This is a genomic window from Rhodovulum kholense, assembly GCF_003053725.1.
Classification (GTDB): domain Bacteria; phylum Pseudomonadota; class Alphaproteobacteria; order Rhodobacterales; family Rhodobacteraceae; genus Rhodovulum; species Rhodovulum kholense.
Genome location: NZ_QAYC01000021.1, coordinates 1 through 55103, shown reverse-complemented (window position 1 = coordinate 55103; position 55103 = coordinate 1). Strand labels below are relative to the sequence as shown.

Genomic DNA, 55103 nt, shown 5'->3' with positions numbered 1-55103 from the left:
AGACGCTGGTGCGCCGCCACGGCCGCCGGGTCGAAAGCCGGTCGCTGACGCTGTCGCGGTTCAACCGGCAGGGACGGCCCTTCGTTTTCTACGACGATCACCTGCAGCTTCTGCGCCGGTCGGACTGTTTTGTCGCCCGCAAGATCTGGCCCGGGGCGGACTGGCTATACGATACCTTCCTCGATCCGGGTCTGCCCGCGCGCGGGGCGGCCGAGCCAGATCCGGCGCGGCTCGACCGGCTGCTGACGGCGGCGGACGACCGGCGCGTGCGGGGGCGGCCCGGGCTGGTCATGCAAAGCCGCCTGCCCAGTCCGGACTGGGCCCATGCCACGACCTGCGCGCCGTTTTCCGTCCTGCAGGGCTTTGACGCGCTTTTCGAGGATTTCGCACCCTGGTTCGAACGGCATGTCGGGGCCCGTGTGCATGGGCACCTGTTCGCGCCGGACCGGGCCGAATTCGCTGGCGGCGGGGCGTCTTTTTCGGGCGGGATTTCGGACGCGGCGGCGCTGCGCGACTACGATCCGGGCGGCTTTCTGCGCAACCTGATCTGGGCCGGGCGCGGCGAACGCCAGTGCTTCATGTTCGGACCGGCCGACCGGCAAGAGATCTCCTGGCCGCTGGCCATCGACCGCAATGCCCATATCGCGGTGGCGACCGGGGCCTGGGCGGTGCCGCTTTTTCGGTCGGGGCAGGATTTTGCCGTGCTGCGCAAGCGCGCAGCCGAGCTGCAGAGGGTCGAGGCCGCCTTTCTCGATATCCTCCGCGCGCCCCAGGTGCGGGCGCGGGTGCGAATCTGGTCGATGGCGGATGCGGTGCGCACACCGATGGAGGTGCTGCTGGGCCTGGTCGAGGACATCGCGCCCGAAGCCCGTTCGCGGCTGCCGTTGGCGGCGGCCCCCCGGCTGGTGCCGCTGTCCGGCTTTGGCGCCTTCCTGCAACGGTTGAAAAACGAGGGAATGCTGCCCCATCTGGTGGGCGATTTCCCGGCCGATGAAAGCCGCCTTCGGCCGCCGCCTTTGCGCCGCCCCTATCTGGTGATGTAGATGGACCGCCCCTTCGACAGCTTCGTGCTGTTCGCCGAGATGCGGACCGGGTCCAACTACCTCGAAGACGCGCTGAACGGCGTACCGGGGCTCTGCTGTCATGGCGAGGCGTTCAACCCGCATTTCATCGGCCACAAGGACCGGACCGAGCATCTGGGCGTGACGCTGGCCGAGCGCGAGCGCGATCCGGGGCGGCTTCTGGCGGCAATGCGTGCCGCGGCCCAAGGCGGGCTTTGGGGGTTTCGCTTCTTTCACGATCACGATGCCCGGGTGCTGGCACCGGTTCTGGCCGACCGGCGCTGCGCCAAGATCCTGCTGGTCCGCAATCCGGTCGAAAGCCATGTGTCGCGACTGATCGCGGCCCGGACCGGCCAGTGGCGGCTGACCGATCTGCTCAAGGCGCGCCGGGCGCAGGTGCGGTTCGACCCCGCGGACTTCGCCGACCGGTTAGACCGGCTGGGGGCCTTCCGGGCGCAGGTGACGCGCACGCTTCAGGTCGCGGGCCAGTCCCCGTTCCGGATCGGCTATGACCAGATCGCCGATGTCGAGGTGCTGAACGGCCTGCTCGCCTTCCTGGGCACGGATGCCCGGCTGAACGCCGCCCCGACCCGGCTGAAAAAGCAGAACCCCGGGCCGCTTTCGGCGCGGGTCGAGAATTTCGACGAGATGACGCGCGCGCTGGCCGATCTCGACCCTTGCGCGCTGTTCGATGAAGACCTCTTCGAGCCGCGGCGCGGACCTGCCCTGCGGCGCCATGTGGCTGCGCCCCAAAGCCCGCTTCTGTTCCTTCCGGTCCCCGGCGGCCCGGTGGCGGAGGTCGAGGCCTGGCTGGCCGCGCTGGACGGGCGTGGCCCCGAGGCGCTGCGGCGGGGCTTCACCCGCAAGACGCTGGACGACTGGCTGCGGCGCCATCCGGGCCATCGCAGCTTTACCGTCATCAGCCATCCGCTGGAGCGGGCGCATCGCGCCTTCTGCCGTCATGTCCTGCCGGTCGGTCCGGACAGCTTTCCCAGGCTGCGCCGGGCGCTGCGCGAGCTTTACGGGGTGCCGCTGCCCGAGGACGGACCCGGGCCTGGCTATGATGCGGCCGCGCACCGGGCGGCGTTTCTGGGGTTTCTGACTTTCCTCAAGGGCCAGCTTGGCGGCCAGAGCGCGCTGCGCGTCGATCCGTCCTGGGCGTCGCAATCGGTTCTGCTGGAGGGCATGGCGCAATCGCTGCTGCCCGACCGGATCGTCCGCGCCGAGACGCTGGGCCGCGATCTGGCCGAGCTTGCCGCAAGTCTCGGGCGTGCGGCCCCGGCACTGCGCGACCCGGCGCCGGTCGGGCCGGTTCCCTTGGCCGCGATCCATGACGCGGACCTGGACGCGGCGGCGGCCGAAGCCTACCGCCGCGATTTCCTGAGGTTCGGCTACGGGGGCTGGCGCGGCTAGGTCAGGCCGCCTGCGACGCCGCCGCCTCGGTCAGCACCGCATGCAGCGTGGCCGGGTCGGTATTGGCGCGCAGCTTGGCGCAGACGGTGCCGTCGCGCAGGGTGCGCGAAACCAGCGCCAGCGCCTTCAGGTGATCGACGCCGGAATCGAGCGGCGCGAACAGCGCGAAGATCAGATCGACCGGCTGGCGGTCGACCGCCCCGAAATCGATCGCCTTTTCCAGCCGGATGAAGGCGCCCCGGACCCGGTCGATGCCGGACAGCCGGGCATGGGGCAGGGCCACGCCCTGTCCCACCCCGGTCGGTCCGAGGCTTTCGCGTTCCTGCAGGGCGTCGACGGCGTTGCCCGAGGGCAGCGCATAGGCGGCGTGGGCGACCTCGCCAAGCTCCTGGAACAGGCGTTTCTTGCTGGACATGGTGCCGAAGACGCGAACGGCTTCCGGCGTGATGAGCGTGGATAGCTGCATAGGCCTCTCGCTTCGGACGCGCCGCGCCCGGTGAACGGACGCGGCAGTGTCAGCTGCGGGTCAGGGTTCGATCCAGCCCACGTTCCCGTCTTCGCGGGCGTACACGACGTTGATGTTGCCGGTCTTCTCGTTCCGGAACACCAGGAGGGCCGCGCCCTTCAGCTCCATCTGCATCACCGCCTCGCCGACCGAGATCGACGGAATCTGGGTTTCCATCTCGGCGATGATCATCGGCTGCAGGTCGTCGGACTCGTCATTCTCGTCCGTCGCTGCGAGGATATACGCCGAACCGCCGGAAAGTTCCACAGGTTCCGAACGATCGCGGTGATGGTCCTTCAGCCGACGCTTGTGGCGGCGCAGCTGTTTTTCCATCTTGTCGCAGCAGCTGTCGAAGGCGGCGTAGATCTCGGTGGCATGGGCGCTCGCCTGAGCGGTCAGGCCGGTCGACAGGTGCACCGTCGCCTCGCAGACATATTGATGCGCGTTCCGCGAGAACACCACGTTGGCATCGGTCGGCCGGTCGGCATACTTCGAGACGGCAGCGCTCAGCTCGTCCTTGACATGGGTCTGCAGAGCCTCGCCGATGTCGATCTGTTTGCCGCTGATCTGGTACAGCATTGTTCCTCCTGAGATTGCCTGCAGGCGCAGGGTTGCACTCCGTTAAGGCCGGGGCGCGGCGGGGTCAACGGCAACAAGGAAGCGTATCCCTGTCTGCGGCCCTTTTGGCGCGGGCGTCTGGATGGATGGCGGACGGGGCAGGCATCGCACGTATTTGGCGACAGGTCCCCCCGCCATGTCAACGCCCTCGCCGCGCTGCGCTGCGGCAGCGCCGGTCCGCGCGACCGGCCCGAAATCCGGCGCGACTGGCGGTCGTGGCAGCGATTCGGTTGCGGTCTTGACTGTCGGTGCGGCAAGACCCGGCCAAGGTCGCGGAAAAGGCGGGAAGAAGACGGCCTGCATGCCCGGGCCTCAGGTGATCCGGAAGCTCTGGCCAAGGTAGACCCGGCGCACGTTCTCGTCGCGGATCACCTCCTGGGTCGTGCCGCTCATCAGCACCTTGCCGTCATGCAGGATATAGGCGCGATCAACGATCTCCAGCGTTTCGCGGACATTGTGATCGGTGATGAGCACCCCGATTCCCCGGGTCTTGAGGTCGGCGACAAGGCTGCGAATCTCGCCCACGGCAATGGGATCGACGCCGGCGAAGGGTTCGTCGAGCAAGAGATACCGGGGATTGGCCGCGAGGCAGCGCGCGATCTCGACCCGGCGCCGTTCGCCGCCCGACAGCGACAGGGCAGGCGCGCGGCGCAGATGTTCGATGGAGAATTCCGACAGCAGTTCTTCGAGCCGCTCGCGGCGCTTGTGCCGGTCGGGCTCGACGATTTCGAGCACCGCCTTGATGTTGTCCTCGACATCGAGTCCGCGGAAGATCGAGACTTCCTGCGGCAGATAGCCGATGCCCAGCCGCGCGCGGCGATACATCGGCAGCGTGGTCACGTCGCGGCCGTCGAGCAGAACTTTGCCGCCCTCGGGGGTCAGCAGACCGGCGACGGCATAAAAGCAGGTGGTCTTGCCCGACCCGTTCGGGCCGAGCAGCGCGACCACCTCGCCCCGGTCTAGGCTGAGGCTGACATCGCGGATCACCGGGCGGCGGCGGTAGCTCTTGCGCAGGTCGACGACCCGCAGACCGCCGCTGGGCGCGGTCATGCCGAAGGCTGAGGCGCCGTCGGCCATCACGGCTTGTCCGAGGCCGGGGTCAGCACGGTCCGCACGCGGCCCTCCATCGCGCCGGTGCCGCGGTTCAGATCGACCGTCAGCCGCTGTCCCTCGACGGCGTTGTCGCCCTGGGTCAGCAGAACGTTGCCGGTCATCACGATCGTGGCGGTGTCGATGCTGTAGACGGCCTCCTGCGCCTGGGCCGCGTCCTCGCCCAGCACCAGAACCACCGAGCCCGAGGCTTCGAGCCGCGAGATCTTGCCGCTGCCGGCGCCGCCCGAGCCATAGACCACAAGCACCCGCGCGGCAGACAGGCGCAGCGTGCCCTGCCCCACGACGACATCGCCGCTGAAGACGGCGGTGCCATCGCCCTGATCGACGCTGAGGCTTTCGGCCGTGACCTCGACGGGCAGCGACGCATCGTGATCGAGCGACCCGAAGGCGATCTGGGCGCCCTGCGCCCAGGCGGCGGCCGGAACCGCCAGAACCAGCGCAAACGCCAACAGACGACCGCGTATCGACACGACCGGACCCTTTCCCCTATTGCTCGGGCTCATATATCAGCCTCACGCCGTCCTTGAAAACCAGAAGATACCTGCCCTTGTCCGCGGGGTCGGCGCTGAGCGTCATGCTGCCTGCCTCGATCCGGCCGGGCGGTCCGTTGGCGGTGACCGGGCCGTCCGCCTCGACATTGGTGTCCGCAAAGGCCGACCGCAGGCGGTCGGTCTCGATGGTGTAGCCGGTCGAGGTCGAGATCTTCGCGTCGCCCTCCAGCACCGCCACCCGGTCCGAGGTGTCGATCGACCCGGTATCGGCCTCGATCTCGGCCGAGCTGCCATCGGGCAGGGTCAGCCGCGCCTGCATCGCCTGCGCCTCGCCGCGGCCGGGCCGGTCGGGGTCCGACCGGGCTGAGTCGGCCCGCATCGAGATCGCGGTGCCGTCGCGGGTCACGCCGGCATAGTTGGGCGCGCCCAGCCGCTGCTGGCGCAGCAGGTCGTCGATCTCGACCTTGGCATATGGCAGGCCGTCGCCGGTGCCGGCGCTGCCATGGTCGCGCGAAATCATGAACAGGGTCGACAACAGCCCCAGCGCGGCCAGCGGGAACACGATCTTGGCCGCTGCGATGAACCGGGAATAGGCGTTGTCATAGGACCGCATATGTCATGCGACCCCGGCGCGCAGGCAGTCGTGGATATGCAGGATGCCGACGGGGCGGCCGTCCTCGACCGCGAAAAGACAGGTGATCTTGCGGTCGTTCATCACCGCGACCGCCTTTTCGGCCAGAACGTCGGGGGCGATGGTCAGCGGGTTCGCGGTCATCACCTCCTCGACGCTGCGCTCCAGCAGGCCGTCCATATGGCGGCGCAGGTCGCCATCGGTCACGATCCCGGCCAGCCGCCCGTCGGGGCCGGTCACGCCAACGACGCCAAAGCTCTTGCGGCTCATCACGATCAGCGCCTCGGGCATCGCGGTGCCCGTCGGTACCAGCGGGATGTCCTCCCCCGAATGCATCAGGTCCGCGACGGTCGAGAGCCGCGCCCCCAGCTTGCCGCCGGGATGGAACTGGCGGAAATGCTCGGGCGTGAACTGGCGGTGCTCCATCAGCGCCACGGCCAGCGCGTCGCCCAGCGCCAGCGTCATCGTGGTCGAGGTGGTGGGCGCCAGTCCCATCGGGCAGGCCTCGTCCGCGGGCGGCAGCACCAGCGCCACGTCGGCCTGGCGCAAAAGCGTGCTGCCGGGCTTGCCCGCGACGCCGATCAGCGGGATTCCATAGCGGCGGGTATAGGCGACGATATCGGCCAGTTCGGGCGTCTCGCCGGAATTCGACAGCACGAGGCAGACATCGCCCCGCGCCACCATCCCCAGATCGCCATGGCTGGCCTCGGCGGGGTGGACGAAATGCGCGGGCGTTCCGGTCGAGGCGAAGGTCGCCGCGATCTTGCGCGCCACATGGCCCGACTTGCCCATGCCCGAGACGATGACCCGGCCGGTCGCGCCAAGGATGGTCTCGACCGCGCGGGTGAAGTCCTGGTCGAGGCTCTCGGCCAGGCGATGGACGGCGTCGGCCTCGATCCGCAGAACGCGGCGGCCGATGGACAGGCAGGTTTCGGGCGTCATGGTCTCAGTGTGCGAAGATGTCGGTCTCGGGCCAACCGGAAAGATCGAGCCGGGCCCGGGTCGGCAGGAAATCGAAGCAGGCCTGGGCCATCTCGGTCCGGCCCTCGCGGGCCAGCATCCGGTCCAGGGTCTCTTTCAGCCGGTGCAGGTACAGCACGTCCGAAGCGGCATAGTCGAGCTGCGCCGGGCTCAGCGAGGGCGCGCCCCAGTCCGAGCTTTGCTGCTGTTTCGAGATGTCGATCTCCAGCAATTCCTGCAGCAGGTATTTCAGCCCGTGCCGGTCGGTATAGGTGCGCACCAGCTTAGAGGCGATCTTGGTGCAATAGACCGGCGCGGTGGTCACGCCGAACGTGTGCTGCAAAATCGCGATGTCGAATCGGCCGAAATGGAAAAGTTTCAGCGTTTTCGGGTCGGCCAGCATCCGGGTCAGGTTCGGCGCCTCGGTCTGGCCTTGCGCGATCTGCACCATATGCGCGTCGCCGTCGCCCGACGACATCTGCACCAGGCACAGCCGGTCGCGATGCGGGTTCAGCCCCATCGTCTCGCAGTCGATGGCCACCACGGGCCCGAGATCGAGACCATCGGGCAAGTCTTTGGAATGTAGGTAATTCGCCACGTCTTCCCCTGACTTTAGGGGATGATTCCCCGGCTTTTGGGGTTGGTGCCCAGGAGAGGACTCGAACCTCCACGTCCTTGCGAACACTAGCACCTGAAGCTAGCGCGTCTACCAATTCCGCCACCTGGGCAGGTGTCGTGAGGCGGTGATCTATAGGTGGCCGCAGACGGTGTCAACGGCGATTTTTGCCTCGCGATACGATCTCTTGCTTGGGGCGCCCGGCCCCTATATTCGGTTGCATACCATCATATGCCAAGGAGGCGTCTCTCCATGTCCAAGCTGGTCACCATCTTCGGCGGGTCGGGATTTGTCGGCCGCTACGTTGCGCGGCGCATGGCGCGCGCCGGCTGGCGGGTCCGTGTGGCGGTGCGGCGCCCGAACGAGGCGCTGTTCGTGCGCACCTATGGCGCGGTGGGGCAGGTCGAGCCGGTGCTGTGCAATGTCCGCGACCGCGAGTCGGTCCGGCTGGCGCTGCAAGGGGCCGAGGCTGCGGTGAACTGCGTCGGCATCCTAGCCGAATCGGGGCGCAACACCTTCGGGCTGGTGCAGCATTACGGCGCGCTTCACATCGCCGAAGAGGCGCGCGCGGCCGGAGTGGCGCGGCTGGTGCAGATCTCGGCCATCGGCGCCGACATCGACTCGGACAGCGCCTATTCCGAAACCAAGGGCCGGGGCGAGGCTGCGGTACGCGAGAGCTTCCCCGATGCGGTGATCCTGCGGCCCTCGCTGGTGTTCGGCCCCGAGGACCAGTTCTTCAACCGCTTCGCGCAGATGGCGCGGTTCTCGCCGGTTCTGCCGGTGGTCGGCTATTTCACCCGGTTCCAGCCGGTCTATGTCGACGACGTTGCCGCCGCCGCGGCCAAGGCCGCTATGGGCGAAGCTGCGCCGGGCATCTACGAACTGGGCGGCCCCGAGGTGCGGAGCTTCGGCGATCTGATGGAAGAAATGCTTGAAGTGATCGGCCGCCCGAACCGGATCGTGCTGCCCCTGCCGCTGGCGCTGGGCGCCGCGATGGGCACGGTCTTCGATCTGGTGCAGTCGCTGTCGCTGGGGCTTCTGGACAACAAGGTCGTGACACGCGACCAGGTGCGCAATCTCGGGCGCGACAATGTCGTCGGAGCGGGCATGCCGGGGTTGGCCGAACTGGGTATCCAGCCCACCGCCATGGAGGCGGTGCTGCCGGAATATCTGTGGCGCTACCGCCCCGCGGGTCAGTTCTACGAAATCCGCGAGGCGGCCAAGCGGCTGCGTCCCTGATCAGGTATATGCGATCCAGAGCAGCACGAGGCCGAGGATCACCCGGTAGACCACATAGGGCGTGAAGCTGATCGACCGGGCGAGCCGCATCATCACCGCCAGCGCGATCAGCGCCGAGACGAAGGTGAAGCCGGCGGCGATGGCGCCGTCGCGCAGCACCGCCATGTCGGCCTCGGCTGCGGCCTTGCCGCCGACCAGCACCGCCGAGGCGAGGATCGTCGGGATCGACATCAGCATCGACAGCCGCGCGGCGCCGACCCGGTCATAGCCCAGCATCCGCGCGCCGGTGATGGTGATGCCCGACCGCGAGGTGCCGGGGATCAGTGCGACCACCTGCCACAGGCCCAGGATGATGGCGTGTTTCAGCGTCCAGGTATTGGCCTTGCGGGTCTCGGGAAAGCGGGTGTCGGCGACCCAGAGCACGATGCCGAAGATCAGCATGGTCCAGCCGATCACCGCGATGCTGCGCATCATGTCCTCGAGCCCGGTCAGCTCCAGCACCAGCCCGACCGCCATGACCGGAATGGTCGCCACGATCAGGCAGAGCGCCAGAAAGGCGCCGGGCGTGTCGATCTTGCCGCGCGCGACCCGGGTCAGGCCGCCCAGCGCCAGCATCGAGTCCTTCCAGAAGTACAGGACGACCGCCGCCAGCGTGCCCACATGCACCGCGACGTCGATGATATGGCCCTGATCGGCCATGCCGGTCAGGCCCGGCAGCAGAATCAGGTGGCCCGAAGAGGAAATCGGAAGAAACTCGGTGATGCCCTGGATCACCGCGATCAGAAACAAGTGGAAAAGCGTCATGGGATGGCCCGGAGGTTCAGGATGGCGCCAGCATAGGGACGTGATTCGGAAAGGGAAGACTCCACCATATGGAATACATGCTGACCTAAAAATGCAGTTTGTCGCGGCTCGAAGGGCGCCGGGGGCGAATTTTCCGTCAAGTAGGACAGTATTGCTGACTTTTAATGATCTGGCTTCCTCCGTATAGAAGCTTTCCGAAGGTCCCGACCCATCCTGGAAGGAAAGGCAATGGCGCAGCAAAAGATGCTTCAGTTCGTCCGCGTGGCGAAAGAGACGCCGGAGAAACGTGAGGCCGGTGACCGCGCGAAGGATTTCGACGAAATCTATGCCGAGTTCGCCGCGGAAAAGGCTGCCGAGCAGGCCTCGCGCTGCAGCCAGTGCGGCGTGCCGTTCTGCCAGACGCACTGCCCGCTGCACAACAACATCCCCGACTGGCTGCGGCTGACCGCCGAGGGCCGTCTGGAAGAGGCCTACGCCATGAGCCAGGCCACCAATACCTTCCCCGAGATCTGCGGCCGGATCTGCCCGCAGGACCGGCTTTGCGAAGGCAATTGCGTGATCGAGCAGTCGGGCCATGGCACCGTGACCATCGGCGCGGTCGAGAAATACATCACCGACACCGCCTGGGACGAAGGCTGGGTGCCGCCGATCGCGCCGACCCAGGAGCGCAGCGAAAGCGTGGGCATCATCGGCGCGGGTCCGGGCGGACTGGCGGCGGCCGACCGGCTGCGGCGCGCGGGGCTGCAGGTGACCGTCTATGACCGGCACGACCGGGCGGGCGGGCTGCTGACCTACGGCATTCCCGGCTTCAAGCTGGAAAAGGACATCGTCATGCGCCGGGTGGCGCAGCTCGAACAGGGCGGCGTCGAATTCGTGCTGAACTGCGATGTCGGCACCGATATCAGCTTCGACGCGATCCGCGGCAAGCATGACGCGGTCCTTATCGCGACCGGCGTCTACAAGGGGCGCGATCTGACCGGCCCGGGCGCGGGCGCGCAGGGCATTGTCGCCGCGCTGGACTACCTGACCGCCTCGAACCGGGTCAGCTTCGGCGACGAGGTGCCGGAATACCTGTCGGGCGAGCTCAATGCCGAGGGCAAGCGGGTGATCGTGGTCGGCGGCGGCGATACCGCCATGGACTGCGTGCGCACCGCGATCCGTCAGGGCGCGGTCAGCGTGAAATGCCTTTACCGCCGCGACCGGGCCAACATGCCGGGCTCGCAGCGCGAGGTGCAGAATGCGGAAGAAGAGGGCGTCGAATTCGTCTGGCTCTCGGCGCCGAAGGGCTTTGCCGGCGATCCGGTCAGCTCGGTCATGGTGCAGAAGATGCGGCTTGGCCCGCCGGATGCCACGGGGCGGCAATCGCCCGAGGTGATCGAGGGCGCCGATTATGCCGAGCCCGCCGATCTGGTGATCAAGGCGCTGGGCTTCGAGCCCGAGGACCTGCCCGCGATGTGGGGCGAGGACGAGCTGGAAGTGACCCGCTGGGGCACCGTGAAGGCCGATTTCCGCAGCCACGAGACCTCGCTGCCGGGCGTCTTCGCGGTCGGCGACATCGTGCGCGGCGCAAGCCTTGTCGTCTGGGCGATCCGCGACGGGCGCGAGGCGGCCGACAGCATCCTCGACTTCCTGGCGCAGCCCGCCCAGGTCGCGGCCGAATAGGGAGAGCGGTCGATGTCCGACACCAGTCTGAAGGGGCAATGTCTCTGCGGCGCCGTCACGGTCGAGATCGAGCCGGCGCAACAGGTGCTTAGCGCCTGCCATTGCGCGATGTGCCGCAAATGGACCTCGGGCCCGCTGATGGCGGTCCATACCACGCAGCCGATCCGGACCGAGGGTCCGGTCAAGACCTATGTCTCGTCGCAATGGGCCGAGCGCGCGTTCTGTCCGGAATGCGGCTCGTCGCTCTGGTACGCCTTCACCGCTGAAGGTGCGCATAAGGGGCATTGCTTCGTCTCGGCCGGGCTCTTCGAGGGCACCCGCGACCTGCCGCTGAGCTCGGAGGTCTATATCGACAGCAAACCCGGCGGCTATGCCTTCGCCGGCGATCACGTGCGGTTGACCGAGGCCCAGATGATGGCCGCGGCCGCAGACGGAATGAGCATGGGCTCGACGGGCTCCGAAGGAGAACAGCAATGACCAAATACGATGCCGCCTGGGTTGCCCGGGAAGAAGCCAAGCGGGCTTTCGTGGCCGAGAACGGTCTTTACAGCCCCGAAGACGAACATTCGTCCTGTGGCGTGGGTCTGGTCGTCGCCATCGACGGCAAGCCCTCGCGCAAGGTGGTCGAGAACGGGATCGACGCGCTGAAGGCGGTCTGGCACCGCGGCGCGGTCGATGCCGACGGCAAGACCGGCGACGGCGCGGGCATCCATGTGCAGATCCCGGTGCCGTTCTTCTACGACCAGATCCGCCGCACCGGCCACGAGCCCCATGCCGACCGGCTGATCGCGGTGGGCCAGGTCTTCCTGCCGCGCACCGATTTCAGCGCGCAGGAGGTCTGCCGGACCATCGTCGAGACCGAAGTCCTGCGCATGGGCTACTATATCTACGGCTGGCGCCACGTGCCGGTGAATACCGACGTGCTGGGCGAGAAGGCCAATGCGACCCGGCCCGAGATCGAACAGATCCTGATCTCGAATGCCAAGGACGTGGACGAGGAAACCTTCGAGCGCGAGCTTTACGTCATCCGCCGCCGGATCGAGAAGGCCGCCGCCGCCGCCCAGGTGCCCTCGCTTTACATCTGTTCGCTGAGCTGCCGGTCGCTGATCTACAAAGGGATGATGCTGGCCGAGCAGGTGGCCGAATTCTATCCCGACCTCAAGGACGACCGGTTCGAGTCGGCCTTCGCGATCTATCACCAGCGCTATTCGACCAACACCTTCCCGCAATGGTGGCTGGCCCAGCCGTTCCGCATGCTGGCCCATAACGGCGAGATCAACACCCTCAAGGGCAACCTCAACTGGCTGAAAAGCCACGAGATCCGGATGGCGTCGTCTGCCTTCGGCGAACTGGCCGAGGACATCAAGCCGATCGTGGCGCAGGGGTCCTCGGACTCGGCCGCGCTCGACTCGGTGTTCGAGGTGCTGGTCCGTGCGGGCCGCAACGCGCCGATGGCCAAGACCATGCTGGTGCCCGAGGCCTGGTCGCAGCAGGCGGTCGAACTGAAACAGTCCTGGCGCGACATGTATGCCTATGTGAACTCGGTGATGGAGCCCTGGGACGGTCCGGCCGCCCTGGCCATGACCGACGGCCGCTGGGTCTGTGCCGGGCTCGACCGGAACGGGCTGCGCCCGATGCGCTATGTCGTCACCGGCGACGGCCTGCTGATTGCCGGGTCCGAAAGCGGCATGGTCCCGACCGAGGAATCCAGCGTCCGCGAGAAGGGCGCGCTTGGCCCGGGGCAGATGATCGCGGTCGACATGACCGAGGGCAAGCTGCTGCGCGACAGCGAGATCAAGGACATGATGGCGGCCACCCAACCGTTTGGCGAGTGGCTCGACAAGGTGACCGAGATCGACGAGGTGCTGACCGCGGTGTCCGAAAAGCCGCTGTTCGACGGGGCGGACCTGCGTCGGCGGCAGATCTCGGCAGGCTATACCATCGAGGAAATCGAATCGATCCTGATGCCGATGGCCGAGGACGGCAAGGAGGCGCTGGCCTCGATGGGCGACGACACTCCCTCGGCGGTGCTGTCCGACAAGTACCGTCCGCTCAGCCACTTCTTCCGGCAGAACTTCAGCCAGGTCACCAACCCGCCGATCGACAGTCTGCGCGAATACCGGGTGATGAGCCTCAAGACGCGCTTCGGCAACCTTCGCAACGTGCTGGACGAGGATGGCAGCCAGACCCGGATCGTGATTCTGGAAAGCCCCTTCCTCGGCAACGCGCAGTTCGACGAGCTGGTGAAGCATTTCTCGGTGCCGATGGCCGAGATCGACTGCACCTTCCCGCCGGGCGCGGGCCCCGAGGCGCTGCGCCTCGGGCTGCAGCGGATCCGCAACGAGGCCGAGGACGCGGTGCGGTCCGGCGCGGGCCATATCGTGCTGACCGACCACCATCAGGGCGAGGACAAGGTCGCGATGCCGATGATCCTCGCGACCTCGGCGGTGCACAGCTGGCTGACCCGCAAGGGGCTCCGGACCTTCTGCTCGCTGAACGTGCGCTCGGCCGAATGCGTCGACCCGCATTACTTCGCGGTGCTGATCGGCTGCGGCGCCACCACGGTGAACGCCTATCTGGCCGAGGACACGCTGGCCGACCGCATCAAGCGCGGCCTTCTGGATTGCAGCCTGACCGAGGCCGTCGGCCATTACCGCAAGGCCATCGACCTGGGCCTTTTGAAGATCATGTCCAAGATGGGCATCTCGGTGATCTCGTCCTATCGCGGCGGGCTCAACTTCGAGGCCGTGGGCCTCAGCCGCGCGATGTGTGCCGAATACTTCCCCGGCATGCACAGCCGGATCTCGGGCATCGGCGTCACCGGCATCCAGCGCAAGCTGGAAGAGGTGCACCGGCTGGGCTGGATGGGCGGCCAGGACGTGCTGCCGATCGGCGGCTTCTACAAGGCGCGCCGCACCGGCGAACGTCACGCCTGGGAAGCCACCACGATGCACATGCTGCAACAGGCCTGCAACACCGCGTCCTTCGAGGTGTGGAAGCAGTATTCTGCCGCGATGCGGTCGAACCCGCCGATCCACCTGCGCGACCTTCTGGACATCAAGTCGCTGGGCAAGCCGGTGCCGCTGGACGAGGTCGAATCGATCACCTCGATCCGCAAGCGCTTCGTGACGCCCGGCATGTCGCTGGGGGCGCTGTCGCCCGAGGCGCACAAGACCCTGAACGTCGCCATGAACCGGATCGGCGCCAAGTCCGACTCGGGCGAGGGCGGCGAGGACCCGGCGCATTTCTACCCGGAACCGAACGGCGACAACCCCTCGGCCAAGATCAAGCAGGTGGCCTCGGGCCGGTTCGGCGTCACCGCCGAATACCTGAACCACTGCGAAGAGCTTGAAATCAAGGTGGCCCAAGGCGCCAAGCCCGGCGAGGGTGGCCAGCTTCCGGGGATGAAGGTCACCGACCTGATCGCGCGCCTGCGGCACTCGACCAAGGGCGTGACCCTGATCTCGCCGCCGCCGCACCACGACATCTACTCGATCGAGGACCTCGCGCAGCTGATCTACGACCTCAAGCAGATCAACCCGCGCTGCAAGGTGACGGTCAAGCTGGTGGCGTCGTCCGGCGTCGGCACGATTGCCGCCGGTGTGGCCAAGGCCAAGGCCGACGTGATCCTGATTTCCGGCCACAATGGCGGCACCGGGGCCTCGCCCGCGACCTCGATCAAATATGCCGGGCTGCCCTGGGAGATGGGCCTGACCGAGGCGCATCAGGTGCTGTCGATGAACAACCTGCGCGAGCGGGTGACGCTTCGGACCGATGGCGGGCTGCGCACCGGGCGCGACATCGTCATGGCCGCGATGATGGGGGCCGAGGAATATGGCATCGGCACCGCCGCGCTGATCGCCATGGGCTGCATCATGGTCCGCCAGTGCCAGTCGAACACCTGCCCGGTGGGCGTCTGCACCCAGGATGAAAAGCTGCGCGCCAAGTTCACCGGCAATGCCGACAAGGTGGTGAACCTCATCACCTTCTACGCCCAGGAAGTGCGCGAGCTGCTCAGCCAGATCGGCGCGCGGTCCATGGACGAGATCATCGGCCGGTCGGACCTGCTGACCCAGATCAGCCGGGGCTCGGCCCATCTCGACGACCTCGACCTGAACCCGCTGCTGATCCAGGTCGATGCCAACGACCGCCCGACCCTCGACCGCAGCCGGTCGCGGACCGAGGTGCCGGACGCGCTTGACGCCGAGATCCTGCGCGATGCCGCCCCGTTCTTCGAGGATGGCGAGAAGATGCAGGTCAGCTACGCGGTGCGGAACACCCACCGGACCATCGGCACCCGGGTGTCCAGCCACATCGTCCAGCGCTTTGGCATGCGCAACAAGCTGCAGCCCGACCATCTGACCGTGAAACTCGCGGGCAGTGCCGGGCAGTCGCTGGGGGCGTTCGGGGCGCCGGGGCTGAAGATCATCGTCGCGGGCGATGCCAACGACTATGTCGGCAAGGGGCTCTCGGGCGCGATCATCGTGGTGCGCCCGCCGCTCAGCTCGCCGCTGGTGGCCTCCGAGAACACGATCATCGGCAACACCGTGCTGTACGGGGCGACCGACGGGTATCTCTTCGCGCTGGGCCGGGCGGGCGAACGCTTCGCCGTGCGGAACTCGGGTGCCAGGGTGGTGGTCGAGGGCTGCGGCTCGAACGGCTGCGAATACATGACCGGCGGGATCGCGGTGATCCTCGGCACGATCGGCGCCAACTTCGGCGCGGGCATGACCGGCGGGATGGCCTATCTCTACGATCCCGAAGGCGAGGCGTCGCTGAAGATCAACCCCGAGACGCTGATCACCTGCAAGGTGGCGGTCCAGCATTGGGAGGCAGAGCTGAAAGGCCTGATCACCCGCCATGCCGAAGAAACCGGCAGCCCGAAGGCGCGCGACATCCTCGCCCATTGGGAACTGGAAAAGGGCAACTTCCTTCAGGTCTGCCCGCGGGAGATGCTGCCGCACCTGACCCATCCGCTGGGCAACGAAGAACGCGCGGTTCCGGCGGAATAGAGCCTGTTTCGGCCTGAAAATGACGACCCCCGCCGCCGAAAGGCGCGCGGGGGTCACTCGTTTTTGATCCTGCGACGGGTTTCTCGGCGGGCCTCGCGGCCCCACCTCCTTGCGTAATGGAAACTGCAAAAGGAGGTTGAAATGGCCGATCTGATTGCCGTGGCCTTCGACGATGAAAGCAAGGCCTTCGACATGCGGGGCGAACTGGTCCGGATGCAGAAGGACTATCTGCTCGACATGGAAGACGTGGTCGTCGTGACCCGCAACGACGAGGGCAAGGTCAAGCTGCACCAGGCGGTGAACCTGACCGCGGCGGGCGCCGTGGGCGGATCGTTCTGGGGACTTCTGATCGGGCTTCTGTTCCTCAACCCGCTCCTGGGGCTCGCGGTGGGCGCGGGTGCGGGCGCCATCGGCGGCGCGCTCAGCGACATCGGAATCGACGACGACTTCATGAAGGAGCTGGGCGAGAAACTGACCCCCGGCAGTTCGGCGCTGTTCGTTCTGGTGCGCAAGGCCACCGGCGACCGCGTGATCGAGCGGCTGCGCGAGGTCGATGCCGAGGGCCGCATCCTGCGCACCTCGCTGTCGAAGGAAGACGAGGCGACCCTGCGCGAGGTGCTCGAGCGGACCCGCGACAAGGTGGCCTGACCCGGGGGCTCTCGTCGCGGCGGCGCCCCGGCAAGACGGACCTTGCGGGGCGGTGGCCAAGCGACGCGCGCTCGGCTATCACGCGGGCATGGCAAAGGCGACGAAGAGCACCGGAAAGAAGACTGCGCGGCGCGCGCCGAAGGTTGCGGCCTCCCCCCTGCCGCTGGCCCGGCGCCTGCGCCGCACGGCCCGGCGCGGGGCCCTTGCGGGTCTCGCGCTCGTGGCCCTCGGGCTGGTCGCGCCCAGCCTGATCAACCCGCCGATCACCCCCACCATGATGTCCGAACGCATGCGTCTGGGCGAGATCGACCAGCAATGGGCGCGGATGCGCGACATCGCGCCGGTCATGCAGCGCGCGGCGGTGGCCGCCGAAGACGCGAATTTCTGCCTGCATTGGGGGTTCGACATGGGCGCGATCCGCGGCGCGCTTGAGGCCGGTGGCAGCTATGGCGCCTCGACCATCAGCCAGCAGACCGTCAAGAACGTCTATCTCTGGCAGGGCCGCAGCTGGCCGCGCAAGGCGCTCGAGGCGGTGCTGACGCCGCTGGTCGAACTGACCTGGTCCAAGCGGCGCATCCTCGAGGTCTATCTGAACGTGGCCGAGTTCGGCGAGGGCGTCTTTGGCATCGACGCCGCTGCCTGGCATTATTACGGCATCCCGCCCGCCAGGCTGACCTCGGGTCAGGCCGCGCGGCTGGCGGTTCTGTTGCCCAACCCGAAAGAGCGCGATCCCGCGCATCTGTCGCCGACGCTTCGGCGCCGGGCCGCGCAGGTCGAGGAGGGCGCCGCCACGATCCGGGCCGATGGCCGGTCGAAATGTTTCGAGAGTTGAAAATCGGGGGCCGAGGGGCCATGAAGGCCGTCAGGTCAACCGTCAGGACGTCCGAATGAACCGTCTCTACCACATGCCGTTGTCGCCCTTCTGCCGCAAGGTCCGCCTGGTGCTGGCCGAGAAACGGATCGAGGTCGAACTGGTGGAGGAACGCTACTGGGAGCGCGATGCCGATTTCATGCGGCGCAACCCGGCCGGAAAGGTGCCGGTCTTGCGGATGGACGGCCGCACCATGGCCGAAAGCCAGGCGATCTGCGAATTTCTCGACGAGGTCTATCCCGAGCCGAAACTGCTGCCCGGCGGCCCGGTCGAGCGCTGCGAGGCGCGGCGGCTGGTCTGTTGGTTCGACGACAAGTTCCACCACGAGGTGACCTCGAAGCTGCTGTATGAACGGGTGAACAAGAAGGTCACCAAGTCGGGCTATCCCGACAGCCGCAACGTCAAGGCGGGGGCCGCGGCGATCAAGTTTCACATCGACTACATGGGCTGGCTGCTGGACCAGCGCCGCTGGCTGGCGGGCGATGTCATGACGCTGGCCGATTTCGCTGCTGCGGCGCATCTGTCCTGCCTCGACTACATTTCGGATGTGGACTGGAACCGCAACGCGGCGGTCAAGGACTGGTACGCCAAGATCAAGTCGCGCCCCGCCTTCCGCAACATTCTGGCCGATCAGGTGCCGGGCTTCCCGCCGCCCAGGCACTACGCGAATCTCGACTTTTGAACGCGGCGCTGAAAGACCGCCTTGGCGCCCGGGCCCGCGACGAGGGGCTGGCCGCGATGGGGGTCTGCCGGCCTGATGCGATCCCCGAGGCGGCCGGGCGGCTGGCCGAATTCGTGGCCAGGGGCCGCCATGGCCAGATGGGCTGGATGGCCGAACGGATGGGCTGGCGCGGCGATCCGGCGGCGCTCTGGCCCGAGGCGCGGTCCGTGGTGATGGTCGCCGAACCCTATACCCAGACCCATGACCCGCTGGCCGCCCTGGACCGGCCCGACCGCGCGGCGATTTCGGTCTATGCCCAGAACCGCGACTATCACGACGTGCTGAAAAAGCGGCTGAAACGGCTCGGGCGCTGGCTGCTGGACGAGGCGCCGGGCCACCAGATCAAGGTCTTCGTCGATACCGCCCCGGTGATGGAAAAGCCGCTGGCCCAGGCGGCGGGGCTGGGCTGGCAGGGCAAGCATACCAACCTGCTGGGCCGCAGCCTTGGCAACTGGTTCTTCCTGGGCGCGATCTTCACCACGATCGAGCTGCCGCCCGACGAGCCCGAGACCCAGCATTGCGGCCAATGCACCGCCTGTCTTGACGCCTGCCCCACGGGGGCCTTTCCCGCGCCCTTCCAGCTTGATGCGCGGCGCTGCATTTCCTACCTGACGATCGAGCACAAGGGGCCGGTCGACCCGGCACTGCGGCCGCTTCTGGGCAACCGGATCTATGGCTGCGACGACTGCCTTGGCGTCTGTCCCTGGAACAAGTTCGCCGTCGCCGCGACCGAGGCGAAATACGCCGCGCGCCCCGATCTGGTCGAACCGCCGCTGGCGGACCTCGCGGCGCTTGACGACGCGGCCTTTCGCGACCGGTTTTCCGGCTCGCCGATCAAGCGGATCGGGCGCAACCGCTTCGTGCGGAACGTCTGCTATGCCATCGGCAATTCCGGCGATCCGGCTCTGGCGGCGGCAGTCCGGCGGTTGACGGACGACCCGGATGCCACGGTGGCCGAGGCCGCGCGCTGGGCGCTGGCCCGGCTGAAAGACGCCTGACCGGAGGCCGCGGGGCGGTCCGGTAAGTCCTTACATAAAAAGGCTTCTAAAAACCGTGCTTCGGGTCTATGGACAAAATGCCGCCCCCCCTCCGGACCCGAGCCAAGCCCATGAATCCTGCCCGCGCCATCGGCCTGAAACTGATTTCCGTCACGCTGTTCGTGGTGATGTCGGCGCTGATCAAGGCCGCGGCCGAACATGGAGTGCCGCCGGGCGAGACGGTGTTCTTTCGTTCGCTCTTCGCGCTGCCGGTGATCCTCGTCTGGCTGGGCGCGACCGGGCAGCTTGGCGCGGGGCTGCGCACCGGCGACCCGCTGGGGCATCTGTGGCGCGGGCTGGTGGGCGGCACCGCGATGGGGCTGAACTTCGCTGCGCTGGGCATCCTGCCGCTGCCCGAGGCCACCGCCATCGGCTTTGCCGCGCCGCTGCTTGTCGTGATCTTCGCGGCGATGTTCCTGGGCGAGAAGGTGCGGCTGTTCCGGCTGTCGGCGGTGGCGCTGGGGCTTGTCGGCGTGGTGGTCGTGCTCAGCCCGCGGCTGTCGACCTTCGCCGGCGACCAGATGGACGCGGCCGAGTCGCTTGGCGCCATCGTCGCGCTGGCCGGGGCAGCCGCCGCGGCGCTGGCTCAGGTCTTCGTGCGCAAGCTGGTGCAGACCGAACGGACCTCGGCCATCGTGTTCTGGTTCTCGGTGACCTCGACCGTGCTGTCGCTGTTCACGATCCCGCTGGGCTGGGTGGTCCCGTCTGTCTGGGATGCGGCGATGCTGGTGGCGGCGGGGCTGGTCGGCGGCGTGGCGCAGATCTGCCTGACCTCGGCCTACCGCTTTGCCGAGGCCGGGCTGGTGGCGCCCTTCGACTATGCCTCGATGTTGCTGGCGCTGGTCATCGGCTATTTCGTCTTCGCCGAGGCGCCGACGCCGGTGGTGCTGATCGGCGCCGGGCTGATCATCGCGGCCGGCGTCTTCATCATCTGGCGCGAACGCCAGCTTGGGCTGGAGAGGGGCCGCGCGCGCAAGGGGGTCACCCCCCAAGGCTGATGCGCGCGGCCCGGTTCGCGCCTCAGGCGCGGACGTGCTTTTCGTAGGTCTCGGCGATGTCGTGGGTCAGCGCGCCGACCTCGAAATTATAGTCGCCGATCTCGGCCACCGGGGTCACCTCGGCCGCGGTGCCGGTCAGCCAGCATTGTTCGAAGCCTTCCAGTTCCGAGGCCTCGATATGCCGCTCATGCACCTTGATCTGCTTGTCGCGCAGCAGCTCGATCACGGTCTGGCGGGTCAGACCGTTGAGGAAGCAGTCGGCCTTGGGCGTATGCACCTCGCCATCCTTGACGAAGAAGATGTTCGCGCCGGTCGCCTCGGCCACATAGCCGCGATAGTCGAACATCATCGCGTCGGTGCAGCCCTTGGCATGGGCGGCGTGCTTGGACATGGTGCAGATCATGTAAAGCCCCGAGGCCTTGGCCTGGCTCGGCACGGTTTCGGGGCTCGGGCGCTTCCATTTGGAAATGTCGAGCTTGGCGCCCTTCATCTTGGCCGCGCCGTAATAGGCGCCCCATTCCCAGACGGCGACCGCCATCCGGACCGGGTTCTGTTCCGAGGCCACCCCCATGTCCGGGCCCGACCCGCGCCACGCCAGCGGACGCACATAGCAGTCGGTCATCCCGTTCGCCTTCATCACCTCGGCCTTGGCGTCCTCGATCTGGTCGACCGTGTAGGGGATCTCGAAGTCGAGCATGTTGGCCGACCGTTTCAGACGTTCGGAATGCTCGCGCGACTTGAAGATCTTTCCGCCATAGGCCCGCTCGCCTTCGAATACCGCCGAGGCGTAATGCAGGGCATGGGTGAGGATGTGCACATTGGCGTCGCGCCACGGCACCAGTTTCCCATCCATCCAGATAACGCCGTCGCGGTCGTCGTAGCCAGTCATGGCCTTTGTCCTTTTCTTTTCCCCTCTGGGGTTACGATTTGCGAAAATTGCGCAGTTTAAGTCCATTTCGGACATAATCTTGCGTAAAATTCACCGCTCGCTATCAGTTGAGTCTTGGAAAGTCAACAAGGCTGACATAAGATTGCTGAAAATTCGATCACGATGCGAAGAGGGAGGGAGCCATGGCCCAAGTCGCACCAGCGGTTGCGCAGAAGAGCGGCGAAAGCCTGCTGTTCCTGACGGACGAGCAGCTTCGCAAGGGAATCGAGGCGATGTTCTTCGCCTATCGCGGCTTCACCGCCGATCCCGACCGGATTCTCGAGGAAAAGGGCTATGGGCGGGCCCATCACCGGGCGATCCACTTCATCCACCGGGCGCCCGGCACCACGGTCAACAACCTGCTGTCGATCCTGGGCGTGACCAAGCAGTCGCTGAACCGGGTGCTGCGTTCGCTGATCGAGGACGGGCTGGTCGAAAGCCGGGTCGGCCATCGCGACAAGCGCGAGCGCCATCTGTATCTGACCGAGGCCGGGCTGGAGCTGGAACATCAGCTGTCCGACGCCCAGCGGGCGCGGATGCGCGACGCCTATCGCGCCGCGGGCCCCGCCGCCGTCGCCGGGTTCCGGCAGGTGCTCGAGGCGATGATGGACCCCGAGATGCGCCGGCATTTCCACCGGATCACCGAGCGCGGGGCATGATGGCAGAGGCCGACATTCACCTGCTGATCGTCGATGACGACGAGCGGATCCGCGAGCTGTTGCGCAAGTTCCTGATGCGCAACGGCTTCTGGGTCAGCATCGCGCGCGATGCCGATCACGCGCGCAAGCTGCTGCAGGGGCTCGACTTCGATCTGATCGTGCTGGACGTGATGATGCCGGGCGAGGATGGCATCGCGCTGACCCGGGCCCTGCGCCAGCGGATCGCGACGCCGATCCTGCTGTTGACCGCGCGGGGCGAGACCTCGGACCGGATCCGGGGGCTCGAGGCCGGGGCCGACGACTACCTGCCGAAGCCCTTCGAGCCGAAGGAGCTGCTTTTGAGGATCAACGCGATCCTGCGCCGGGTGCCGCAGATCCGCTCCGAGATCGACCTGCCCAAGATCCTGCATCTGGGGCCGGTGCGCTACGATGTCGGGCGCGGCGAGCTTTGGCAGGGCGACGAAAGGGTGCGCCTGACCGCGACCGAGGCCCAGCTGATGCGGATCTTCTCGGCCAATCCCGGCGAGGCGGTCAGCCGCTCGCGTCTGGTCGAGGAACTGGCGCGCGACGGCGGGCAGGCGCAGGAACGCGCGGTCGATGTGCAGATCACCCGGCTCAGGCGCAAGATCGAAAGCGACCCGAAACAGCCCCGCTATCTGCAGACGGTGCGGGGCGAAGGCTACATGCTGGCGCCGGACTGACCCGGCGGTCATTCGGGCTTGCCCCGTCGCGGATCGCCCGCGTAGCCTCGTTTCATGACCACGGCCCTGCTGACCCATTCCGACTCTCTGGACCATGTCACCCCGCCCGGCCATGCCGAGCGCGTGGACCGGCTGCGCGCCGTGGCCGAGGCGCTGACCACCGAAGGCTTCGCCGGTCTCTTGCGCGAGGACGCCCCGCTGGCCGACGAGGCCGAATTGCTGCGCGCCCATCCGCAGGGCTATGTCGACAAGATCAAGGCAGCGGCCCCGGCCGAGGGCACGGTGGCGCTCGATGCCGATACCCACATGTCGCCGGGGTCGTTCCGGGCGGCGCTGCGGGCGGTGGGCGGCGCGCTGCGGGCGGTCGACATGGTGATGGCGGGCGAGGCCGCCAATGCCTTCGTCGCGGTGCGCCCGCCCGGCCATCACGCCGAAACTGCCCGCGCCATGGGCTTTTGCCTTTTCTCGACCGTCGCCATCGCCGCCCGCTATGCGCTGGACCGGCACGGGCTGTCGCGTGTCGCGGTGGTCGATTTCGACGTGCATCACGGCAACGGAACCCAGGACGTGCTGTGGGACGATCCGCGCGTGCTGTTCGTCTCGACTCATCAGATGCCGCTTTACCCGGGCACCGGCGCGGCCATCGAGACCGGTGCCGCGGACAACATCCTGAACCTGCCGCTGCCGCCGATGAGCGACGGCCGCCGGTTCCGGGCCGAGTTCGAGGCCCATGCGCTGCCCCGGCTCGACGCCTTCGCGCCCGAGCTGGTGCTGGTCTCGGCCGGATTCGACGCCCATGCCGCCGACCCGCTGGCGCAGCTGGCCTGGGGCGTGCCCGATTTCGCCTGGATCACCCGGCGTCTCTGCGACATCGCGGAGGCCCATTCGGGCGGTCGGCTGGTCTCGACACTGGAGGGCGGATATGATCTTGAAGCCCTGGCGGCCTCTGTGGCGGCCCATGTGGCGGTGCTGATGGAGCGGGGGGCATGACGGAAAAGCCGGTCGGGGAAATGACCTTCGAAGAGGCGATGCGGGCTTTGGAAGAGGCCGTGGCCGCCCTTGAACGCGGCGACGTGCCCCTTGAGGACTCGATCGCGCTGTCCGAACAGGCGATGAAGCTGCGCAAGCACTGCGAAACCAAGCTCCGGGATGCCGAGGCCAAGATCGAGGCGATGACGCTTGACGCCTCGGGCAATCCCACCGGGACGAAACCGGCCGAAGGTCTTTGACACCATGTTCCAGTCCAGTCTGACATCCGCCGCCGCGCGGATCGAGGCGCGTTTGAGCGCGGCCCTTGAGGGCGCCGCGGACCAGCCCGTGACCCATGCGATGCGCTATGCCGTTTCGGGCGGCAAGCGGCTGCGCGGCTTTCTGGTGATCGAGTCGGCGGGTCTTTACGGCATCGCGCCCGAGTCGGCCGTCGATGCCGCCGCCGCGGTCGAGGCGCTGCATGCCTACAGTCTTGTGCATGACGACATGCCCTGCATGGACAATGACGACCTGCGCCGGGGCCAGCCCACGGTGCATGTCAAATGGGACGACGGCACCGCGCTTCTGACCGGCGACGCGCTGCAGACGCTGGCTTTCGATCTGCTGGCCGCGCCGTCCTGCCATGCCGACCCTGCGGTCCGGATCGACCTGGTGGCCTCGCTGGCCAAGGCCTCGGGCATCGATGGCATGGTGCTGGGCCAGGCCCAGGACATCGCAGCCGAAACCGCCGGGCGGCCGCTGAGCCTTGAGGAAATCACCGAGCTTCAGGCCAACAAGACCGGCGCGCTGATCCGCTGGTCGGCCGAGGCGGGCGCGCGTCTGGCCCGCGCCGACATCGCGCCGCTGACCGCCTATTCGACCGCGCTGGGGCTCGCCTTCCAGATCGCCGATGACATTCTCGATGTCGAGGGCGATGCCGCCAAGACCGGCAAGCGGGTCCACAAGGACGCCGATGCGGGCAAGGCGACCTTCGTGTCGCTGCTGGGGCTCGACGGCGCCAAGGCCCGCGCGAAGGCTCTGGTCGAAGAGGCCGAGGACGCCTTGTCGCCCTTCGGAGAGGGGGCGGAAACCTTGAAGCAGGCGGCGCGCTTCGTTATCGCTCGGGAGTCATGAACGCGTAACCGCGCCCCAGGAGGGCTGTCCCAGTGAGCAACCGGCCGATCACTCCGCTTCTCGACAAGGTCTGCTGTCCGGCCGATCTGAAGGGCCTGTCCGACGACCAGCTGAAGCAGGTCGCCCACGAATTGCGGCAAGAGGTGGTTTCGGCCGTGTCCGAAACCGGCGGGCATCTGGGCGCGGGTCTGGGCGTGGTCGAGCTGACCGTCGCGCTGCACGCGGTCTTCGACACGCCCCGCGACAAGCTGATCTGGGATGTCAGCCACCAGTGCTATCCGCACAAGATCCTCACCGGGCGCCGTGATCGCATCCGCACGCTGCGGCAGGAAGGCGGGCTGTCGGGCTTCTGCAAGCGGTCGGAAAGCGAATACGACGCCTTCGGCGCGGGGCACAGTTCGACCTCGATCTCGGCGGCGCTGGGCTATGCCGTCGCCCGCGATCTGGGCACCGCGCCCGAGGCGGGCGTGGGCGATGCCATCGCGGTGATCGGCGACGGGTCGCTTTCGGCCGGCATGGCCTACGAGGCGCTGAACCACGCGGGCCATCTGGGCAAGCGGCTGATCGTGATCCTGAACGACAATGAGATGTCGATCGCGCCGCCGGTGGGCGCCATGTCGCGCTATCTGAACCGGCTTTACGCGGGCGCGCCCTTCCAGGAATTCAAGTCCATCGCCAAGGGCGCCATCCGTCACTTGCCCGAGCCCTTCCAGGAAGGCGCCAAGCGCGCCAAGGATCTGGTCAAGCAGGTCACCGTCGGCGGCACCCTCTTCGAGGAGCTGGGCTTTTCCTATGTCGGCCCCGTCGATGGCCACGATCTCGACCAGCTTCTGGCGATCCTGCGCACCGTCAAGACCCGCGCCACCGGGCCGATGCTGATCCATGCCATCACCAAGAAGGGCAAGGGCTATGCGCCCGCCGAAACTGCGCCCGATTGCGGCCATGGTGTCTCGAAATTCGATGTCGCGACCGGGGTCCAGAAGAAGGCCCCCGCCAATGCGCCAAGCTATACCAAGGTCTTCGCCGAGGCGCTGATCCGCGAGGCCCGCGCCGACCGCAAGGTGGTGGCCGTCACCGCGGCGATGCCCGACGGCACCGGTCTGAACCTCTTTGCCGAGCGCTTCCCCGAACGCATCTTCGATGTCGGCATCGCCGAACAGCATGCCGTCACCTTCTCGGCCGGGCTGGCGGCGGGCGGACAGAAACCCTTCTGCGCGATCTATTCGACCTTCCTGCAGCGCGGCTATGACCAGATCGTCCATGACGTGGCGATCCAGCGGCTGCCGGTGCGTTTTGCCATCGACCGTGCGGGTCTGGTCGGCGCCGATGGCGCGACCCATGCGGGCGCCTTCGATACCTCCTTCCTGGCGAACCTGCCGGGCATGGTGGTGATGGCCGCCGCCGACGAGGCCGAGCTGGTGCATATGGTCGCGACCGCCGTCGCCCATGACGAGGGCCCCATCGCCTTCCGCTATCCGCGCGGCGAGGGTGTCGGCGTCGAGCTGCCCGAAAAGGGCGTGCCGCTGGAAATCGGCAAGGGCCGGATCATCCAGGAGGGCAAGCGCGTGGCGCTCCTGAGCTTCGGGACCCGGCTGAAGGAAGTCCGCGAGGCCGCGCAGGCGCTGTCCGCCGAAGGGATCGAGCCGACCATCGCCGATGCCCGTTTCGCCAAGCCGCTGGATGAGGACCTGATCCTGGGGCTGGCCCGCGAGCATGAGGCGCTGATCACCATCGAGGAGGGCGCCATCGGCGGCTTCGGCAGTCATGTCGCCCAGCTTCTGGCCGAGAGGGGCGTCTTCGACCACGGGCTCCGGTTCCGGTCGATGGTGCTGCCCGACACCTTTATCGACCATGCCAGCGCCGAGGCGATGTATGCCGAGGCCCGGCTGAACGCGGCCGATATCGAGGCCAAGGTGCGCGACGTGCTTTCGGGGGCCACGGCACAGGCGGCGCGCCGGGCCTGACCGGCCGCGCCCCGGCGTCACCTTATCGTCGCGGCGCGTTCCGTTTCCAGCAGCGCGGCCAGCCCGGCCCGGTAGTCGGGGTGGCGCAGATGGACCCCGAGCCCGGTCTTGATCCGGTCGTTCCGCACCCGCTTTGATTCGGCATAGAAGCTGCGGGCCATCGGGCTCAGATCGGCCTCTTCGAAGGGAATGGCGGGCGGCACCGGCAGGCCCAGCATCTCGGCCGCGAAGGCGATCACGTCTTCGGGTGGCGCCGGTTCGTCATCGGCCAGATTGTAGACAGACCCCGGATCGGGCGCGGCCATCGAGGCGGCCAGAACCTGGGCGATATCCGCGACATGAATGCGCGAGAACACCTGGCCTTCCTTGACGATACGCTGGGCGCGGCCCTCGCGCACCCGGTCGAGCGGCGAACGCCCCGGCCCGTAGATGCCCGCCAGCCGGAAGATGTGCAGCGGCAGGCCCAGTTCGGCCCAGCCCGCCTCGGCCGCGACCCGGGCCGCGCCGCGCGATGTGGCCGGCGTCAGCGGTGTCGTCTCGTCGACCCAGCCGCCGGCATGATCGCCATAGACCCCGGTGGTCGACAGATAGCCGACCCAGCGCAGATGGCGTGCCTCGCGCAGGGTCTCGCCAAGTGCTGTCAGCACCGGATCGCCCGAGGCCCCGGGCGGTACCGAGGTCAGCAGGTGGGTCGCCTCGGCCAGATCGGGGCCAAGATCCTCGCCCGGCCAGACCCGGGCCTCGATGCCCGTCCGGCGCAGCGCCTCGGCGCCTTCGGGGCTACGGCTGGTACCGATCACGCGCCAGCCCGGTCCGAGGCTCTGCGCAAGTTCGCGGGCGGAATATCCATGCCCGATGGAAAGAAGCGTCTCTGTCATGTCCCATAGATCGGGCCGGGGGCGGCGTCTGGCAAGGGGGCTGTCGGCCCGCTCCGTTTGCGGACCGGGCTCGGGCCCGAGGGACCGGCCGGGCAGGGCTTGCGCCCCGGGCGCGAAGCGTGACACTTGATCCGACCCCGTCCCCCGACCCAGCCGACCGGAGACCCGCCCATGCCGGACTACAGCGACCCGCCCCTCTCAAGCCCCGACCTGCCCGCACCCGAGGCCTTCACCGATGCCGCCGCCGCGGTCGAGCGTCTGGTCGCGCTTTACGAGGCCTCGACAGGTTTCCTGAGGGCGCGCTTTGCCGAGGTCCTGTCCGGTGAGGCCCCCCATGCGCGGTTTCGCGCGGTCTATCCCGAAATCCGCGTGTCCACCGTCAGCTATGCCCAGGTCGACAGCCGCTTGTCGTTCGGGCATGTCGCCGAGCCCGGCACCTATGCCACCACCGTCACCCGGCCCGATCTTTTCGCCAACTACCTGCGCCAGCAGATCGGGCTTTTGCTGGAAAACCACGGCCAGCCGGTGGTGATCGGCCCCTCGGCCACGCCGATCCCGATTCATTTCGCGATGGGCAGCGCCGGGGTCACGGTCCCGCAGGACGGCGCGCTGGAGGTGCCGCTGCGCGATCTATTCGACGTGCCGGACCTGACCACCACCAATGACGACATCGTCAACGGCACGCTGGCCCAGCCCGACAGCGTCGCGCGTCCGCTGGCGCCCTTCACCGCGCAGCGGGTGGATTACTCGCTGGCCCGGCTCGAGCATTACACCGCGACCGCGCCCGAGCATTTCCAGAACCACGTTCTGTTCACCAACTACCAGTTCTATGTCGAGGAATTCGAGGCGCTGGCCCGGCAGGCGCTTGCCGATCCGGCCAGCGGCTATACCGCGCTCGTCGGTCCCGGCAATACCGAGATCACGGCCCCCGACGCGCCGCTGCCGGTGCCCGCCAAGCTGCCGCAGATGCCGTCCTATCACCTGAAACGCGCCGACGGGCAGGGGATCACGCTGGTCAATATCGGCGTCGGCCCCTCGAACGCGAAGACCGCGACAGACCATATCGCGGTGCTGCGTCCGCATGCCTGGCTGATGGTGGGCCATTGCGCGGGCCTGCGCAATTCGCAGCGTCTGGGCGATTTCGTGCTGGCCCATGGCTATCTGCGCGAGGATCATGTGCTGGACAACGACCTGCCGCTCTGGGTGCCGATCCCGGCCCTGGCCGAGATCCAGGTCGCGCTGGAAGATGCGGTCGAGGAAATCACCCGGCTGGAAGGCTACGAGCTGAAGCGGATCATGCGCACCGGCACCGTCGCGACCATCGACAACCGCAACTGGGAACTGTCCGACCAGACCGGCCCGGTGCAGCGGCTGTCGCAATCCCGCGCCATCGCGCTCGACATGGAAAGCGCGACCATCGCCGCCAACGGCTTTCGCTTCCGGGTGCCCTACGGCACGCTGCTTTGCGTGTCGGACCGGCCCCTGCATGGCGAGCTGAAGCTGCCCGGCATGGCCTCGGCCTTCTACAAGACCCAGGTCGCGCGGCATCTGGCGATCGGGGTCCGGGCGATGGAGCTTCTGCGCGACATGCCGCTCGAGCGCATCCACAGCCGGAAACTGCGCAGCTTCGAGGAAACCGCGTTTCTCTGATCCGGGCGGCGCGCGGCCCTGCGATCCGGGGTGACGCTGCGTCAATCCAGTCGTGGCGCGGGGCGGGATGCGGTCGTATTCAGGGGAAATCGCCGGGGTCCGGCCCCTTGGCTGCGCAATGCCGGGCGGGCGGCCGTGGCGCCGGCCGCTGCGATGCCCGCCGCTTTGGCCCCTTTCCGGTGGCTCGCGACGCGGAAAAGCGCCGCCGCGATGCGCTTCGACTTGCGCATCCCCGCCGATGCGGGGAAAACGGTCGCAGAGCGCTATGAAATACGGCTGTGCCCCCCACAAATGGTTGTGTGGGACCGCAATAGCGAGTTAAATGCGCCCGATTAGCCCCAATAGAGGGCAGGAACGAGGAGACCATACATGGCCAAACCCATGACCAAGACCCAGCTGGTTGCGGCCCTCGCCGAGGAGATGGAGGCCGACAAGAAAACCGCCTCTGCCGCCCTCGATGCGATGACGGCAATCATCACCCGCGAGGTGGCGGCTGGCGGCTCGGTGACCCTGCCCGGAGTGGGCAAGATCTACTGCCGCGAACGCCCCGAACGCATGGTGCGCAACCCGGCCACCGGCGAGCAGTTCAAGAAGGACTCCGACAAGGTGGTGAAAGTCACCATCGCCAAGGCCCTGAAGGACAGCGTGAACGGCTGACCCGCCGTACGGCTTCACGGCCGAAGGGATCGAGGGTCGCCCCGTGGGGCGGCCCTTTTGTTTGGGGGGGACATCCCGGGAGGGGGAATGGACATCCGCGCACTGGCGATGGGACTGGCCTTCGCCTTCATCTGGGCTTCGGCCTTCAGTTCGGGGCGGATCATCGTCGGGGCGGCGCCGCCGCTGACGGCGCTGTGCCTGCGCTTTCTGGTCTCGGGACTGATCGGCATTGGCATCGCGCTGGCGCTGGGGCAAAGCTGGCGGCTGACCCGGCCGCAATGGCGGGGCACGCTGGTCTTCGGGCTCAGCCAGAACGCGCTGTATCTGGGGCTCAACTACGTTGCCATGCAGACGCTCGAGGCCTCGATGGCGGCGATCGTCGCCTCGACCATGCCGCTGCTGGTGGCGCTGTTCGGCTGGATGGCGCTGGGCCAGAGGCTGCGGCCGCTCGGGGCGCTGGGCCTTGCGGTGGGCTTTGCGGGCGTCGCCGTCATCATGGGCAGCCGGATCTCGGGCGGGGTCGACCCGCTGGGGCTGGGGCTGACCCTGGCCGCGGTGCTGGCCCTGACCGTGGCCACACTGGCCGTACGTACGGCCGCGTCGGGCGGTAATCTGCTGATGATCGTGGGGCTGCAGATGCTGGTGGGCGCGGCGGCGCTGGCGCTGGCCGCGGTCCTGACCGGCGAGCGCTGGGAGATCGACTGGAGCTGGCCGCTGATCCTGGCGTTTGCCTACACGGTGGTGTTCCCGAGCCTCGTGGCCACCTGGGTCTGGTTCTTGCTGGTGCGCCGGGTGGGCGCGGTCCGCGCGGCGACCTTCCATTTCCTCAGCCCGTTCTTCGGCGTCGGCATCGCGGCGTTTCTGCTGGGCGAACGGCTGGGCCCTGCCGATATCGCCGGGGTGGCCATCGTGATGGCCGGGATCCTGGCGGTGCAGCTGTCGAAACAGGGACCGGCGGTGGCCCCGGCCAAAGGCCGGGACGGGTCCTGACCGCCGGACCTAGCCCCGCCGCCCGCCGCAAAGCGCCTTGATCGCGGCGCGATGCTCGGCCCGGGCGGCCAGAGCGTCGGCTGTCAGCTCGGTCACCGCGGTCATCAGCTCCTCGCGCGGGACCAGCCGGTCGACCAGACCGAAGGCCAGCGCCTCGTCGGCCGACAGCTTCGCGCCGCCCATCAGCACCAGCTTGGCCCGGGCCGGACCGATCAGCGCCGTCAACCGCCCCGGGTCCGAGGGCTGGGGCAGGAAGCCAAGCTTCATCACCGGATAGAAGAACTTCGCCTCGGGCACCGCGATCCGGAAATCGCAGGCCAGCGCCATGCCGAAGGCGCCCCCCGCCAGCGTGCCGTTCAGCGCCGCGACGGTCAGCGCGTCGAGCCCGGCAATGGCGGCCGAGACCCGTTCCCAGACCCCGTCGGTCGCGAGCCCCGCCCGCGCCTCGTCAAGATCGGCGCCGGCCGAGAACACCTTGCCCTCGCCGGTCAGCACCAGGACGGACACGCCTTCGGCCTGGGCCTCGAGCGCGATTTCCTCAAGCCGGGCCAGCATGTCGCGGGTCAGCGAGTTGGCCTTTTCGGGCCGGGTAAGGGTCACGGTCCACAGACCGCCCTCGCGCCGGAGCCCGATCATGTCGGCAGCCCCACGCGGCGCCGGATCGCGCGTTCGCGCAGCGACACCTGCTGGCCCAGGAACTCGTCGGCATCCGGGCCGCACATCCAGATCAGCGCCTGCGCGGGCCAGGCCGGCGGAATGTGTTCGGACCAGTCGAGCCGGCTGACCGGGTTGACCCCGCTGTCGCGGATGGTCTTCTGCATGTCGGTCGCCACCGTGCCGGGCGACAGCGCCAGCGCGCGCACCCCCTGGCCGCGGCCCTCGTGATCGGCGCATTTGGTCAGCATCGCGACCGCCGCCTTCGAGGTGCAATAGGCGCTCCAGCCCTCCTGCGGACTGGTCGCGGCGCCCGATCCGATGCTGAGGATGGTGCCGCCGCCCATCGCCGCCATCACCGGCAGCGCGGCGCGGATCCCGTGGAAGACGCCCTTGACGTTGATGTCGATGGCCTTCGACCAGTCCTCGGGATCGACCGCGTCGAGCCGCCCGATGGGCTCGATCACGGCGGCATTGTTCACCAGGACGTCGATCCTCCCGAAAGCTTGAACGGTCGCGCGCACCGCGTCGGCGACCTGTCCGAATTCGGCCACGTCGCAGCCGATGGCGATGGCGCGCGGGCCGGTTTCGGCGATTTCCTGCGCAATGGTGGCGATGGCCTGCTCGCTGCGCGCGGCCAGCGCCACATGCGCCCCGGCCTCGGCAAAGGCCCGGGCGGCGGCGGCCCCGATCCCCCGGCTTGCCCCGGTGATCAGGACGCTCTTGCCTGTCATGTCGGTCATGGTGCCCTCCCTCGACGGTCTGCGACCCCAAGATCTATCCCGCCCGGCCGCGGCGCGCCAGCACAACGTGCCGTTGACTTGCCCCGAGCCAGCACCGATGTTTGCGCCAAATCCTCAGGATGAAAGGTTTGCCATGACGTCCCTGAAAACGGCCTCTGCCCTGGCCATCGCCGCCGCATTCGGCCTGGCCCTGCCCGCGTCGGCCGATGTGACCGCCGATCAGGTCTGGACGGCCTGGAAGGCCATCGCCCAGGGCTCGGGTCAAAGCATGACCGGCCGCGAAAGCCGCAGCGGCACCACGCTGACGGTCGAGGACCTGCAGGTCGCAAGCAAAGACGGGCAGGGCGGGTCGGTTCGGGTGGGGCTGGGTCAGGTCGCCTTCGCCGAACGCGGCGATGGCAGCGTCGAGATCCGGATGCCCGAGACCCATCCGCTGACGGTCGAGATCCGCAATGCCGAAGGCGAGGTGACCGGGCTCGATTTCACCGTGCGCCAGCCCGGTTTCGAAATGGTGGCCAGCGGCACGCCCGAGGCGCTGAAACAGGACGTCACCGCGCCCGAGGTGACGCTGACGCTGGACCGTGTCAGCGGGACCAAGCCGGTCGATGTCGAGGCCCGGATGACGGTGTCCGGCATGTCAGGTCACTATGCCCAGAGCCAGGGCGAGATGCGGAGCTTCGAAAGCGGCTTCGAGGCCGACCGGGTCAAGCTTGATTTTGCCGCGACCGATCCCGACGACGGGACTCATGTGAGCCTTGTCGGCAGCGTCCATGACGTCGCCTCGAGCTCGGACAGCCGGATGCCGGTCGGAGGCGATCCGACCCAGCTTGCCCAGATGCTGCGGGCCGGCTTCACCTCGCAGGGCGAACTGACCCATGGCGCCATGGGCTACACGCTCGATGTGACCGAGACGGACGATCCGACCCATGTCGAGGTCTCGGCCAATTCCGGCCGGATCGGCTTCGATCTGGGCGGCACGGGCATGACCTATGACCTCACCGGCAAGGACACCCGCGTCGCCCTGTCGACGCCGAAACTGCCGATGCCGCAGGTCGAGTTGCAGATGGCCGAGACCGGCGCGCATTTCGAGATGCCGCTGATGCAGACCGAGACCCCGGCCGATTTCGGGCTGGGGCTGCGGCTTGCCGGCGTGACGGTCAGCAAGGAGGTCTGGGCGCTGTTCGATCCGACCGGCCAGCTGCCGCGCGATCCGGCGACGCTGATCGTCGATCTGGCGGGCAAGGCGCGCTGGCTGGCCGATCTGACCGACCCGGCGATCGCGTCCAGCGACGACGTCCCGGCCGAGCTGCATGCGCTGAACGTCAAGGATCTGCGGCTGCAGGTCGCTGGCGCCGACCTGACCGGATCGGGCGATTTCACCTTCGACAACGCCGACAAGGTGACCTTCAGCGGCATCGCGCGGCCCGAGGGCACGCTGTCGCTCCGGCTGGCGGGCGGTAACGGGCTGATGGACAAGCTGGTCGCGATGGGGCTCATCCCGCAGGATCAGGCGATGGGCCTGCGCATGATGATGGGCATGTTCGCGCGGCCCGGCGACGGCCCCGACACGATGGTCTCGGAGATCACCGTCAACGGACAGGGCCAGGTCCTGGCGAACGGCCAGCGGTTGCGCTGAGCCGGCCGGCGCCCCCCGTCTGACAGCCTTCCGACCTGCCCGCGCCGTCTTGCGCGGGCAGGTCGTCCCCATTAGCAGACCCCAAGATCCACGATCCGGAGGCCCCATGTCCGATCCCATCCCGTCGCTGACCGAGGCCCTGCTCGATGCCGCCCGCAAGGCCGGTGCCGAGGCCGCCGATGCGCTGGTGACCGAGGGCACCTCGCTGTCGATCGACGTGCGCGACGGACGGCTGGAACAGGCGGAACGCTCGGAAGGGATCGAACTGGGGCTCAGGGTGCTGATCGGACGGCGGCAGGCTTGCGTCTCGTCCTCGGACAGCCGCCCGGAAACCCTGGCCGAGATGGCCGCCCGCGCCGTGGCGATGGCGCGCGAGGCCCCCGAGGACGCGACCGTGGGGCTTGCCGACCCGGCCCAGCTGGCGGCGCGGCGCGATGCCGAGGCGCTCGATCTGGCCGATCCGTCCCCCGAACCCGACCCGGCGGCGCTGGAAGACGACGCCCGCCGGGCCGAGGCCGCGGCCCGTGCCGTGCCGGGCGTGGCCCAGGTGCAGTCGGCCAGCGCCGGTTACGGTCACCGCCGGATGCTGATGGCGGCCAGCAACGGCTTTGTCGGCGGCTATGCCCGCACCAGCCGCTCGGTCTCCTGCGTCGCGATCAGCGGCGTGGGCAGCGGGATGGAGCGCGACTGGCATTCCGAGATGCGGACCTTTCAGGCCGAACTGCCCGCGCCCGACGACATCGGCCGGATCGCGGGCGAACGCGCCGCGGCGCTGGCGGGCGCGCGGCGGCCCCGGACCGGTGCCTATCCGGTGCTGTTCGACGAACGCATCTCGGCCTCGCTGATCGGGCACCTCTTGTCGGCGATCAATGGCGGCGCCATCGTGCGCGGCGGGTCCTGGGCGCGCGAGCTGCTGGGCCGCGAGGTGTTGCCGACCGCCCTGTCGCTGATCGAGGACCCGCACCGGCCGCGGATCGCCGGGTCGCGCCCGTTCGACGCCGAGGGTCTGCCGACGGCGCGCCGCGCGCTGGTCGAGAACGGCGTGCTGACCGGCTGGGTGCTGGACCTCGGGTCGGCCCGCAAGCTGGGGTTGGAGAGCACCGGCAATGCGGTGCGATCGGTCTCGGCGCCGCCCTCTCCGGCGGCGGGCAACGTGACCCTGACCCCGGGCGAGGTCGGTCGCGAGGCGCTGATCGCCGAGATGGGCACCGGGCTTCTGGTGACCTCGCTGATTGGCAGCACGATCAACCCGACCACGGGCGATTATTCGCGCGGTGCCTCGGGCTTCTGGGTCGAGAACGGCCAGATCGCCTATCCGGTCAACGAATGCACCATCGCCGGAAAGCTGCCCGAGATGCTGCGCCGCCTGCGGCCCGCGAACGACGCCCGGGATCACCTGTCGCGCCGCGTCCCCAGCCTTCTGGTCGAGGGGATGACGCTTGCCGGCGCTTGATCTCGCGCTGCTGACCACGGCAGCCCTCGAGGCCGGACAGATTGCCCGCCGCTACTGGCGCACCTCCCCCGAAACCTGGGAAAAGCCGGGCCATCAGGGCCCGGTCTCGGAAGCCGACATCGCCATCGACCGTCGCCTCCGGCAGATGCTGACCGCGGCCCGGCCGGGCTATGGCTGGCTGTCGGAAGAGACCGAGGACGACCCGGCCCGGCTTGGGGCCGAACGGGTCTTCATCGTCGACCCGATCGACGGCACCCGCGCCTTTCTGGAGGGCGATCGCAGCTTTTCCCACGCGCTCGCGGTGGCCGAGGCCGGTCGGGTGGTCGCGGCGGTGGTTTTCCTGCCCATGCGCGACAAGCTTTACTCGGCGATCCGGGGTGGCGGCGCCTATCTCAACGGCGCCTCGATCCGCCCCAGCGCGCGGACCGCGCTTGACGGCGCCTCGGTGCTGGCCACGCGCCCGGCGTTCGATCCCGAGCATTGGGCCGGGCCGGTGCCGCATGTCCATCGCGCCCTGCGCGCCTCGCTGGCCTACCGGCTGTGCCTGGTGGCCGAGGGGCGCTACGACGCGATGCTGACGATCCGCGACAGCTGGCACTGGGACACCGCGGCCGGCAGCCTGATCCTGACCGAGGCCGGGGCCGCCGTCACCGATCTTGGCGGTTGCCCGCTGATCTACAACACCGCGCCGCCGCTGTCGCGCGGGATCGTCGCCGCGCCGCCCGCGCTGCATGCCGAGATCCTGTCGCGGCTGGCCTGACCGGGGCGGCCCGTGCCGGGTCTGCGGCCGGCGATGTGGCCTTCCGCCGCGCCCGGGCTTGGTCTAGGGTGCGCGCGGACGGAAGGGAACAATCCGGAGGCTCAAGATGACCCAGCGCCTGCACCTCGTCTTCGGCGGGGAACTCGTCGATCCGACGCATACCGTATTCAAGAACGTCAACGACATTCATATCGTCGGGATGTATCCGAACTACGAGTCCGCCTACAACGCCTGGAAGGCCGAGGCGCACCGGACCGTGGACAATGCCCATATGCGCTACTTCATCGCCCATATTCACCGCCTGCGCGACGAGGAGGTCGAAGCCGGCCCGACCGAAGAGCTGGGCGCCTGATCCAGACCCGAACCGATGACGGCGACCGCGCCCGAGATCATGCCCATGGATGGCCCCGACCCCGGCCCGGAAAGGGCGCTGACCCCCGACCCGGGACCGGAGCCCGGATCGGGCGCAACGACCGCAAGGCAGGGCGCGGCCGGGGCGGACCCCGGGACCGACGCCGCGGGGCCGCTTCTGTGGCTGCACAACCCGCCGCCCGACGAACAGGCCGCGGCGGTGGAACTGATCCGCGAACTGGCGCGTGAAAAGCCCGCGCTGAGGGTGCTGGTGACCGGCATCGACGCGCCGCCCACCTGGGTGGAAACGGTGCGCGGCCTGCCGCAGACCATCACCGCCGTCGCTCCCGCCGACGGGCACCGGGCCGTGACGGCCTTTCTCGATCTGTGGCGGCCCGATCTCGCCGTCTTCTATCCCGATCACCTGCCCTCGACGCTGATCTCGCTGACCCATGCCCGGGGCACCGCGCTTTTCCTGATCACGCGCGATCTGCCGCGCGCCTGGCACAGCCGCTGGCGGGTCGGGATCGGCGGCACCCGGCGCCTGTTGCGCCGCTTCGACCGGATCTTTGCCCAGAGTCCCGGCACCGCCGGAGAACTGCGCGCGCTGGGCCTGCCGCGCTGGCAGATCAGCCCCTGCGGGCCGCTGTCCGAAGGCAGCGCGGTTCTGGGCTGCAGCGAGGCCGAACGCGACGTGCTGGCCGGGCTGATGGGCGGGCGTCCGGCCTGGCTTGCGGCCGGCGTTCCCTTCGCCGAGGAACCGGTGGTGATCGCCGCACATGCCGGGGCCACGCGCTTTGCGCATCGCCTGCTGATGATCCTGACCCCCGAGGACCCGGCGCGCGGCCCGGCGTTGGCCGCCGATCTGCGCGAGGATGGCTGGGACGTGGCGCTGAGGTCCGACGACGAGGAACCCTCGGCCGAAACCCAGATCTATGTTGCCGATACGGAGGGCGAGCTGGGGCTCTGGCTCCGGCTGGCACCGGTGACCTTTCTGGGCGGAACGCTCGGGGCGAATACCGGACCCGATCCCTACCGGGCGGCGGCGTTGGGCTCGGCGATCCTGCACGGCCCGGCAACCGGGGCCCATCCCGACCACTACCGGCGGCTGTCGAACGCGCTGGCGACCCGCACGGTGCAGGACGCAAGATCGATGGCCGAGGTCCTGGTCGATGTGCTGGCGCCCGACCGTGCCGCCGCCATGGCCCGCGCCGCCTGGGAGGTTTCGACCCAGGGCACGATGGCAACCGAGCGCGTCGTGCGGCGGATGATCGAGGCGCTCGACATGGCCGAGGCGGTCTGATGCAGGCCCCGGCCTTCTGGTACGCCTCCCCCGACCGGCCCGGCCTTGCCGCCCGCGCGCTGGGCCCGCTGGGGCGGCTTTATGCCCGGGCCACGGCCCGGCGGCTGGCCAAGGGACCGCGCGCGCGGGTGGGCGTGCCGGTGATCTGCGTCGGCAACATCAATGCGGGCGGCACCGGCAAGACGCCCACGGTGATCGCGCTGGCGATGCGGCTGATCGCGCGCGGGGTCGCGGTGCATGTGGTCAGCCGGGGTCATGGCGGTGGGCTGACCGGGCCGGTCCGGGTCGAGGAACGGACCCATGACGCCGCCGATGTCGGCGACGAGCCGTTGCTGATCGCGGCCTTCGCGCCGGTCTGGGTGGCCCGCGACCGGGCCGAGGGCGCGCGGGCGGCGGTCGCGGCCGGGGCCGAGGCGATCCTGCTCGATGACGGGTTCCAGAACCCCGCGCTGGCCCCCGATCTGTCGCTGGTGGTGGTCGATGCCGCCAAGGGCTTCGGCAATGGCCGTACCATCCCGGCCGGGCCGCTGCGCGAGCCGGTCGCGGCCGGGATGCGCCGGGCCGATCTGCTTTTGTCGATCGGCACCGGGACCGCGCAACGCCAGTTCACCGACACCTGGGGCCGCGAGATCCATGTGCCGCGCCTCGCGGGAGCGCTGCATGCCTTGCCAACGGGCATGGACTGGCAGGGGCTACGCGCGCTGGCCTTTGCCGGGATCGGCCATCCCGAGAAGTTCTTCGCGACGCTCAGAGGCCTCGGCGCCGATCTGTTGCGGGCCGAGGCGCTGGACGATCACCAGCCGCTGACCTCCGCGCTGATGACCCGGCTCGAGACCGAGGCGAAGCTGTTGGGCGCGCAGCTTGTGACCACAGAGAAGGATGCGGTGCGGCTGCCCGCGAGCTTTCGTCAGAAGGTGCTGACCCTGCCGGTGCGGCTGGAGCTGGAGGACTGGGGCGCTATCGACGCGGCGTTCGACCGGCTGAAGCTGGGGCGCTGAGCGCCGCCCTGATCTCGGCGCCGTCCTGATCGAGCCGGGGGGCGGGCCGGTCCAGCGTCAACTCGGCCTCGGAAAACCGGATCGGGGTACGCACGCCCGGCAGGCCGTCATTCTCGACCACCAGACCGCGATGGCGGATCTGCGGATCGGCAAAGACCTCGTCCATGCGGTTGATCGGCCCGGCGGGCACGCCCCGGGCCTCGCAGGCGGCCAGCAGATCGGCCTTGGTCCGCACCCGTGTCGCCTGTGTCAGGGCAGCGGTCAGCGCTTCGCGATGGGCGACCCGGTCGGCATTGCTGGCGAAACGCGGGTCTTCGGCCAGTTCGGGCAGGCCCAGAAGGCCGCAGAGCCTGCCGAATTGTGCGTCATTGCCCACCGCGACGATGGCATGGCCGTCGGCGCAGTTGAAGACCTGATAGGGGGCGAGATTGGGATGGGCATTGCCCATCCGGCCGGGCGGGGTGCCGGTAGTCAGGTAGTTCATCGCCTGATTGGCGGTGATCGCCGTCGCCACGTCGAACAGCGCCATGTCGACCTGCTGACCCCGGCCGGTTTCGGCCCGCTGATGCACGGCCGCAAGGATCGCGGTCGCGGCATAGATGCCGGTGAAGACATCGGCGACCGCGACGCCGACCCGTTGCGGCTGGCCGTCGACTTCGCCGGTGATCGACATCAGCCCCGACATCCCCTGGATGATGTAGTCATAGCCCGCGCGATGGGCATAGGGCCCGTCCTGCCCGAAACCGGTGATCGAGCAATAGATCAGCCGCGGATTGACCGCCGACAGCCCGGCATAGTCGAGCCCGTATTTGGCAAGGCCCCCGACCTTGAAATTCTCGATGACGATATCGGCTTCGGCCACCAGTGCGCGGACCAGCGCCTGGCCCTCGGGGGTGCGGAAATCGGCCGTCACCGAGCGCTTGCCGCGGTTGCAGGCGTGGAAATAGGCGGCCTCGTGGGCGCCATCCTCGCGGGTGACGAAGGGCGGGCCCCAGCGGCGGGTGTCGTCGCCCTCGGGGGCCTCGACCTTGATCACCTCGGCGCCGAGATCGGCCAGGATCTGGCCCGCCCAGGGGCCGGCCAGAATCCGCGCCAGTTCGACGACCTTCAGACCGGACAGGGGCGCAGGCATAGGCTCAGCCGGCCAGCTTCTCGTCGAGGATCTTCTTGAGATCGCGATAGCTCATGTTCTTGTAAAGCTGCCCGTCGATCACCAGCGAGGGCGTGCCGGTGACACCGGCCGCATCGACCGTCTTGTCCGAGGTCTCGCTGAGCGCCTTGGCCAGCGCGGCATCGCTGAGGCACTGGTTCATCGCATCCTCGCTCAGCCCCGCGGTCTGGCCGATCCGGCGCAGGTTTTCCGAAGTCTTCTGCGGGTCCTTCGGGTCGATCCAGTCCTTCTGCTTTTCGTACAGCATCGAGACGATGCCAAAGAACCGCATCTCGCCGCCGCAGCGCGCCAGAAGACCGGCCCAGACCGCGTAGGGGTCCCAGTAGACCTCGTGATAGGTGAAATGGACCTTGCCGGTGTCGATGTAATCGGCCTTCAGGCGCTTGAAGACGTCCTCATGGAAATGCGCGCAGTGGCCGCAGGTGAAAGAGGCGAACTCCTCCAGCTCGATCGGCGCGTTCGGGTCGCCCATGGTGAAGGGGGTCACATCGGGCGTCTCCTCGGCCCAGGCGGCAGAGGACAGCAGTGGCGCCGAGGCCGGGGCAACGCCCAGACCCAGAGTGGTCAGCGCGGCCAGCCCGAAGGACAGCGTCAGTTTGCGGATCATCGAAGCGGTCTCCTTAGCGTTTCGAACGGGACAGAACCCTGGTCCCGAGGTCTTGCAGGGCGGCGCGCAACCCCTCGTCCCGAACCTCGACCGCCAGATCCGACGCGGCGGCGGCGGTCCGGGGATCGGGGGCAGGCGCGGGCGGCTTCGGGGCAGGGGCGAAGGCCGCCTGGCCCTCGGCAAAGCCCGTCGGAGCGGTCTGGGTCAGGCGGATGCGGGCGATGGCGGCATAGCCGTAGCAGGCGTTCACCTTTTCGCGGAGGGCGTCCTTCTGCATGTCCAGCATCGGCGCATGGGCGCCGGTGGTCAGCAGGGTCAGCGTGGCGCCGAAGCCGTCGCGGCCATAGCGCACCTCGACCGGGCGGCAGATCCGGGCGGTCTCGTCGCCGACCACCTCGGGCCAGTGGGTCAGAAGCCGCGCGACCGCAAAGCCGCGTTTTTCGCCCACGCGCCGGATGCGTCCCTCAAGCAGCGCCGAGGCCCTTTCGAACCCGCGTCTGCGCCGGCTGTTCTGGTCGGTTTGTCCCTGCATCCCTGTCAATTTCCCGATCCCTGACCTACCTTATGCGGCGGCAGGGCGGCCAGCCAGACAAATGACCCGGGCGGGAGCATAAAGATTGCGTGACGACGAGTTGAGCGCCGAGCTTCTGGCCTGGTACGACATCCATGCGCGCGATCTGCCCTGGCGGGTCGGCCCGACGGCGCGCCAGGCGGGCGAGCGGCCAGACCCCTACCGGGTGTGGCTGTCCGAGGTGATGCTGCAGCAGACCACCGTCGCGGCGGTGAAGGACTATTTCCACCGCTTCACGACGCTCTGGCCCGATGTGGGCGCGCTGGCGGCGGCCGAGGATGCCCGGGTGATGGGCGAATGGGCCGGGCTTGGCTATTACGCCCGGGCGCGGAACCTTCTGAAATGCGCCCGCGCCGTCGCCGCCGACCATGGCGGGCGGTTTCCCGACAGCCGCGCGGCACTGCTGGCATTGCCGGGGATCGGCCCCTATACGGCGGCGGCCATCTCGGCCATCGCCTTCGACCGGCCCGAAACCGTGGTCGACGGCAATGTCGAACGGGTGATGTCCCGGCTCTTCGCGGTCGAGACGCCGCTGCCGACCGCCAAGCCCGACCTGACGGCGCTGGCCGCCCGGCTGACGCCACCCGAAAGGCCCGGAGATCATGCCCAGGCGGTGATGGATCTGGGGGCCACGATCTGCACGCCCCGGAACCCCGCCTGCGGGATCTGCCCCTGGCGCGCGCCTTGCGTCGCCCGCGCCGAGGGCATCGCCGCCGCGCTGCCCCGCAAGCTGCCGAAGACGCCCAAGCCGACCCGGCTGGGGCGGGCTTATCTGGGGCGGCGGACCGATGGCGCCTGGCTTCTGGAACGCCGCCCCGAGACCGGGCTTCTGGGCGGCATGCTGGGCTGGCCCGGCAGCGATTGGGCCGAAACAGAGCCTTTTCCCGCTCCGCCCGCCGAGGCCGACTGGCGCCCGCTGGGGACGGAGGTGCGCCACACCTTCACCCATTTTCACCTGAGGCTCGATCTCTGGGTAGTCGATCTTCCCGGGGACTGTATCCCGGAGCGCGGGCAGTTCCTCGCGCCCGGCGCGTTCCGGCCGTCGGACCTGCCGACGGTGATGCGCAAGGCCTTCGACCTTGCGCGCCACGCCTTCGATCCGCCCCGGAACGCCCAAGGCTGAGGGTCAGCGGATCAGCACCGGCGCTTCGCCGATATGGCTGGCATCCTCGGCGGCATGCACCAGGAAATGTGCGACATCCCCGCGCGAGATCAGCCCGTTATGCCAGGTGTCGGGCTCGACCAGCACATCATAGGCATGGCTGGGCGCGGTCGAGGTCAGGATGCCGGGCCGCGCGATGGTCCAGTCAAGCCCGGACTCGCGGATCAGCCGCTCCTGCGCGGTCTTGTCGGCATAGGCCCGTTCCAGCAGGGCCTTGAAGCCCAGCTTTTCGACCGTGCTCATCTTCGCCTTGCTGTCGCCCGCGCCAAAGCCCGTGACGGCCAGCAGCCGCCGCACCCCGGACGATTTCATTGCCGGTAACAGCACCCGTGTCGCGTCCGAGAAAAGCGTGGTCTTCCGCATCATCGCGGGCAGCGTCTTCGGCAGGCCCAGCGTCACGATCACCGCGTCGACGCCCTGAACCGCCGCCTTGACCGCGGCCGCGTCGCACGCGTCGCCGGTCACTTTTTCCAGCTTCGGATCGTCGATCGCGATGCCTTCGGCGCTCCGCGCGAAGGCGCGGACGTCATGGCCGCGGCCCAATGCATAGCGCACCGTCTCGAGCCCGATCCCCTTGCTTGCTCCGATCACCAACAGTTTCATGCGTCACCTCCTCTGCTACCAGATAGGCGCGCCGGACCGGTTCTGACAGCAAACGGAGGAAAGACAGCGGCATTCCGCCTGCCGCGACCACTGGCCGGGGCCCGTCGGCCCAATGAACGACGCTCGGCCAGATCAGTGCAAGGCCGCGCCCCGCACCCCTGAGGGGCACGGGGGCGACTGTCCTTGCCTCAGTCGTGAAGCTGGGCGCGGATCTGCTGGCGCAGCACGTCGATCGGGACCGTCTGTCCCTCGCGCCGGTAGTGCCAGTAGGTCCAGCCGTTGCAGCTTGGCGCGCCTTCGAGAGCCGCGCCCACCTGATGGATCGAGCCGGTCACCGCCTCGCCGACCAGCGTGCCGTCGGCCCGCACCTTGGCGGTCTTGCCGCGCGGCGAGATCAGCACCTCGCCCGGACGCAACAGCCCGCGCTCGACCAGCTGGCCGAAGGGAATGCGCGGCTCGGCGCGTTTCGAGGCCGAGACGACCAGCGCCTCGCGGTCGAACTTGCGCACCTTGGCCAGCCGCCGCTCGGCCACCTTGCGATAGGCCTCTTCGCGTTCGATGCCGATGAAGTCGCGGCCCAGCATCTTGGCGACCGCGCCGGTGGTGCCGGTGCCGAAGAACGGGTCAAGCACCACATCGCCGGGATTGGTCGTGGCCAGCAGCACCCGGTGCAGAAGCGATTCAGGCTTTTGCGTCGGATGCGCCTTGTCGCCGTTCTCGTCCTTCAGTCGTTCGTGCCCGGTGCAGATCGGCAGCACCCAGTCCGAGCGCATCTGCACGCCCTCGTTCAGCGATTTCAACGCCTCGTAATTGAAGGTGTATTTCGCGCCTTCCGATTTCGAGGCCCAGATCAGCGTCTCATGGGCGTTGGTCAGCCGCTTGCCGCGGAAATTCGGCATCGGGTTCGACTTGCGCCAGACCACGTCGTTGAGGATCCAGAAGCCCTGGTTCTGCAACTCGGCGCCCATGCGGAAGACGTTGTGATAGCTGCCGATCACCCAGATCGCGCCCGTCGGTTTCAGCACCCGGCGCGCGGCGGCCAGCCAGTCATGGGTAAAGCGGTCATAGGCCGCAAAGCTGTCGAACTGGTCCCAATGGTCGTCGACCGCATCGACCTTGGAATTGTCGGGGCGATGCAGATCGCCCTTGAGCTGCAGGTTATAAGGCGGGTCCGCAAAGACCAGATCGACCGATGCCTCAGGCAGGCCGTTCATCGCCTCGATGCAGTCGCCGGGCAAAATGGTATTGAGCGGGAGCGTGAGCGCCCCCTTCGTTCTGGTCATCGTCGTCACACTGCCTCGCTTCGCGCCGTTCTTCGGCGTCCTTTGTGTAAGGACAATGTGAGTCATACCCGATTCGCCGTCAATTTCTTTTTTGAATCAGGGACTTATGGATTTATCTTGCCACAAGATATTGTATACAGGCTTGAACGAACGCCTATGGTGTGGGCTGACCCCCATATCTCGGAGAGCGCGCAGGTGTTCTTTCGTGGGATAGCCCGCGTTATGATCCCAGCCGTAGCCCGGATACTGTTGCGCAAGCTCCACCATGACCGCGTCGCGCGCGACCTTGGCCACGATCGAGGCGGCGGCGATCGACAGGCAGCGCGCATCGCCCTTGACGACGCGGATGCCCCGGCAGGGCAGGGCCCTGGGCAGGCTGTTGCCGTCGATCAGCGCCAGATCGGGCGGTACGGGCAGCGCGGCCAGGGCGCGGCACATCGCCAGATGGCTGGCCTGCAGGATGTTCAGCTCTTCGATCTCGCGGGCGCTGGCCTCGCCAAGGCCGATGGCGGCGCGGGCGCGGATCTCGGCGGCCAGCACCTCGCGGCGATGCGCGGTCAGGGTCTTTGAATCGCGCAGACCGTCGGGGATGTCGTCGGGGGTCAGGCAGACGGCGGCGGCCATCACCGGGCCTGCCAGCGGACCGCGGCCGACCTCGTCGACGCCGGCGATCAGCCGGGCGCCGCCGGCAAGGGCTTCGGCTTCGAGGGAGAAATCGGGAAGGGGCTTCGTCATGGGCAGACAGAACCGCCAAATGCCCGGCCCGGCAAGGCCCATTCCCGGGAACCGTGGCCGCAAGCGACCGAAACGGCACAACGTTGGGGCGGAGAGTGCCTCGTCTCCCTCCGCCCCCCGGCACGGGCCTTACCCCCGGCCCGCGCCCTGCCCGCCGGGCCCCGACGCGCCCCCCTTCCGGGCGGTCAGCGGCGCCGGGAGCCGATCCGGTAGCCGGTGTCGGCGAGGCAGCTCATGGCATAGACATCGCGCTTGCCCCGTCCGGGCAGCGCGCAGTGCCTGGGCAGGTCCCGCAGCCCGGCCTGCCGCAGGCAGCGATCCGAGGCGACCTGACGGGACCCGTGCCGGGTCTCGACCCGGCTGATGCAGCGGGCGGGGACCGAGCGGGCGGCAGGGCGGCGGTCGCGCCAGAACCGGTCGGCACGGGGCGGCGGCGCCGGCGCGACATGGTGCCGGTCGTGCCTGTCCGCCTTGCCAGTGTGGCGGTCGATCCCGTTCACGATGACGAACAGCGCGGTCGCCCCCAGCAGGGCCTTGGCGACATCCGATCCGTCGGCGGCGCGGGCTGGGGCGGCCCCGACCGTGCCAAATGCCAGTGCGGCGGCAAGAAGCGGGGCGATGATGCGGTGTCTCATGAGGTGGTCCTTTGCATCCGGTCGCGGCGGGACGTCCGCCGCCTGTCGATGCGCGCAGGCTGGGTCCCGGCCGGTTGCCGCGCAATAACGCGGGCCTGCTATCGAATAACCGCGTGTCTTTCCGCAGGGGTCTGACGGTTGTCATTGAATAGCGCTGCTGCCTGGACCATGCTCCGGGCCATGATCCTGCGCCCGATCCTCGCCTGCCTTCTGCTTGCCGCCCTCAGCGGGCCCGCCGCGGCCGCCTGCTATGCCGATTACAAGGCCAAGCAGGACAATCCGCTGAAGCTGCATTACGGCGTGATCGAGCTGCCCGACGCTGTCTGCGGCAGCCGCGACGCCGCCGCGCGCGAGATCGACCGGCGGATCCGGCGGGGCGGCTGGCAGCTTCTGAACGTCATGTCGATCTTCGGGGCCGAGGGCCTGGGCGACCGCAAGGCCAGCGCCGGCGGCTTCTTCCTGAAATACTGACGATGGGCGGCGGGCCGGAAAGGACCGGGCTGTGAGCGCGCCGTCGAGGCACCGCCCGCTGCAGGCCGCGCGGGTGGTGGTGGTGGGGCTTCTGGCCATCGTTGCGATCCTTCTGGGCGCGGCGGTCCTGCTGTTTCTGAACCTGCCCGACGCCAATGCCTTCAATGCCCGGGTCGAGCGGATCTTCGTCGAGAACGACGCGCTGCGCTCGGGCGCTGAGGTGAAGCTGCTGGAGATCCTGGCGCAGTCGGGCACCGCCTTTTCCGATGTGCTCGCGTCCTACCGGATGGTGATCTTCGTGCTGCTGGTCTTCTCGACCGCGCTTCTGGTCGCGGCGCTGGTGTTTCTGTTCACCATCGTCACGCTGAACCGCCGCATGTCGGAAATCGAGCGCGCGGGCATCCGGGTGTCGTCGCTGGTGATCAGCCGGGCCGAGAATACGGTGATGCTGAACGACATGGCGTTCCGGCTGACAGAGGCCGCCATCGAGACCCTGTCGGTGCTGGCCGAGGCGCGGATGGACGACGACATCCTGTCGGGCGCCGAGATCGAGGCCACGGTCTCGGGCCGCCGCCCCGAGGAGTGCGACGAGGCCGCGGGCGCGACCCGGATCAAGCGGCTGCGCGATTCGCTCGGCAACCAGATCGTCAGCGAGCTTCTGGTGCGCAACGTGGCACGGCGCGGCTATGTTCTGGCCATCGACAAGGACGTGATCCGGATGACCTGAATGCGCGGCCCGCGCGGTCGGCACTGGACCCGGACGCCCGGCTTGGGCAGGATCGGCCCATGCGTTTCGGTTTCGTTGCCCTTTGCCTGATGGTCTGCCTTCTGCCGCTGCGGCTTGCTGCCGAAGAGGTCGTTCTGGCACGCTCGGCCTTGGTCGAAGGGGCGTTCGGCACCTATCTGGCGATGGGGCTGAAGTTGCCGCCGCAGGACGAGACCCTGCCGCTGGTGGGCGACCGCGGATTGCGCTCGGGCGGGCAGGTGCTGCGCCATCTGGCCGGACAGCAGACGGTGAACGGCTTCGAGGGGGTGCTGTACGACAATCGCGACCGGGGCCATTCCACCCTGCCCAAGGACCTGTTCCCGCGGCTGACCCGGCTGAGCTACAGCGATCAACTGCGCAAGGCCGGGGCGGATTACGGGCTGGCGGGCAAGATCCTGCTGCCGGCCGTCGTCTTCGGCAATTCCTCGACCTCGGTTACCTCGGGCCCGGCCCAGCGCAGCCTGCCCCGGTTGGCGATGACCTCGGCAGACGGACCCGCGCAAAGCGCGCGGCTCTACGAGAACAACCACCTTTACGTCTATCCCGAACACCGCGACCATGACGAGGCCGACCGCTATCCCGCGAACTGGCCCTACATGCTGATCAGCCAGGGCTCTTCGGGGTCCGACCAGCCCTTCCTGGCCGCGCTGGCGATGACGCTGGCGGCCTTCCCGCCCGACACCTTCGCGGCGCTGCGCGACAACAGGCTGATGGCGCCGACGCTGCAGATGATCCTGCGCCGCAGCTATGCCCCGGTGCGCAGCCGCGAGGCCTATCTCAGCGGCATCGCCCATCCGGTGGTTTTCGAGGGCGACGCGCTGCGCCCCGGGCGGATGATGGGCGAGGCGGCGGCGATGCGGCCCGACACGATCCCGCCGATGGTCCGGCTTCGGGTCGAGGAGGACGGCTTCGGCGAGGCCGAGGGGCTGGCGCGGCTGTCCGAACGGCTGTTCGACACCGAAGGCGCCATCGCCCGGATCTGGCGCAATTTCGGCTGGTCGCGCGAGATGACCGTCAGCGCCGCCGGGACCCGCGATCCGAACGGCCGCAAGCTGACCTTCACCTGGGCGCTGCTGCAGGGCGATCCGGCCCGGGTCTGGATCGAGCCGCTGGATCCGGACGGCAGCCGCGCGCGTATCCGGGTGGCCTGGCACGATCCGAAGACGGTGATTACCCGCGACCGCACCGGCTATCACAACCGCAGCCAGTCGCGGGTCGAGATCGGGGTCTTCGCCTCGAACGGGGTCAACGACAGCGCTCCCGCCTTCGTCACAGTGTTCTTCCCCGATCACCAGAACCGGACCTATGCGACCTCGGGGGCGGGCGGCATGCGGCTGGTGTCGATCGACTACGATGCGATGGGGCGCGGGGTCTATTACGACCCGCTCCTGTTCTGGTCGGCCCCCTGGACCGACCGTGCAGACTATGACGGGTCCGGGGCGCTGAAAGGCTGGACCCGGATCGGCCATGACGGCAATACCCGCACGCTGCCGCCCGAGGTGGGCGAAGGCGTCTACCAGATCGAACGGCTGCAGCCCGACCGGCCCTATCTGATCATGCCCTGAGCCGCGCTCAGCCGTTCCAGCAGCTGGCCGGAAGCTTGAAAATCAGGAACCGCTTGCCGCGATAGGCCCCGGTCTCGGGGGTCAGCTCAGTCAGCGGGTCGGTCCCGTCCGCGCAGGCGGGGGGCGTTCCGGCGGCGACGTACAGCACCGTTCCGGACAGCCCGCGCGGCAGCGCATGGCGCAGCGCGTAGTGGTTCGAGGCGCGGCCCTCGGGCGGCGGCGCATGGATCGACACGTCGCGGTCGCGCCCGGTATAGAAGAGATCGGCCAGCAGGTCGCGATTGTCGGCGACGATGACCCGCTGCTCCTCGGCCTCGGCGATGTCGAGGATCCTGTCGCTGAGATCCGTACGCCCCAGATATCGTTCCAGCACCGGATGCCCGCCGAAACTGGCCGAAGGCGCGTAGACTCCCAGCACCGGCAGCGCCAGCGCCACCGTGCCGTTGATGGCGAAGGACGCGATCCTCAGCCCCCGGCCCAGCCGCGGCAGAACCGCCAGCGTCCCGGCCAGATAGGCCGCCGCCGCCCAGTTGGCATAGGCCCCCGACAGAACCGCCTCGACCGAGACGATGGCCACGACCGGCAGCGCGAAGACCAGCATCAGCCGGGTCGGCGCGTCGCGGTCGGACCAGCGCAGCGCGCCCCAGATCAGCGCCGCGAACAGCACCGGGCCGAAGACGGCGAACTGGCTGCCCAGAAACTCGACAAGCCCGGCGATATTGAACCCGGCCCGGGCCGAGGGGTCGCGCACCCAGTCCGCATTGTCGAGCGTATGTTCAAGCGTGGTCAGACCGTTTTGCAGGTTCCAGACCACGTTGGGCGAGATCGTCACCGCGAAGGCCAGAAGCGCAAGGCCCGCGTCGCGCAGCCGCGGCCGGGCAGGGGGGATCAGAACTGCCGCCAGCGCGGCGCAAAGCGGATAGTAGATTGCCGCGTATTTCGACAGGAAGGCCAGCCCCAGCGCCACGCCCGCCGCCAGCGCCCAGCCCGGCCCGGGCCGCGCCAGCATCCTCAGCCAGAACCCGAGCGCCAGCGCCAGAAACGGGAACATGATGGTGTCGGTCGAGATCAGGATCGAGCCCGCCGCGACCATCGGCAGGGTGATGAAGCCCAGAGCCACCCAGATCGCCGCTTGCCGGCCCCAGAGCCCGGCGGCGACCCGCCCGAGGATCAGCGCCGTCGCGGCATGGAACAGCGGCGCGGGCAGCCGCACCCAGAACGGCGCGTCATTGCCTGCGAGCCCGGTCACCGCGCGGATCACCCAGCCGATCATCGGTGGCTTTGAATAATAGCCGAAGGCCAGCTCGCGGCCCCAGAGCCAGTACTGGGCCTCGTCGACGAAGAGGTCCATCCGGTTCAGCCAGAGCAGCCAGACCCGGATCGCCGTCACCGCGAGGACGGCGGCCGCGGCCGGGATCAGCCAGCCGTGGCGGTCAGGCGCTGCGGCGCCGGTGCGCATGAATCAGCCACAGGTTCCGGGTGTAGATGAAGACGCCGGTAACCTGCCCCAGGATGAAGACCGGGTCCTTGCGGTAGACCGCATAGGCCAGAAGGATCACGCCGCCCGCCATCGAGAAATACCAGAAGGCCACCGGCACCACAGAATTGCGCGCCCGTTCCGAGGCGATCCACTGCACCAGGAAGCGGGCGGTGAACATCAGCTGGCCGCCCAGCCCGACGACGACCCACCAGAATTCGACCCAGCTGTCGACATGCAGCCAGCCGAAGACGGTCTCAATGGCCATGCGGCACCTCCTCGGTGGCGCGGGCCTTCTTGCGGCGCAGGATCAGCCAGGACACGCCGATCAGGTCGTGGATGCCGACCAGCGCGCGCTGGAGGTTGTTGTAGTTCGACTGTCCGGCATGGCGTTCGCGGTGACTGACATCGACCAGCGCGATCTCCCAGCCGTCGCGCTTGAAAAGCGCGGGCAGATAGCGGTGCATGTGATCGAAATAGGGCAGGGTCAGGAACAGGTCGCGCCGGAAGCCCTTGAGCCCGCAGCCGGTGTCGCGGGTGCCGTCCTTCAGCAACCGCGCCCGGATCGCATTGGCCGCGCGCGAGGCCCATTTCTTCGAGGCGGTGTCCTGCCGCCCGACCCGCTGCCCGGCGACCAGCCCCAGCCGACCGGTCTCGTCGGCCAGGAGCGGCGCCCAGAGCTTCGGCAGTTCGGCGGGCGGGTTCTGACCGTCGCCGTCAAGCGTGCAAACCACCGGCGCGCGCGCCGCCAGCACACCGCTATGCACGGCCGCGCTCTGCCCGCCCGAATTCGGGTGGCGCAGCAGCCGCAAGGCAGGGTCGGATTTCATCCGCTCGGCGACGATGGCCGCCGTCCGGTCGGTCGAGCCGTCGTCGACGACGATCACCTCGTGGCTGTCGAGACCCGCGCAGGCCTCGGCGATTTCGCCCAGAAGAAAGGCGACATTCTCGGCCTCGTTCTTCATGGGAATGACGATGGAAACGGCTGGCATTGAGGCCTCGTTGGGGCGCCGGAGCGATTTGGCCGCGGTTAAACCTGATCGCGGACGGCTTGTCCACATCTGGCAAGGTCGGCGCGCAGGGTATGGCCCGGGTCGATCCGCGGCGTCAGCGCCACCCGCTCGCCCTTGCCGGGCAGACCCTTGGCGACGCAGTCGGCGATGATCTGCGCCGCGCGGCGGCCGATCTCGCGGCGCTGGATGTCCATCGTGGCCGGGCGCAGCGGCAGCCCGCTCAGCAGCTCGATGCCGTTGAAGCCCGCCAGCCCCAGCTTGCCCGGCACGTCGAAGCCGCGCTCCAGACAGTAAAGCAGCCCGCCCGCCGCGATCATGTCGTTGGAGAAGTAAAGGAAATCCAGATCGGGATGACGGTCCAGCAGCGCCCGCGTCATCTCGCGCCCCTTCTCCAGCCCCGATCCGCCCGAATAGAATTCCTGATCGACGATCTCGAGACCCGCCCGGGCAAGCGCCCCGGTGAACCCCTCGAACCGCTTCCGCGCCCGGTGGTCCATCGGCATCTTGGTGCCGAGGAAACCGATCCGGCGATAGCCCGCCCCCGCGATGGCCCGCGCCATCTCGGCCCCGGCACGGCGATGCGAGATGCCGACGACCGAGTCGATGGGCTCGCCGTCCAGATCGAGGATCTCGACCACAGGAATCCCCGCGGCCCGCAGCATCGCCCGGCTGGCCTCGGAATGTTCGAGCCCGGTCACGATCAGCCCCGAGGGCCGCCAGGACAGCATCTCGAACAGCACCTTCTCCTCATGCGGCGGGTCGTAGCGGGACAGCCCGAAAACGGGCTGCAGCGGCGTGTCCTCGAGGACCTCGTTGATGCCCGCCAGCACTTCGGGGAAGACCATGTTCGACAGCGACGGAATGATCACGCCCACAAGGTTCACGCGCTGGCTGGCCAGCCCGCCCGCGATGCGGTTGGGCACGTAACCCAGCCGCTTGGCGGCCTCCAGCACCTTGGCGCGGGTCTTCTCCGAGACATCGCCGCTGTGCCGCAGCACGCGGCTGACCGTCATCTCGCTGACGCCCGAGGCTTCGGACACGTCGCGCAGCGTCAGCGGTCGGCTCGGTCTGTCGGGACGGTCTGCGGTCACGGGGCGACAAGTCCTTCAGAGGGGTGATCGCACCAGTTAAGCGGGAATGGCCCGGATGTCCAAGGCGAAGCGGTCTTGCAACTGCGGCGTTTTCCGAGGAAAAAGACGGCGCGTGGTCCCGTGGCTCAACTGGATAGAGCAATCCCCTCCTAAGGGATAGGTTGCAGGTTCGAGTCCTGCCGGGATCACCATAAAATCAAATACTTAGGTTGGGTTTTGGGGATTGCCCTCTGGTTCGTTGAACCAATTTGGGCGTTCCGAACTCCAAAGATCCGGCCGCGCGGCGTAGATGGCCGGGGCTGAAGCGCGCATAGGTCGAGCGTGTGATGTTCGGATTCGTGTGGCCGAGATACTCCGCAATCTCCTCGATGGGCACACCGGCCTCGGCCATGAATCGGCCTGCCGTCCGGCGCAGATCGTGCGGGGTGCAGTGGGCGATTCCGGCCCGTGCGACGGCGGCATTGAACCCGGTCTTGATCGAGCCGACGCGGCGCCCGCCCCATTCCACGACGTACTCCGAAACGGCGGCCTGCCTCGCGTCCTGAAGCGCCGCCATCAGCGTGTCGTTGATCGGCTCCGTGGCGCGCCCCTTGCGCGGGCCCAGATCGTTCGTTGCCAGCTTGATCGTACGGTTCGCCAGGTCGACCCGGCCCCAGGTCAATTCCAGAACCGCGCCGCTTCGTCCCGCCGTTGTCAGCATCAGCAACATGGCCAGCCGAATATGCGGGTCGATGGCGGCGGCCAGCAACTCGTCCACCTCCTCCCGGGACAGATAGCGGTCGCGCGGCGCCGGTGTCGGCGGCATCTCGATTGGCGGGGCTGAGTAGATCAGGCGGGTCTTCTGGGCCCAGAGGATTGCGGACCGAAGGCACCCGAGCTCGGATCTGATCGTTCCATCTTTCCGCCCGGCCGAGCGGCGCCTCGCGGTGTAGCCCCGGCAGTCGGCCACGGTGATCTGCCCGACCGACAGGTGCCCGAAATGGGGCAGCACAACGCCTCCGGCCTGGGCAACCTTGGCGCCCTGGCGCCGGTCGCCCATTTCGATGCGATAGGCATCCCAGACCTGGGCGACCGTCATGCCCGCGGGCGGGGCGTCCAGCCTCAGGATGAGGTCGCGCGCTTCCCGCTCGGCCTCCCGGGCCGTGTGGGCCTCAAGACGATAGCGTCGCCGTTTGCCATCGTCGTCCGTCCAGATGACGACATGTCGGCCCTTGAGGCGGCCGAGCCGAAAGTCCCGCATTCGAAGTCCCTCACCGTCTGTGCTGATACCCTGAGAAGTCGCCCGCCGACTCGGAAGGCGGGCAGGCGACCGTCCCGGATCATCGCGCGCACGGTTTCGCCCGAGCAACCCCAGCGCTCGGCGAGCATGTCCGGGGTGTAGGGGCGTTGCGGTTCAGCCATCATGCGGCCTCCCTCTGCTTTTCTGCCAGGTGTTGGCAATTCGCGGCGATGATCGCGGCCGCGACCGGCGGGCAGACCGAGTTGCCGCACATGCGGGTCTGTTCGGTCTTGGTGAAGGCGCGGCCGTCCGGAGCGGTGTCGATCCGGTAGCTCTCGGGGAAGCCCTGGGCGCGGAACATCTCGCGCGGGGTCAGCATGCGCATGCCGATATCGGCGATTGCATAGGTCGCGCCGTCGATCTCGACCGTCACCAATCCGAAGGTGTCGCGGGTCGAGAGCGTGTGCAGCGGCGCGTCCGCGGCCTGGCCGGTGCCCGCGCCGTAGTATTTCTGCAGGAAGGCCGCGACCAGCGCGCCATGCCCGCCCCCGGCGCAGAGCGTCGGCGCAGGCGCGGCGAGGGACTGATCGCGCCGGGTGGTGCCGTGCAGGCTCATCAGATGCGCGGCCACGATCTGCTGCTGCGTGCCGCGGGTGGTGAGGGTGGAGAGCGGGGCCCCGGCCGGGCGGCCGGCATGGCGCTGCATCCGCGCCCCGGCATTGTGCTGGGCGAGGAAGGCCGCGACGAGGGCATGCTTGGCGCCGCCCGCGACCACGGTGCCGAGCGGGCGGTCGAGCCCGGGCACGCGCGGCGCCTGGCCCGGCCGCTCGCCATAGCCGGTCTGGATCAGGGTCGGCACGACCAGGGCGTTCTGGTCCTTGGCGCTGGCGGTTACGGTGTGCAGCGGGTCGAAGCCCGACCGCACCGCGCCGCCCTGCTGGGCGTAGGTCACGAGGAACGGCTCCTGCGCCTCGATCACATAGCGCATCACGCCGCGGGCGATGCGGCGCAGGGTCGGCTCTTTCAAGGGGCGCACCGCGCGCAGCCCGTGCCGGGCGAGGATCTCGGCCGAGCTGTCGAAGATCGACGGGCACGGCAGCGACCAGTCGACGATCCCGGCGGCGGTCCGCCAGGGCGCGCGGCGGCCCGCCCGCACCTCGGGGCTGTCCGGGGCGCCATGGGTCGGCGCGGGCCAGACGATGGGGCGGCCGTCGCGGCGGGCGACCAAGAACAGCCGCTTGCGGATCGTGGGCGCGCCGTAGTCGCAGGCCCGCAGCTCGCGCCACTCGACGCGATAGCCGAGGCGGCGCAACTCGCCGACCCAGTGGCGGAAAGTCTGGCCGCGGCGCTCGGGACTAGGGCGGTTGGCCTCGGTCAGCGGCCCCCAGTCGCGGAACTCCTCGACATTTTCCAGCGCGATCACCTCGGGCCGGACCCGACGCGCCCAGAGCACGACGACCCAGGCCAGATCGCGGATGTTGCGGGCGACCGGCTTGCCGCCCTTGGCCTTGCTGTGATGCTTGCAGTCGGGGCTGAACCAGGCGAGCCCGACGCGGCGGCCGCGGCAGACCTCGGCCGGATCGACATGCCAGACATTGGAATTGAGGTGGTGCGTTGCCGGGTGATTGGCCTGGTGCAGGGCGAGCGCGGCGGCATCGTGATTGATCGCGACATCGGGGCTGCGGCCGAGCGCCATCTCGATCCCGGTCGAGGCCCCGCCCCCGCCCGCGAAGCTGTCGACGATCAGCGGACGGGGATCGGCCGGGCGCTCGGCCGCGAAGTCGAACAGAAGAGACGAACCGTCAGCCATGGCTCAGCCCATCCCCAGCGCGTCTTTGTACATCTCGAGGATGGCTTCCTCTTCGGCGATGTCGTCCCTGTCGCGCTTGCGCAGCGAAATCACCTT

At 68.5% G+C, this 55103-nt stretch carries 57 protein-coding genes and 2 tRNA genes (1 of these 59 running past the window's edge); 31 read left to right on the top strand and 28 right to left on the bottom strand.

What is annotated here, in order from left to right:
• Both C8N38_RS18950 and C8N38_RS18945 read left to right on the top strand, forming a co-directional pair.
• A protein-coding gene (locus C8N38_RS18950) for a DUF5927 domain-containing protein (RefSeq protein ID WP_108028696.1) crosses the window boundary here: on the top strand, positions 1–1043 show its 3' portion. It extends 658 nt beyond the left edge of the window; 1043 of the gene's 1701 nt are visible here — the last part of the coding sequence; the start codon falls outside the window, past its left edge; its stop codon occupies positions 1041–1043.
• A complete protein-coding gene (locus C8N38_RS18945; RefSeq protein WP_108028695.1) occupies positions 1044–2474 on the top strand; it encodes a nodulation protein NodH in 1431 nt (476 codons plus the stop codon).
• 1 nt (position 2475) lies between these two features.
• Here C8N38_RS18945 and C8N38_RS18940 read toward each other — a convergent pair whose 3' ends face one another.
• From C8N38_RS18940 to C8N38_RS18905, 8 genes are all read right to left on the bottom strand, one after another.
• Positions 2476–2940, bottom strand: a complete 465-nt coding sequence (locus C8N38_RS18940; protein ID WP_108028694.1) for a PTS sugar transporter subunit IIA — start codon at positions 2938–2940, stop codon at positions 2476–2478.
• A 60-nt stretch (positions 2941–3000) separates the two neighbouring features.
• Complete coding sequence (gene hpf / locus C8N38_RS18935; protein WP_108028693.1) at positions 3001–3558, bottom strand: ribosome hibernation-promoting factor, HPF/YfiA family; 558 nt, start codon at positions 3556–3558, stop codon at positions 3001–3003.
• A gap of 351 nt (positions 3559–3909) precedes the next feature.
• Positions 3910–4674 (bottom strand): LPS export ABC transporter ATP-binding protein, encoded by a 765-nt coding sequence (lptB, locus tag C8N38_RS18930; protein ID WP_425440059.1) that lies wholly within the window; start codon positions 4672–4674, stop codon positions 3910–3912.
• Positions 4674–5213 carry a lipopolysaccharide transport periplasmic protein LptA gene (lptA, locus tag C8N38_RS18925; protein WP_108028692.1) on the bottom strand — a complete coding sequence of 180 codons (540 nt, stop codon included), beginning with the start codon at positions 5211–5213 and terminating at the stop codon, positions 4674–4676. Before lptA ends, lptB begins: the two co-directional genes overlap by 1 nt.
• Positions 5197–5814, bottom strand: coding sequence for an LPS export ABC transporter periplasmic protein LptC (lptC, locus tag C8N38_RS18920; protein ID WP_108028691.1), 618 nt, complete (start codon positions 5812–5814; stop codon positions 5197–5199). The genes lptA and lptC overlap by 17 nt, the downstream gene beginning before the upstream one ends.
• Before the next feature lie 3 nt (positions 5815–5817).
• Entirely contained in the window at positions 5818–6774 is a 957-nt protein-coding gene (locus C8N38_RS18915) for a KpsF/GutQ family sugar-phosphate isomerase (RefSeq protein ID WP_108028690.1), read from the bottom strand.
• A 4-nt stretch (positions 6775–6778) separates the two neighbouring features.
• The gene (locus C8N38_RS18910; RefSeq protein ID WP_108028689.1) at positions 6779–7390 is read right to left on the bottom strand and encodes a ribonuclease D; all 612 of its coding nucleotides are present in this window, start codon (positions 7388–7390) and stop codon (positions 6779–6781) included.
• Positions 7391–7433: 43 nt separating this feature from the next.
• A tRNA-Leu gene (locus tag C8N38_RS18905) sits at positions 7434–7520 on the bottom strand.
• Positions 7521–7660: 140 nt separating this feature from the next.
• Between C8N38_RS18905 and C8N38_RS18900 the strand changes: the two genes are divergently transcribed.
• Positions 7661–8647, top strand: coding sequence for a complex I NDUFA9 subunit family protein (locus C8N38_RS18900; protein WP_108028688.1), 987 nt, complete (start codon positions 7661–7663; stop codon positions 8645–8647).
• On the opposite strand, the gene C8N38_RS18895 is transcribed toward C8N38_RS18900, so the two are convergent.
• A complete protein-coding gene (locus C8N38_RS18895; RefSeq protein ID WP_108028687.1) occupies positions 8648–9451 on the bottom strand; it encodes an undecaprenyl-diphosphate phosphatase in 804 nt (267 codons plus the stop codon).
• Between the two features lie 228 nt (positions 9452–9679).
• Between C8N38_RS18895 and C8N38_RS18890 the strand changes: the two genes are divergently transcribed.
• The 8 genes from C8N38_RS18890 to C8N38_RS18855 all read left to right on the top strand — a co-directional run bounded on the left by C8N38_RS18890 (position 9680) and on the right by C8N38_RS18855 (position 20400).
• Positions 9680–11113, top strand: a complete 1434-nt coding sequence (locus tag C8N38_RS18890; protein WP_108028686.1) for an NAD(P)-dependent oxidoreductase — start codon at positions 9680–9682, stop codon at positions 11111–11113.
• A 12-nt stretch (positions 11114–11125) separates the two neighbouring features.
• Positions 11126–11590 (top strand): GFA family protein, encoded by a 465-nt coding sequence (locus tag C8N38_RS18885; RefSeq protein ID WP_108028685.1) that lies wholly within the window; start codon positions 11126–11128, stop codon positions 11588–11590.
• Positions 11587–16125: a glutamate synthase large subunit gene (gene gltB / locus C8N38_RS18880; protein WP_108028684.1), complete on the top strand. Its 4539-nt coding sequence runs from the start codon at positions 11587–11589 to the stop codon at positions 16123–16125. Before C8N38_RS18885 ends, gltB begins: the two co-directional genes overlap by 4 nt.
• A 141-nt stretch (positions 16126–16266) precedes the next feature.
• Positions 16267–16773, top strand: a complete 507-nt coding sequence (locus C8N38_RS18875; RefSeq protein WP_108028683.1) for a DUF1269 domain-containing protein — start codon at positions 16267–16269, stop codon at positions 16771–16773.
• Between the two features lie 88 nt (positions 16774–16861).
• Entirely contained in the window at positions 16862–17605 is a 744-nt protein-coding gene (mtgA, locus tag C8N38_RS18870; protein ID WP_108028705.1) for a monofunctional biosynthetic peptidoglycan transglycosylase, read from the top strand.
• 55 nt (positions 17606–17660) lie between these two features.
• Complete coding sequence (gene fzlA / locus C8N38_RS18865; protein ID WP_108028682.1) at positions 17661–18326, top strand: FtsZ-binding protein FzlA; 666 nt, start codon at positions 17661–17663, stop codon at positions 18324–18326.
• The gene (queG, locus tag C8N38_RS18860; protein ID WP_281258243.1) at positions 18323–19363 is read left to right on the top strand and encodes a tRNA epoxyqueuosine(34) reductase QueG; all 1041 of its coding nucleotides are present in this window, start codon (positions 18323–18325) and stop codon (positions 19361–19363) included. The genes fzlA and queG overlap by 4 nt, the downstream gene beginning before the upstream one ends.
• Before the next feature lie 110 nt (positions 19364–19473).
• Positions 19474–20400, top strand: coding sequence for a DMT family transporter (locus C8N38_RS18855; protein ID WP_108028681.1), 927 nt, complete (start codon positions 19474–19476; stop codon positions 20398–20400).
• 22 nt (positions 20401–20422) lie between these two features.
• Here C8N38_RS18855 and C8N38_RS18850 read toward each other — a convergent pair whose 3' ends face one another.
• Positions 20423–21289, bottom strand: coding sequence for a branched-chain amino acid aminotransferase (locus C8N38_RS18850; RefSeq protein ID WP_108028680.1), 867 nt, complete (start codon positions 21287–21289; stop codon positions 20423–20425).
• A gap of 182 nt (positions 21290–21471) precedes the next feature.
• Between C8N38_RS18850 and C8N38_RS18845 the strand changes: the two genes are divergently transcribed.
• From C8N38_RS18845 to dxs, 6 genes are read left to right on the top strand one after another with little or no spacing between them, the layout of a single operon-like run.
• Entirely contained in the window at positions 21472–21987 is a 516-nt protein-coding gene (locus C8N38_RS18845) for a MarR family winged helix-turn-helix transcriptional regulator (protein ID WP_108028679.1), read from the top strand.
• Positions 21987–22688: a response regulator gene (locus tag C8N38_RS18840; protein WP_108028703.1), complete on the top strand. Its 702-nt coding sequence runs from the start codon at positions 21987–21989 to the stop codon at positions 22686–22688. Before C8N38_RS18845 ends, C8N38_RS18840 begins: the two co-directional genes overlap by 1 nt.
• A gap of 54 nt (positions 22689–22742) precedes the next feature.
• A complete protein-coding gene (locus C8N38_RS18835) occupies positions 22743–23678 on the top strand; it encodes a histone deacetylase family protein (protein ID WP_108028678.1) in 936 nt (311 codons plus the stop codon).
• On the top strand, positions 23675–23917 hold the full coding sequence (locus tag C8N38_RS18830) for an exodeoxyribonuclease VII small subunit (RefSeq protein ID WP_108028677.1): 243 nt from the start codon (positions 23675–23677) through the stop codon (positions 23915–23917). Before C8N38_RS18835 ends, C8N38_RS18830 begins: the two co-directional genes overlap by 4 nt.
• Positions 23918–23921: 4 nt before the next feature.
• Positions 23922–24791, top strand: coding sequence for a polyprenyl synthetase family protein (locus C8N38_RS18825; protein WP_108028676.1), 870 nt, complete (start codon positions 23922–23924; stop codon positions 24789–24791).
• 32 nt (positions 24792–24823) lie between these two features.
• Complete coding sequence (gene dxs / locus C8N38_RS18820; protein ID WP_108028675.1) at positions 24824–26755, top strand: 1-deoxy-D-xylulose-5-phosphate synthase; 1932 nt, start codon at positions 24824–24826, stop codon at positions 26753–26755.
• 17 nt (positions 26756–26772) lie between these two features.
• Here the strand turns inward: dxs and C8N38_RS18815 are convergent, their stop codons facing one another.
• Positions 26773–27633: an SDR family oxidoreductase gene (locus C8N38_RS18815; RefSeq protein WP_108028674.1), complete on the bottom strand. Its 861-nt coding sequence runs from the start codon at positions 27631–27633 to the stop codon at positions 26773–26775.
• Between the two features lie 171 nt (positions 27634–27804).
• On the opposite strand from C8N38_RS18815, the gene C8N38_RS18810 reads away from it, so the two are divergent.
• From C8N38_RS18810 to C8N38_RS18800, 3 genes are all read left to right on the top strand, one after another.
• A complete protein-coding gene (locus C8N38_RS18810) occupies positions 27805–29283 on the top strand; it encodes an AMP nucleosidase (RefSeq protein WP_108028673.1) in 1479 nt (492 codons plus the stop codon).
• 369 nt (positions 29284–29652) lie between these two features.
• Entirely contained in the window at positions 29653–29940 is a 288-nt protein-coding gene (locus tag C8N38_RS18805) for an HU family DNA-binding protein (protein ID WP_075783917.1), read from the top strand.
• Positions 29941–30027: 87 nt separating this feature from the next.
• On the top strand, positions 30028–30930 hold the full coding sequence (locus tag C8N38_RS18800; RefSeq protein WP_108028672.1) for a DMT family transporter: 903 nt from the start codon (positions 30028–30030) through the stop codon (positions 30928–30930).
• A gap of 9 nt (positions 30931–30939) precedes the next feature.
• On the opposite strand, the gene C8N38_RS18795 is transcribed toward C8N38_RS18800, so the two are convergent.
• Positions 30940–31566 (bottom strand): enoyl-CoA hydratase/isomerase family protein, encoded by a 627-nt coding sequence (locus C8N38_RS18795; RefSeq protein WP_108028671.1) that lies wholly within the window; start codon positions 31564–31566, stop codon positions 30940–30942.
• Positions 31563–32327, bottom strand: coding sequence for an SDR family oxidoreductase (locus tag C8N38_RS18790; protein WP_108028670.1), 765 nt, complete (start codon positions 32325–32327; stop codon positions 31563–31565). Before C8N38_RS18790 ends, C8N38_RS18795 begins: the two co-directional genes overlap by 4 nt.
• Before the next feature lie 133 nt (positions 32328–32460).
• Here C8N38_RS18790 and C8N38_RS18785 point away from each other — a divergent pair, with 133 nt between their 5' ends.
• The 6 genes from C8N38_RS18785 to lpxK all read left to right on the top strand — a co-directional run bounded on the left by C8N38_RS18785 (position 32461) and on the right by lpxK (position 38828).
• Positions 32461–33963 carry a DUF2125 domain-containing protein gene (locus C8N38_RS18785; protein ID WP_158272394.1) on the top strand — a complete coding sequence of 501 codons (1503 nt, stop codon included), beginning with the start codon at positions 32461–32463 and terminating at the stop codon, positions 33961–33963.
• Between the two features lie 106 nt (positions 33964–34069).
• Entirely contained in the window at positions 34070–35416 is a 1347-nt protein-coding gene (locus C8N38_RS18780; RefSeq protein WP_108028668.1) for a TldD/PmbA family protein, read from the top strand.
• Positions 35403–36176: an inositol monophosphatase family protein gene (locus C8N38_RS18775; protein ID WP_108028667.1), complete on the top strand. Its 774-nt coding sequence runs from the start codon at positions 35403–35405 to the stop codon at positions 36174–36176. Before C8N38_RS18780 ends, C8N38_RS18775 begins: the two co-directional genes overlap by 14 nt.
• A gap of 106 nt (positions 36177–36282) precedes the next feature.
• Positions 36283–36528 (top strand): DUF4170 domain-containing protein, encoded by a 246-nt coding sequence (locus C8N38_RS18770; RefSeq protein ID WP_108028666.1) that lies wholly within the window; start codon positions 36283–36285, stop codon positions 36526–36528.
• 15 nt (positions 36529–36543) lie between these two features.
• A complete protein-coding gene (locus C8N38_RS18765; RefSeq protein WP_108028665.1) occupies positions 36544–37830 on the top strand; it encodes a 3-deoxy-D-manno-octulosonic acid transferase in 1287 nt (428 codons plus the stop codon).
• A complete protein-coding gene (gene lpxK / locus C8N38_RS18760; protein ID WP_108028664.1) occupies positions 37830–38828 on the top strand; it encodes a tetraacyldisaccharide 4'-kinase in 999 nt (332 codons plus the stop codon). Before C8N38_RS18765 ends, lpxK begins: the two co-directional genes overlap by 1 nt.
• On the opposite strand, the gene C8N38_RS18755 is transcribed toward lpxK, so the two are convergent.
• Genes C8N38_RS18755 through C8N38_RS18745 form a run of 3 tightly spaced genes read right to left on the bottom strand, consistent with a single transcriptional unit; the run spans position 38788 to position 41138 of the window.
• Positions 38788–39960 (bottom strand): CaiB/BaiF CoA transferase family protein, encoded by a 1173-nt coding sequence (locus C8N38_RS18755; protein WP_108028663.1) that lies wholly within the window; start codon positions 39958–39960, stop codon positions 38788–38790. The two genes, lpxK and C8N38_RS18755, sit on opposite strands and share 41 nt — an antisense overlap.
• A 4-nt stretch (positions 39961–39964) precedes the next feature.
• Positions 39965–40606 carry a DsbA family protein gene (locus tag C8N38_RS18750; RefSeq protein ID WP_108028662.1) on the bottom strand — a complete coding sequence of 214 codons (642 nt, stop codon included), beginning with the start codon at positions 40604–40606 and terminating at the stop codon, positions 39965–39967.
• Positions 40607–40619: 13 nt separating this feature from the next.
• Complete coding sequence (locus tag C8N38_RS18745; protein ID WP_108028661.1) at positions 40620–41138, bottom strand: DUF721 domain-containing protein; 519 nt, start codon at positions 41136–41138, stop codon at positions 40620–40622.
• An 85-nt stretch (positions 41139–41223) separates the two neighbouring features.
• Here C8N38_RS18745 and C8N38_RS18740 point away from each other — a divergent pair, with 85 nt between their 5' ends.
• Positions 41224–42300: an A/G-specific adenine glycosylase gene (locus C8N38_RS18740; RefSeq protein WP_108028660.1), complete on the top strand. Its 1077-nt coding sequence runs from the start codon at positions 41224–41226 to the stop codon at positions 42298–42300.
• 3 nt (positions 42301–42303) lie between these two features.
• Here C8N38_RS18740 and C8N38_RS18735 read toward each other — a convergent pair whose 3' ends face one another.
• The 4 genes from C8N38_RS18735 to C8N38_RS18720 all read right to left on the bottom strand — a co-directional run bounded on the left by C8N38_RS18735 (position 42304) and on the right by C8N38_RS18720 (position 45595).
• Complete coding sequence (locus tag C8N38_RS18735) at positions 42304–42942, bottom strand: NAD(P)-dependent oxidoreductase (protein WP_108028659.1); 639 nt, start codon at positions 42940–42942, stop codon at positions 42304–42306.
• 188 nt (positions 42943–43130) lie between these two features.
• Positions 43131–44225: a site-specific DNA-methyltransferase gene (locus C8N38_RS18730; protein ID WP_108028702.1), complete on the bottom strand. Its 1095-nt coding sequence runs from the start codon at positions 44223–44225 to the stop codon at positions 43131–43133.
• 96 nt (positions 44226–44321) lie between these two features.
• Positions 44322–44960 (bottom strand): ribonuclease HII, encoded by a 639-nt coding sequence (locus C8N38_RS18725; RefSeq protein ID WP_108028701.1) that lies wholly within the window; start codon positions 44958–44960, stop codon positions 44322–44324.
• 185 nt (positions 44961–45145) lie between these two features.
• Positions 45146–45595 (bottom strand): hypothetical protein, encoded by a 450-nt coding sequence (locus tag C8N38_RS18720; protein WP_108028658.1) that lies wholly within the window; start codon positions 45593–45595, stop codon positions 45146–45148.
• Positions 45596–45775: 180 nt separating this feature from the next.
• Between C8N38_RS18720 and C8N38_RS18715 the strand changes: the two genes are divergently transcribed.
• From C8N38_RS18715 to C8N38_RS18705, 3 genes are read left to right on the top strand one after another with little or no spacing between them, the layout of a single operon-like run.
• Positions 45776–46066 carry a hypothetical protein gene (locus tag C8N38_RS18715; RefSeq protein ID WP_108028700.1) on the top strand — a complete coding sequence of 97 codons (291 nt, stop codon included), beginning with the start codon at positions 45776–45778 and terminating at the stop codon, positions 46064–46066.
• A 31-nt stretch (positions 46067–46097) separates the two neighbouring features.
• Positions 46098–46793: a winged helix-turn-helix domain-containing protein gene (locus C8N38_RS18710; RefSeq protein WP_108028657.1), complete on the top strand. Its 696-nt coding sequence runs from the start codon at positions 46098–46100 to the stop codon at positions 46791–46793.
• A 59-nt stretch (positions 46794–46852) separates the two neighbouring features.
• A complete protein-coding gene (locus tag C8N38_RS18705; RefSeq protein ID WP_108028656.1) occupies positions 46853–48397 on the top strand; it encodes a hypothetical protein in 1545 nt (514 codons plus the stop codon).
• 7 nt (positions 48398–48404) lie between these two features.
• Here C8N38_RS18705 and C8N38_RS18700 read toward each other — a convergent pair whose 3' ends face one another.
• From C8N38_RS18700 to C8N38_RS18685, 4 genes are read right to left on the bottom strand one after another with little or no spacing between them, the layout of a single operon-like run.
• Positions 48405–49856 (bottom strand): ArnT family glycosyltransferase, encoded by a 1452-nt coding sequence (locus tag C8N38_RS18700; RefSeq protein WP_108028655.1) that lies wholly within the window; start codon positions 49854–49856, stop codon positions 48405–48407.
• A complete protein-coding gene (locus C8N38_RS18695; RefSeq protein WP_108028654.1) occupies positions 49831–50142 on the bottom strand; it encodes a lipid-A-disaccharide synthase N-terminal domain-containing protein in 312 nt (103 codons plus the stop codon). The genes C8N38_RS18700 and C8N38_RS18695 overlap by 26 nt, the downstream gene beginning before the upstream one ends.
• Entirely contained in the window at positions 50132–50866 is a 735-nt protein-coding gene (locus C8N38_RS18690; protein WP_108028653.1) for a glycosyltransferase family 2 protein, read from the bottom strand. Before C8N38_RS18690 ends, C8N38_RS18695 begins: the two co-directional genes overlap by 11 nt.
• Before the next feature lie 38 nt (positions 50867–50904).
• Entirely contained in the window at positions 50905–51978 is a 1074-nt protein-coding gene (locus tag C8N38_RS18685; protein WP_243628082.1) for a LacI family DNA-binding transcriptional regulator, read from the bottom strand.
• Between the two features lie 114 nt (positions 51979–52092).
• Here C8N38_RS18685 and C8N38_RS18680 point away from each other — a divergent pair.
• Positions 52093–52169, top strand: a tRNA-Arg gene (locus tag C8N38_RS18680).
• Positions 52170–52174: 5 nt separating this feature from the next.
• Here C8N38_RS18680 and C8N38_RS18675 read toward each other — a convergent pair.
• The 4 genes from C8N38_RS18675 to C8N38_RS18660 all read right to left on the bottom strand — a co-directional run.
• The gene (locus C8N38_RS18675) at positions 52175–53173 is read right to left on the bottom strand and encodes a tyrosine-type recombinase/integrase (protein ID WP_425440061.1); all 999 of its coding nucleotides are present in this window, start codon (positions 53171–53173) and stop codon (positions 52175–52177) included.
• Positions 53080–53346: an excisionase family DNA-binding protein gene (locus C8N38_RS22350; protein WP_425440060.1), complete on the bottom strand. Its 267-nt coding sequence runs from the start codon at positions 53344–53346 to the stop codon at positions 53080–53082. Before C8N38_RS22350 ends, C8N38_RS18675 begins: the two co-directional genes overlap by 94 nt.
• Positions 53347–53378: 32 nt before the next feature.
• Positions 53379–55007 (bottom strand): DNA cytosine methyltransferase, encoded by a 1629-nt coding sequence (locus tag C8N38_RS18665; protein ID WP_108028650.1) that lies wholly within the window; start codon positions 55005–55007, stop codon positions 53379–53381.
• A 3-nt stretch (positions 55008–55010) separates the two neighbouring features.
• Positions 55011–55103, bottom strand: a 93-nt coding sequence (locus C8N38_RS18660) for a GapR family DNA-binding domain-containing protein (RefSeq protein WP_146176320.1), incomplete at its 5' end; no start/stop codon positions are given.

Coding starts and splice junctions, on each gene's coding strand:
- C8N38_RS18945 (WP_108028695.1), top strand. CDS start 1,044: ATGGACCGCCCCTTCGACAGCTTCGTGCTGTTCGCCGAGATGCGGACC.
- C8N38_RS18940 (WP_108028694.1), bottom strand. CDS start 2,940: ATGCAGCTATCCACGCTCATCACGCCGGAAGCCGTTCGCGTCTTCGGC.
- hpf (WP_108028693.1), bottom strand. CDS start 3,558: ATGCTGTACCAGATCAGCGGCAAACAGATCGACATCGGCGAGGCTCTG.
- lptB (WP_425440059.1), bottom strand. CDS start 4,674: ATGGCCGACGGCGCCTCAGCCTTCGGCATGACCGCGCCCAGCGGCGGT.
- lptA (WP_108028692.1), bottom strand. CDS start 5,213: ATGAGCCCGAGCAATAGGGGAAAGGGTCCGGTCGTGTCGATACGCGGT.
- lptC (WP_108028691.1), bottom strand. CDS start 5,814: ATGCGGTCCTATGACAACGCCTATTCCCGGTTCATCGCAGCGGCCAAG.
- C8N38_RS18915 (WP_108028690.1), bottom strand. CDS start 6,774: ATGACGCCCGAAACCTGCCTGTCCATCGGCCGCCGCGTTCTGCGGATC.
- C8N38_RS18900 (WP_108028688.1), top strand. CDS start 7,661: ATGTCCAAGCTGGTCACCATCTTCGGCGGGTCGGGATTTGTCGGCCGC.
- C8N38_RS18895 (WP_108028687.1), bottom strand. CDS start 9,451: ATGACGCTTTTCCACTTGTTTCTGATCGCGGTGATCCAGGGCATCACC.
- C8N38_RS18890 (WP_108028686.1), top strand. CDS start 9,680: ATGGCGCAGCAAAAGATGCTTCAGTTCGTCCGCGTGGCGAAAGAGACG.
- C8N38_RS18885 (WP_108028685.1), top strand. CDS start 11,126: ATGTCCGACACCAGTCTGAAGGGGCAATGTCTCTGCGGCGCCGTCACG.
- gltB (WP_108028684.1), top strand. CDS start 11,587: ATGACCAAATACGATGCCGCCTGGGTTGCCCGGGAAGAAGCCAAGCGG.
- C8N38_RS18875 (WP_108028683.1), top strand. CDS start 16,267: ATGGCCGATCTGATTGCCGTGGCCTTCGACGATGAAAGCAAGGCCTTC.
- mtgA (WP_108028705.1), top strand. CDS start 16,862: ATGGCAAAGGCGACGAAGAGCACCGGAAAGAAGACTGCGCGGCGCGCG.
- fzlA (WP_108028682.1), top strand. CDS start 17,661: ATGAACCGTCTCTACCACATGCCGTTGTCGCCCTTCTGCCGCAAGGTC.
- C8N38_RS18855 (WP_108028681.1), top strand. CDS start 19,474: ATGAATCCTGCCCGCGCCATCGGCCTGAAACTGATTTCCGTCACGCTG.
- C8N38_RS18850 (WP_108028680.1), bottom strand. CDS start 21,289: ATGACTGGCTACGACGACCGCGACGGCGTTATCTGGATGGATGGGAAA.
- C8N38_RS18845 (WP_108028679.1), top strand. CDS start 21,472: ATGGCCCAAGTCGCACCAGCGGTTGCGCAGAAGAGCGGCGAAAGCCTG.
- C8N38_RS18840 (WP_108028703.1), top strand. CDS start 21,987: ATGGCAGAGGCCGACATTCACCTGCTGATCGTCGATGACGACGAGCGG.
- C8N38_RS18835 (WP_108028678.1), top strand. CDS start 22,743: ATGACCACGGCCCTGCTGACCCATTCCGACTCTCTGGACCATGTCACC.
- C8N38_RS18830 (WP_108028677.1), top strand. CDS start 23,675: ATGACGGAAAAGCCGGTCGGGGAAATGACCTTCGAAGAGGCGATGCGG.
- C8N38_RS18825 (WP_108028676.1), top strand. CDS start 23,922: ATGTTCCAGTCCAGTCTGACATCCGCCGCCGCGCGGATCGAGGCGCGT.
- C8N38_RS18815 (WP_108028674.1), bottom strand. CDS start 27,633: ATGACAGAGACGCTTCTTTCCATCGGGCATGGATATTCCGCCCGCGAA.
- C8N38_RS18810 (WP_108028673.1), top strand. CDS start 27,805: ATGCCGGACTACAGCGACCCGCCCCTCTCAAGCCCCGACCTGCCCGCA.
- C8N38_RS18805 (WP_075783917.1), top strand. CDS start 29,653: ATGGCCAAACCCATGACCAAGACCCAGCTGGTTGCGGCCCTCGCCGAG.
- C8N38_RS18800 (WP_108028672.1), top strand. CDS start 30,028: ATGGACATCCGCGCACTGGCGATGGGACTGGCCTTCGCCTTCATCTGG.
- C8N38_RS18795 (WP_108028671.1), bottom strand. CDS start 31,566: ATGATCGGGCTCCGGCGCGAGGGCGGTCTGTGGACCGTGACCCTTACC.
- C8N38_RS18790 (WP_108028670.1), bottom strand. CDS start 32,327: ATGACCGACATGACAGGCAAGAGCGTCCTGATCACCGGGGCAAGCCGG.
- C8N38_RS18785 (WP_158272394.1), top strand. CDS start 32,461: ATGACGTCCCTGAAAACGGCCTCTGCCCTGGCCATCGCCGCCGCATTC.
- C8N38_RS18780 (WP_108028668.1), top strand. CDS start 34,070: ATGTCCGATCCCATCCCGTCGCTGACCGAGGCCCTGCTCGATGCCGCC.
- C8N38_RS18770 (WP_108028666.1), top strand. CDS start 36,283: ATGACCCAGCGCCTGCACCTCGTCTTCGGCGGGGAACTCGTCGATCCG.
- C8N38_RS18765 (WP_108028665.1), top strand. CDS start 36,544: ATGACGGCGACCGCGCCCGAGATCATGCCCATGGATGGCCCCGACCCC.
- lpxK (WP_108028664.1), top strand. CDS start 37,830: ATGCAGGCCCCGGCCTTCTGGTACGCCTCCCCCGACCGGCCCGGCCTT.
- C8N38_RS18755 (WP_108028663.1), bottom strand. CDS start 39,960: ATGCCTGCGCCCCTGTCCGGTCTGAAGGTCGTCGAACTGGCGCGGATT.
- C8N38_RS18750 (WP_108028662.1), bottom strand. CDS start 40,606: ATGATCCGCAAACTGACGCTGTCCTTCGGGCTGGCCGCGCTGACCACT.
- C8N38_RS18745 (WP_108028661.1), bottom strand. CDS start 41,138: ATGCAGGGACAAACCGACCAGAACAGCCGGCGCAGACGCGGGTTCGAA.
- C8N38_RS18735 (WP_108028659.1), bottom strand. CDS start 42,942: ATGAAACTGTTGGTGATCGGAGCAAGCAAGGGGATCGGGCTCGAGACG.
- C8N38_RS18730 (WP_108028702.1), bottom strand. CDS start 44,225: ATGACCAGAACGAAGGGGGCGCTCACGCTCCCGCTCAATACCATTTTG.
- C8N38_RS18725 (WP_108028701.1), bottom strand. CDS start 44,960: ATGACGAAGCCCCTTCCCGATTTCTCCCTCGAAGCCGAAGCCCTTGCC.
- C8N38_RS18720 (WP_108028658.1), bottom strand. CDS start 45,595: ATGAGACACCGCATCATCGCCCCGCTTCTTGCCGCCGCACTGGCATTT.
- C8N38_RS18715 (WP_108028700.1), top strand. CDS start 45,776: ATGATCCTGCGCCCGATCCTCGCCTGCCTTCTGCTTGCCGCCCTCAGC.
- C8N38_RS18705 (WP_108028656.1), top strand. CDS start 46,853: ATGCGTTTCGGTTTCGTTGCCCTTTGCCTGATGGTCTGCCTTCTGCCG.
- C8N38_RS18700 (WP_108028655.1), bottom strand. CDS start 49,856: ATGCGCACCGGCGCCGCAGCGCCTGACCGCCACGGCTGGCTGATCCCG.
- C8N38_RS18695 (WP_108028654.1), bottom strand. CDS start 50,142: ATGGCCATTGAGACCGTCTTCGGCTGGCTGCATGTCGACAGCTGGGTC.
- C8N38_RS18690 (WP_108028653.1), bottom strand. CDS start 50,866: ATGCCAGCCGTTTCCATCGTCATTCCCATGAAGAACGAGGCCGAGAAT.
- C8N38_RS22350 (WP_425440060.1), bottom strand. CDS start 53,346: ATGCTCGCCGAGCGCTGGGGTTGCTCGGGCGAAACCGTGCGCGCGATG.
- C8N38_RS18665 (WP_108028650.1), bottom strand. CDS start 55,007: ATGGCTGACGGTTCGTCTCTTCTGTTCGACTTCGCGGCCGAGCGCCCG.